The organism is Sphingopyxis sp. C-1 (assembly GCF_001047015.1).
Classification (GTDB): Bacteria; Pseudomonadota; Alphaproteobacteria; order Sphingomonadales; family Sphingomonadaceae; genus Sphingopyxis.
In genome coordinates, this window is record NZ_BBRO01000002.1 from 792,685 (window position 1) to 848,267 (window position 55,583).

Here is a 55,583-nt window from a genome sequence, read left to right on the forward strand (position 1 = left end):
TGCCCCCGGACAGCGTGCGGGCATAGGCGTCGCGCTTGTCCGACAGATGGACCGCCGCGAGCAGTTCGTCCGAAATACGCTTGTCCTTTGGTACGCCGTAAAGCCCCGCCTGATTCTCCAGCGTCTCATATGGCGTGAAAAAGGGGTCGAAGACGATTTCCTGCGGCACGATGCCGATCGAATATTTGGCGTTGCGCGGGTCGGCGTCGATATCGAAGCCCCAGATGCTCGCATGGCCGCTCGTCTTGTTGACCAGCCCAGCGAGGATATTGATCAACGTCGACTTGCCCGCGCCGTTCGGGCCGAGCAGGCCGAAGATCTGGCCACGCGGCACGTCGAAACTGACATTGTCGAGCGCCTGCTTGCCGCCGGCATAAAGTTTGGAGACGGCGTCGATGCGGATGGCGGCTTCACTCATGCCCGCCTCCATAGCCGCGCACCCGGATGTGCGAAAGCCTGCTAATTTTTCCTCTGCGCCGCGTTAACGCTAAATTGGAAACTCGCCGCTAGAGCGACATCTGTGAGGACCAGCCACATCATTTGCCCGCTGCTGATGCAGCGCGGCCTAGCCATCTTTGCGCTCCTGATCGCGCCCACTGCCGCTTCGCCGGCGCTGGCGCAGAACAGCGCGCAAGGAGAAGCCGAAGCCATCGTGCTTCGCCCACTCAGCTTCTTCAAGGTCAACGACCTCGATTTCGGCAGCATCATCGCGTCGGGAACGTCGGGAACCGTGCGACTTGCGCCCGACGGCACACGCACCCGGACCGGCGGCGTGACGCTCGCAGGGAACGGCGGCGAGCCCGCGCGCTTCGCGGGGCTCGGAACCCCGAACCGTCAGGTCAACATCTCGCTCGGATCGAACACTATCTGGATCACCGGCCCGGGAGTGCGGATGCGCGTGCGCGACTTCGAGATCGGCAGCACGCCGACGGCGATCCTTTCGACCACGCCGACGCGCTTCAGCATCGCCAGCGCGCTCGGCAATTACAACTTCCCGGTCGGCGGGACGCTCGAAGTCGGCGCCAACCAGGTACCCGGGGACTACAGCGGCACATTCACGATCACCTTGAACTATCTTTAGCCTTTCCTGTGGGGGGAAGACGGCACCGGGGGACCACTTGCGCCCGGATGGGCGCATGCGCCGGTGCCGTCACGGCCCTCCCCTCATGCGCGGACCCGATTGCCGAGCCCTTGCGGCCTTGCTATGGGCGCGGTCGATGACCCAGCCCGCACCCGAAACCATTCGCACGCCCAAGACCCGCATCGCCTGCGACGGCACCGGCGACGGCCTCGCCAATGCGGCGCTCGGCCACCCCCGCGTATGGCTTGAAATCGACACCGACGAAGGCTTCGCCGATTGCGGCTATTGCGATCGCCGCTTCATTCTCATCGGCGGGATCGCCGATAAAGGTTAGGCGCTGGCGGAATCGCCGATCAGAGCAGAATTTCCGCGGCCGGAAGTAAACGCTCGATTCACCAACCCCATGCATCGATGATGAAGGTCCCACTGGCATAAGATGTGCCAGACAGGAGCAGAATCTGTGGGGATTCGAGGGACCAGAAACTGTCGGGGAGCGACTCGCGCCCTGACGATCGCCGCGACAGCGGCGAGCGCGGCGCTGTGCTTACCCGCGCAAGCAGCCGATATGCCCGGGACCGCCAACGCGGCGGTCGTTCGGCCGAATACGCTGATCAAGACCGACGATCTCGATTTCGGTACGCTGATCAGCGGCGCAACGGGCGGCACGGTGACGATCAACCCAATCACCAATGCGCGCACGACCGGCGGCGGCGTCACCCCCGTCGGCTCGGCCGCGCAACGCGCGGTGTTTCAGGGCACCGGCGGCATCTTGCTCATCACCGTGTCGGGTAGCACCACGGTCACCCTAACGCGTGCCGGCGGCGGCGCGGCACCAATGACCGCAAGCCTTGTCCGCGCCGCGAGCACCAGCGGCGGCGGCATCGCGCTGCTTGGCGGGACATTGCTGCCGAGCGGGGTGCAAACCTATTATATCGGCGGAACACTCACCCTCCCGGCGAACCAGCCCGAGGGCGACTACAGCGGCACCTTTACGCTCACCGTCAATTATCTCTGAGGAATCTTTGCGGTCGGCGGGCGCCGCGCCTATATCGCTTCCATGACAAGCCCGACCGATCCCCGCCGCTTCCTCTATCGCGCCGACGCGCTCGACCCCGATCTGGCGCAAAAGCTGGCGCGCGAAGCGCTGGCAAAGGCCGACGACGGCGAACTTTATCTGCAATATCGCGCGACGGAGAGCTTCGGCTTCGACGACGGCCGGCTCAAGACTGCCGACTATTCGACCGACGCCGGCTTTGGCCTCCGCGCCGTGTCGGGTGAGATGACCGGCTTTGCGCATGCAAGCGATATCAGCGCGGGCGCGATCCGCCGCGCTGCCGAAACGCTCGCGCTGCTCGATCCGTCGAACCAAGCCCATGCCGCGCCCCCGCCACGCACCAACCGTCACCTCTATGACGAGGCGAACCCGCTCGACCTCATCCCCTTCGCAAAGAAGGTCGCGCTTTGTCAGGAAATCGATGCCGCCGCGCGCGCGCGCGATCCGCGCATCGTCCAGGTTTCGGTCGCACTCGCGGGCAGTTGGTCGGTGGTCGAGATCGTCCGCGCCGACGGCTTCCTCGCGACCGATATCCGCCCGCTGGTCCGCCTCAACGTCTCAATCGTGGTCGAGGAGAATGGGCGGCGCGAAAGCGGCTATTTCGGCCTCGGCGGCCGCTACATGTACGATCATCTGTTCGAACCCGCGCAGTGGAACCGTGCGATCGACGAAGCGCTTAATCAGGCGCTCGTCAATTTGCGCGCTGTCGATGCGCCCGCGGGCGAATTCACCGTGCTGCTCGGCCCCGGCTGGCCCGGCGTGCTGTTGCATGAAGCCGTCGGCCATGGGCTCGAAGGCGATTTCAACCGCAAGGGCACGAGCGCCTTTTCGGGCCGGATCGGTGAACGCGTCGCCGCGTCCGGCGTCACGGTGGTCGACGATGGCGCGATGGAAAGCCCGATCGGGGGCGGCCGCCGTGGCTCGCTCAGCATCGACGACGAAGGCACTCCGACAGGCGAGACGATCCTGATCGAGGACGGCATCTTGAAGGGCTATATGCAGGACCGCCTCAACGCGCGCCTGATGGGCGTCGAGCCGACCGGCAACGGCCGCCGAGAAAGTTTTGCGCACGCGCCGATGCCGCGGATGACCAACACGTTCATGCGCGGGGGCAATGACGACCCTGCCGAACTGCTGAGCCGCGTCAAGAATGGCATTTTCGCAAAAAGCTTTGGCGGCGGACAAGTCGATATCGTGTCGGGCAAGTTCGTTTTCAGCTGCACCGAGGCGTATAAGATCGAGAATGGCAAGCTGGGCGACTCGATCAAGGGCGCGACCCTGATCGGCGACGGGCCGAGCGTGCTGACCAAAGTCACGGGGATCGGCAACGACATGGCCATCGACGAAGGTATCGGCATCTGCGGCAAGGGCGGCCAGAGCGTCCCCGCCGGGGTCGGCCAGCCGACCTTGCTGGTGAGCGGGCTGACCGTCGGCGGCACGGCTTAAATCCACAAGTAATTCGTCATTGCGAGCGTAGCGAAACAATCCAGAGCAGTTTACGCGGGCGCTGGATTGCTTCGCTACGATCGCAATGACGAAGGCCTGTGACCCTGCTCACTTGGCGTTCGCCCCTCGCGCGCATATAGCTCTCCCCAACAAAAGAAGAATCGGGTCGCATCATCCGCGGGGGCACTCCCTGCAACAGGGAGGATAATATGCGTTCGAGTCTGCGTTTCGTTTCCGTGGCCGCCGTGGCCGCGATTCTCGCCGCCGTTCCCGGCTCGGCGCAAAAGACCACCGGCCCCAAAGAGCGTTACGAGATGGACGTCGCCACGATGTCGGGCTTTGCTGCGATGGCGGGCGGCAAGGGCGGCCTCGGCGGCGCGATGGGGATGATGTTCGGGGGCGATCCGTCGAGCAAGGTCGCGCACCAGCTTCTCCTCCGCCTCGGCTCGAACGACGCAGCCACCGCGCCGCCGCCGAAGGGCGATCATTTCTTCCAGCCGCAGGCCAAGATGGGCAAATCGGTCCCCCTGTTCTGGGAGGAAGGAAAGGAAGAAACCGGCACGACGCCGTTCGAACGCCCGAAAGGTCGCCTGCTCCTCTATTGGGGCTGCGGCGCGAAAGCGGGCCCCGGCCAGCCGGTCGTGATCGATTTCGCCAAGGTCGCCGCGGGACAGGTCCCGCCGAACCTCTTCTCGAGCGCGGTGCCGGTCATCCGCGAAGTGAGCAAGGCGAACAGCCGTTCCTATATCGACTGGCCGAACAAGAAGGGCGGCCGGCAGCCCGGATCGGACTCGTCGCTGCTCGGCGCGCACCGTGTCGCAAGCAATATTGGGCCCGACATCAACTTTACGCTGGCGCAGGACTATATGCAGGGGCTTAGCGCCTCGACCGCGATCCAGGGCGATCAGTCGGTGATGGTGCGCTGGAATTCGGTGCCCGGTGCCACCGGCTATGTTGCCTGGACGATCGGCGGGATGGGCAATGGCGGCGGCAAGAACGACCTTGGCGATATCGTCTGGTGGACGAGCAGCGCGTCGAAGGAGTTCGGCGGCGGGCTCTGGGACTGGCTTCCTCCGTCGGTCGTCGCGAACCTGATCACCAAGAAGATCGTGATGCCGCCATCGCAGACGAGCTGCCAGATCCCCGCCGAGGTCAAAAAGGCATCGGGCGAGATGCTGCTCGGCAATTTGAACGCCTTTGGTCCCGAGGCGAATTTCTCCTATCCGCCCAAGCCCGCGGGCAATGCGGTGTGGAATATCGACTGGACCGCGAAAGTCCGCTTCCGCTCGCACACGATGCTGCTGGTCGGCGCCGATTTCGGCGGCATGGGAGGCGCGTCGACCGGTGGCAGCACCCCGGCCGAGCCGGCGAAAAAGAAGAAGTGCAAGGGTCCGCTTGGCATCCCCCTCCCCGACGGGGCGTGCTGAATCGGCGGTGAGTCAGCCCCTGTTCACCCGCGTGCGCCTATGGCGGCCGCGGGTAGGGTATGATGAAGACAGGAGTCGAACCATGCGTCACCTCATCCCGACGCTTTTTGTCGCCGCAGCGCTCGCCGCTGTGCCCGCCACCGCGCGCGAAAAGCTCGCGCCCGAGGACCAGCTCGCCAAGCTGCTCGAAGGGCGCGTCGCCGGCAAACCGCAAAATTGCATCCCGCTTTCCACGACGCAAAGCTCGCAGATCATCGACAAGACGGCGATCGTCTATCGGGTCGGCAGCACGCTGTGGGTAAACCGGCCCAAAGGTGGAGCCGAATCGCTCGACGACGACGATATCCTCGTCCTCAAAACGTCGGGAAGCCAGCTGTGCAGCATCGATACGCTCGAACTGCACGACCGCACGAGCCATATGTACAGCGGCTTCGTGTCGCTCGGTGAATTCGTTCCCTATCGGCGCGCCAAGGGCGAATAGCGGGCGCTGACCTTGTGTTGTCATCCCGGCTTTCGCCGGGATGACAATGCGCTATGGTTCGCGAATGACCGATAATCTGCAAGACGTCCGCGACAATATGCCGCCTCCCGCCGACTGGCCCCGCCAACTCCTCGCATTCTGGTTTGACGACCATGGCATGGACGATTGGTATGGCGGCGGTGCCGATTTCGACGATGCCGTGCGAAATCTGGCGGAAGGGTGGCACGACGCGCTCCGTTCGCAGCCTGCCGAGACCTTCCTGACCGACCCCGACACTGCGCTTGCGGCGACGATCCTGTTCGATCAGGTCCCACGCAACATCTATCGGGGCCACGCCGACGCCTTCGCGACCGACGATCTCGCGCGCGCGATCGCGCGCGGCATTGTCGAACGCGGCTGGCACGAAAACCTGCCGGACGAACGGCGCCAATTCGCCTGTCTTCCCTTCCAGCACAGCGAAAATATGGACGACCAGCGCGAATCGCTGCGCCTGTTCGCGCAGTTCGACGACCCGATGTTCCAGGATTATGCGCAAAAGCATTTCGATGTGGTCGACCGGTTTGGCCGCTTCCCGCACCGCAACGAAGCGCTTGGCCGCGCGACCCGGCCCGACGAGGACGCGGCGATAGAAGAGGGCAGAAATTGGTGATAGGCACCGCGCGATACGGAGAAAAGCCATGGCCGAATTCACCGATACGCTGACCGACAAGCATATCGCCTTTATCGAAAGGCAGCCGGTCTATTTCACCGCGACCGCCGCCGCCGATGCGCGGATAAACCTGTCGCCCAAGGGCTATGCGGATAGCTTCCGTGTCCTTTCGAACGCCCAGGTCGCCTACCTCGACCTCGGCGGATCGGGTAACGAAACGCACGCGCATCTCGCCGCCGACGGGCGCATCACGATCATGTTCTGCGCCTTCGACCGCACCGCATTGATCCTGCGCATCTATGGCCGCGGGCGTCCCGTGCTGCCGCAGGATGCCGAATGGGACGCGCTCGCCGCGAACTTCAACCTGATACCCGGCACGCGCCAGATCTTCGTGATCGACGTCGAAAGCGTCCAGACGAGTTGTGGCTGGGGGGTGCCGATGATGGAATTGCAGCACGAGCGCGACACGCTGCAGAAATATCATCGCCAGGCCGACCGCGACCTGTGGGTCGAAAAGTTCAAGGGCCGGACGAAAAGCATCGACGGCCTGCCGACGCGTCCGACCGACCGCTTCATTACGGGCGAAGCCTGATGCCATTGGTCGAGCTGGTGCGTCTTCCCAATGGGGCCGAGGCCGAGTTGCTGCGCGGCCGATTGGAAAGCGCGGGCGTACATGCCGTGTGCTTCGACGCCGGCATGAACATCGCCGAAAGCGTCGGATTTCTGATCCCCGTGCGCGTGATGGTGCTCGACGAGGACCTCGCCGAAGCGCAGGCGCTGATCGCAGAATTCGAGGCCGGTTAGCAACCCAACCCCACCTCCGTTCGTCCTAAGCTTGTCGAAGGACCGTTTTTCCTTGAATGAAAGAAGGACAGTGCTTCGACAAGCTCAGCACGAACGGAAGATAGGCCAGTTCAAATCTCACCCATGATCAAGGTCGCCAGTTACAATATGCGCAAGGGCATCGGGCTCGACCGGCGCCGCGACCCCGGGAGGGTGCTTTCGGTGCTGCGCGAAGTCGACGCCGATATCGTCGCGCTGCAGGAGGCCGACCGCCGCTTTGGCACACGGGCGAGCGCCATCCCGCCGCATATGTTCGAAGAACATAGCGACTATGTCCCCGTCGACCTGCTCAGCGGGCGACCCTATGCGATCGGCTGGCACGGCAATGCGTTACTCGTGCGCAAGGGCGCCGAGGTCGAGGAAAGCCACGCGCTCCACCTGCCGACGCTCGAACCGCGCGGCGCCGTCGCGGCGACGGTGCGCATCGGCAACACACGGCTCCGCGTCGTCGGCATGCACCTCGATATTTCGGGGCTACGCCGCCGCCAGCAGGCGCGCGCGATCCTCCATCATGTCGCCGAGGGCGAGGAACTGCCGACGATCCTGATGGGCGACTGCAACGAATGGCGCGCGACCGGCGGCTGCCTTACCGATTTTGGGGTACAACATCGGCTGGTCGACACCGGCCACAGTTTCCACAGCCGCCGTCCGGTCGCCAAGCTCGACCGCATCTTCGCGACCCCCGACCTCGAAGCGGTCGACGCCGGGGTTCACCGCAGCGCCCTTGCCGCACGCGCATCGGACCATCTGCCGATCTGGGCCCGGTTCAAGGCAGCCGAATAGAAACCGTCGTCCCGCGAAGGCGACCGTCATTGCCCAAATATTAGGCAGTCGACTGCTTCGGCTGCCCAGTGAACGAACGATTGTTCGCGTCGCCGCTTCAAAACCGTCACAAAATGTTAACTTTCGCGCGCCCCGCGCAATCTGGCACGGCTGTTGCACCGCAACATGGTGCCATTAGCAAAAGGGGGCGTCATGAAGCTGATCCTGGCCATCATCAAACCATTCAAGCTCGACGAAGTACGCGAGGCGCTCACCGGTCTCGGCATTGCCGGCATGACCGTAACCGAGGTCAAGGGCTTCGGCCGGCAAAAGGGGCAGACCGAAATCTACCGCGGCGCCGAATATGCCACCAACATGGTGCCGAAAGTGAAGATCGAGCTCGTCTGCGACGATGCGCTCGCACCGCGCGTGGTCGAAACACTGCAGCAAAGCGCCGGCACCGGTTCGATCGGCGACGGCAAGATTTTCGTCCTCGACGTGGGTCAGGCCGTGCGCATCCGCACTGGCGAGACCGGCGAGGCGGCACTGTAATGACGAAGGGGGAAACTATGACGTTCGCAAATAAATTTGCGGCGAGCGCCGGGGCCGTCGGCCTCTCGCTTTTCGCCGCGCTGCCCGCCTGGGCGCAGGAAGCCGCCGCGGCGGCACCCGAGCCGGTAGTCGATAAGGGCGATACCGCCTGGATGATGACCTCAACCGTCCTCGTGCTGCTGATGATCCTGCCGGGCCTCGCGCTCTTCTACGGGGGTCTCACGCGTACCAAGAACATGCTGTCGACGATGACGCAGATCGGCGCCGCCGCCTGCCTCGCGATGATCATCTGGGTCATCTACGGCTACGGCCTCGCCTTCGGACCAGAAGGCAATGCCTTCATCGCCTGGGGCAAATTCTTCCTCGTCGGCGTGACGCCCGACAGCCTCGCCGACACATTCAGCGACGGCTTCAAGCTGCCCGAATATGTCTTCATCAGCTTCCAGATGACCTTTGCCGCGATCACCCTCGCGCTGGTTCTGGGGTCGGTGGTCGAGCGCATGAAGTTCGCCGCGGTGATGGTGTTCGGCGCAATCTGGCTGACGATCGTCTATTTCCCGATCGCGCACATGGTTTGGGCGGCTGGCGGCCTCTTCTTCGAAATGGGCGCGCTTGACTTCGCCGGCGGCACCGTGGTGCACATCAATGCGGGCGTCTCGGCGCTCGTCGCCGCGCTGATCCTCGGCAAGCGCATCGGCTATCAGAAGGAAATCATGGCGCCGCACTCGCTGACCCTCACGATGGTCGGCACTGGCATGCTCTGGGTGGGCTGGTTCGGCTTCAACGCCGGCTCGGCGCTCGAAGCCAATGGTTCGGCCGCGCTTGCGATGATCAACACCTTCGTTGCCACCGCATCGGCCGCCCTGTTCTGGATGCTCGCCGAAAAGCTTGCGGGCCACAAACCTTCGGCACTGGGCTTCTGCTCGGGCATTATCGCCGGCCTCGTCGCAGTGACCCCCGCCGCGGGCAATTCGGGGCCCTTCGGCGCCATCGTCCTTGGTGCGGTCGCCTCGCTGATCTGCTTCTATGCGGTGACGGTGCTCAAGCCCAAGCTCGGCTACGACGACTCGCTCGACGCCTTCGGCATCCACGGCATCGGTGGCATTGTCGGCGCGATTGGCACCGGCATCGTCTATGCTCCCAGCCTCGGCGGCCCTGGCGGCGACGATTTCGCGATCGGGCCGCAGCTCGTGACACAGATCTCTGCGGTCGCCGCAACGATTGTCTGGGCCAGCATCGGCACCGTGATCGCCATCTATGTCGCAAAGCTCCTCACCGGCCTCCGGGTCTCGGAAGAGGTCGAACGTGAAGGCCTCGATCTCGGCGAACATGGGGAGCGCGCCTACAACTATTGATCCAAGAGACAGGATACCCGTCGCCGTTCGCTCTCTCTCCTTTCAAACGGCGGCGACGGGATCCTACTGAGGTTCCTCCTGCGAACCACTGGCCGGGGCTTGTCCCCGGCCTTTTTTGCAATTGTGGCCGAAGGCCACGGGCCCGGGGCTTGCTTGAGGCCCATTTCTACTGTGGCCTGGATGCAACAGCGCGCGACGATTTTTCCGGCCCGCCCGTTTCATGCAACCTTGGCGCCGCCCGCGCACTCCTCTGCCGGACCAGTCAAAGAGCTGGCTTTCAGGAGGAGAATAAGGATGCTTGCACGTTCACAGATGCTGGCGGGCCTTTCGTTGCTTGCACTTGCGACAACGGCCCCCGCCGCGGCGCAGGACGCGCCCAAAGACAGCTACGACGGCAACGAGATTATCGTCACCGCGACAAAGCGCGACGCGAGCCTTCAGGACGTTCCCTTTTCGATCAACGCGCAAACCGAGCGGGCGATCGAGCGCGCGAATGCGAGCACGGTCGAGGATCTGTCGCGCAACGTCGCCGGCCTGACCGTCCAGAATCTCGGGCCGGGCCAGAGCCAGGTATCCGTGCGCGGCGTGTCGGCCGGCCAGATCGCGCGCGACCAACCGGGCGTGAAGGAACAGGTCGGCGTCTATCTCGACGAATCGGTCGTCTCGCTGTCGCTCTTCACCCCCGATCTCGACCTGTTCGACCTCAATCGTGTCGAGACGCTGCGCGGGCCGCAGGGCACGCTGTTCGGTTCGGGGTCGGTCGGCGGGACGCTCCGCTACATCACCAACCAGCCGAATACAGACCGCGTCGAGGGCAAGGTCGAAGGCAATGTGAACCTCGTCGACGGCGATGATTTCGGCGGTCACCTCAAGGGCGCGATCAACCTGCCGATAAGCGAAAACGTCGCGGTTCGTGCGGTCGGTTACTACACACGCTACGGTGGATTCATCAACGCGCTGCGCGAAGGCGGCGGCGTCAGCGAGGACGTCAACAGCGGCGAACGCTATGGCGGACGCATCGCAATCCGGCTCGAACCCACCGAGAATTTCTCGATTACGCCGCGCTTCCTCTATCAGAAGGTCACGACCGACGGCTTCAACCGTCAGGAAGTCTACAACCTCTACGCCAATCAATTCACGACGACGCGGCCGCAGGTCGCCTTCAAGGAACGCGAGCAATATCTGCTGCTCGACGAAGCTTTCAAGGACGAAGTCAAGCTTGCCGACCTGACGATGAACTTCGCGGGCGACGTCGTCGGCGTCACCTCCGTCACGACCTACACCGACCGCGACATCCTCGTCAGCCGCGATGCGAGCGCGCTGACCGGCAGCGTATCGTCCGACCTCGGCTTTCCCGACGCCGGCATCCTGTTGCCGTCGAACCTTGTCGACACGACGGGGGTCAAGCAGTTCACGCAAGAGATACGCTTGAATTCGACCGGCACCGGTCCGTTCCAATGGTTGATCGGCGGCTATTATGCCAACGTCAAACGCGACTATACCCAGCGCTTGCCGACGCCAGGTTACGACGCCTTCACCAACCAGTTTTTCATCAATGCCTGTAACGCCGACCCTGATGATTGCGGGCCCGGAGGCGTACCACTCACCGCCGCCGATATCGCCAACGGTTTCGGTCCCGATTCTCCATATAACGCAGACATTCCCTATGACCTGTCGCAGATCGCGATCTTCGGCGAAGTCAGCTACGACTTCACCGATCGGCTAACCGCAACTGTCGGTGGACGCTATTATGCCTTCGACGAAAGTCGGCGGTTCGTGTCGGGCGGACTTTTCCCCAATGGCGACAATGCGCGCGACAAGACTTCGTCAAGCGGCTTCTCGCCGCGCCTGCTGCTGAGTTACGACGTCGCCGACGGCATTACGCTCAACGCGCAGGCGTCGAAGGGCTTCCGCCTCGGCGGGGTCAACGATCCGCTCAACCTGCCGCTATGCGACGGCGGCAATGCCGGGGGACCCGATGCCGAAACCTTCGGCGGGCGGCCGCGCTACGACGACGAGACGCTGTGGAATTATGAGGGTGGGGTGAAGGCACAGTTCGGTGGCATCACCTTCAACGCGGCGGGATTTTACACCAAGATCAACAATCTGCAGGTCACCGCCGACGCCGGCAGTTGCTCGTCGCGCATCGTGTTCAACGCCGACGCGCACACGATGGGGCTTGAATTCGAACTCACCGCCAGCCCCGTCGCCGGGCTCGATCTGGGATTGTCGGGCAGTTATGTCGAGGCCGAGTTCGATTCGACGCTCACCCGCCCGAACGGGACGGTGATCGAGGGAATCCGCAACGGTAACCGCCTGCCATCGGTACCGAAGTTCCAGATGGCGGCGAACGCGACCTACAGCTTCCCGCTCGACGCATCGTCGGACACCAATGCCTTCGTCACCGCATCCTTCCAACATGTCGGCAGCCGATTCACGCAGCCCGGCGACCAGGAAAATAATCCGCGGACGTTCGAACATGGCTTCACTTTCGGCGGCGCGCCGATCGGCTCGACCACAACACTCGACCTCAAGCTTCCCGACTATCAGCTCGTCAATATCGGCGCCGGAATCGAGTTTCCCAATGAGCTCGAAATCTCGGTCTATGTGAACAATCTGCTCGACGAAAATGCGCTGCTCGCCTTCGATCGCGAGCGCGGCGGGCGCGCGCGCCTTGGCTTTGCGACGAACCAGCCACGCACATTCGGCGTCACGGTTCGCAAGGGCTTCTGAGGGGGAGAAATGGGCCGGGCGCAAACGCGGCCCGGCCCATTTTTAGGCGCTGAAATGTTGCACAAAATTTGCGCAGCATTGCCGCAATTTTAGTCTTTCCAACATGACATTAATATGGCATTCATTGCGTCAACAGTTTCAGGAGGGGAGAGCCTGAAAGGCTGGGCCGGGACGAAAGTCCCGGCCCTCTTTTTTTGTGCGCAGCACGAGTCCAACGTAAAATCGGCAGTTTTCAGCGGCTTGTGCGCGTGTAGCGCAGCATGGCAAAGACGCGCCAGCTTCCGTCATCCTGCAAAATCGAATCGCTGACGACGAGTCTGCCGCCCTCTTCAAGGACATAGGTCGACCGGCCGATCTCGACGTCGGCGCTGCCCCAATGCGTCCACCATTTCGTCGCATTCACTCCGCCGACAAGGGCGCGCGTGCGGCCATAGCTATCGGTCCATTTTCCGCGCACGCGCCCCTTCGCGTCGAGGGCGTAACCCGCCTCAGCCGAATAGGCGACCGGCGGCGCTCCCCCGATAATGAGGCGATAGGCGAGCGTCGTCATCCCACCTTCGCCCGCCGTAATATCGAGCGTCGCGGTCGCGGGCTTGCCGAAAGCCTCGCCCTCGCCGGACCAGCGCCCGTGCCAGCCGGCAAGCGACGGAGCCTGGGTGGCGGGCGGGGCCGGCGCAACCAGCGCCGCGACCGCCCACCAAAAGCCTGTCACGCCGCGCTCTCGGACTGCGAGAACATAAAGGCGTTGCCGTCGGGATCGTAGAAGGTGATGAGCTTCACCAGCCCCGGGATATGCTGGATATCACCGTCCTGCCGTACACCCTCTGCATCGAGATGGGCCTTCGCCTCGTCGATGTCGGCAACTTCGAACACATTGGTTGCGCCGCCACCCTGAACGACGCTCTCCACTTGGCTGAGCCCGATATTCACCCCCGCCATCGGTGTCTTCATTTCGCACCAGCCGATCTCGTCCGCACGATAGAGCAGTTCGCACTGCATCACCCGTTCGTACCAGGCGATCGCCGCGGTCATATCCCTGACACCCATCGAACAGGTGAGTTCGGATCCGATCTGAAGCGCCATGCCGTGTCTCCCTTTTCGCAAGACGACCAGCGCGAGCGAGAATCGCCCGGCCCATATCGCTTGCACCTATAGTCCGGTTTGTATAGTTAGTTGCAAATGCGGTCAACCACACCCGACCCACTGCTTGCGCAACTCGGCAGCCATCGCTGGCTCGTGCCGTTGCTCGCCGATCTTGCGGCGCATAAAGGGGCGCGGTTCGTTGAGCTGATCCATCGTCTGGGGCTGTCGCGCGACAGTCTCACGCGCACGCTGGAGGCCGCACAGGCGACCGGATGGGTCCAGCGCAACCCCGGCCACGGCCACCCGCTGCGGCCCGAATATATCCTGACCGAAGCGGGCGCTGCCGCCGCCACGCGCGCTGCAACGATCGCCGACGCACAGCAGGCAATCGGCCTGCCCCCCGGCGCCGCGACGCGCTGGGGCCTGCCGCTCGTCGCCGGGATCGGCGCGGGCCACGACCGCTTCAACGCGCTCGCGCGCCTGCTGGTCCCCGCGACGCCGCGTGCGTTGTCGCAGGGACTGACCGCGCTCGGCAAACACGGGCTGGTGACGCGCGAAATCGTCGACATGCGCCCGCCGGCAAGCCGCTATGATTTGACGGGGAGCGGGCGGTTGCTGGCCGAAGCATGCCTCTAACCCTCGTCATTGCGAGCGCAGCGAAGCAATCCAGAGCGGTTTGCGCGACCCTGGATTGCTTCGCTTCGCTCGCAATGACGAGTTCTTAGTTCAGCGCCGCCTTCACGAAATCGGCTGCGCGTTCGCCGATCATGATGCTCGGCGCATTGGTGTTCCCCGAAACGAGCCGCGGCATGATGCTCGCATCGGCGACCCACAGCCCGTCGACGCCGTTGAACTTCAACGTCGGATCGACCACCGCAGCCGCGTCATTCCCCATCCGGCACGTACCGACGGGGTGATAGACGGTATCGGCGCGAGCGCGGATCAGCGCGTCGAGCGCGGCATCATCCTCCAGATTCACGGGATGCCGGTCGATCCCGGCATAGTCCGCCAGCGGCGGCGCCGCCGCGATGCGGTGCATCATCCGAACGCCCGCACGCAGGGTCGCCATGTCGCGCTCGTCAGTCAGGAAACCCGGGTCGATTGCGGGCGCAGCCGCGGCATCGCCCGATGCGAGCCGAACCGACCCGCGACTCTCGGGCCGGAGCACGCAGGCATGGCACGAAAAACCGTGCCCCTTCACCTTCGTCCGCCCGTGATCCTCAAGCATCGCGGGGACGAAATGATATTGGATGTCGGGCGCGGGCAGGTCGGGGCGCGATTTCCAGAAACCGCCTGCCTCGGCGAAACAGGTCGTCATGATCCCGCTGCGCTTTGTCCGATGCTCAAAGATTGCCTTCACCATTCGCCAGGTGCCGCCAAGGCTGTCGCCGAACGGCTCGGTCGAGCGCGTCTCCCAGCTCGACACATAATCGATATGGTCCTGCAGGTTTTCGCCGACGCCGGCGCGATCGAGGGTGACGTCGATCCCCTTGTCCTTCAGGTGTGCGCCGGGCCCGATCCCCGACAGCATCAATATCTGCGGGCTGTTGAAGGCGCCTGCCGACAGAATCACCCCGCCGCGCGCGCGCAGCGTTTCGCGTTTCGAACCGCGACGGATCACGACCCCTGTCGCGCGGCCGTTTTCGACGATAATCTTTTCGACCAGCGCGCCGGTCCGCACCGCAAAATTCCCATGTTCGCGCAGCGGCTCGACATAAGCGCGCGCGGCCGACCATCGTTCGCCGCCCTTCTGCGTTACTTGATAGAGACCGAAGCCCTCTTGTTGCGCGCCGTTGAAATCGGCGGTGCGCGGCAGCTGCAGCGCCGCCGCGCTCTCTATGAAGCGCTTGCTTGTCACATTGGGCCAGCGCTGGTCCATGACGTTCAGCGGGCCGCCCGCGCCGTGAAACTCGTCGTCGCCACGCTCATTGCCCTCGCTGCGCTTGAAGAAGGGCAGCACGTCGGCATAGCTCCATCCGGTCGCGCCCAGCGCGGCCCACTGGTCATAGTCGAAAGCATGGCCGCGGATATAAACCATCGCGTTGATCGCGCTCGATCCGCCGAGCCCGCGCCCGCGCGGCTGATAGCCGATGCGGCCACCCAGGCCCGGCTGCGGCACCGTGTCGTATCGATAGTTCGACGATTTCGGGATGAAGGGCATGAATCCCGGTGTCTTGACCCGCACATTATCATTGCGACCGCCCGCCTCGACCAGACAGACAGTGCGTAAGCCATCCTCTGCAAGCCGCCCCGCCGCCGCACTCCCCGCGCTTCCGCCGCCGATAACGATAATGTCGAACTGATCCATGCTTGCGACTCTCCCTCGCGCCGCCCGCTGGCGGTCACCTCGAGTGCTTACATGAATGTCATTAAAGGGCGAAGCAAGCTACCAGATGGGCCAGTTCTACTCCGCCGGCTCTTCCACCGGCCGGCCCGCGGCCCAGCGCTCCTTGATCATCGCGCTCGTCTGCCGGCTGCCGTCGTGGCTCCAGCCGGGCTCGCGCCACATATAATCAAGCTTGTGTTGCCACGGCGCGTGCCACACGTCCTTCGCAATCCCCACCCATTCATGCACGGCGGCCCAGAGGATGTTGAAGCTGCCGAGCTGCTTGACGATGCCGTAACGGACCGGCTCGTCGTCGCGTTCGGCGACGAAGCTGCCGAACATCTTGTCCCAGATGATGAAGACACCCGCATAGTTCGCATCGAGATAGCGGGGGTTCACGCCATGATGGACACGGTGATGCGACGGGGTGTTCATCACCGCCTCGAACCATTTGGGCAGCCGCTTGATCGCCTCGGTATGAATCCAGAACTGGTAGATCAGGTTCAGCCCTGCGCAGAAAAAGACCATCGCGGGCGGAAAGCCGATCAGGAACAACGGCAGGCGGAACAGGAAGGTCAGGCTGAAAAAGCCCGTCCATGTCTGCCGCAGCGCGGTCGAGAGGTTATAGTGCTGCGAGCTATGGTGAATGACGTGGCTCGCCCAGAACCAGCGCACGCGATGCGCGCTCCTGTGAAAGGCGTAATAAGCGAGGTCGTCGAGAAAGAAGCAGAGGATCCACGCCCACCACCAGCTTTTGAACTCGATACCGATATCGAACAGGCGAAACTGATAGACCCACACCGACATGCCGATCACCGCAGCGCCGACGAGGGCACCCGCAACCTGGCTGACGGTCCCCAGCATCAGCGAGGTCAGCGTATCGCGCGCCTCATACCTGCTCTTGTCGGCACGCAGCGAGATCAGCATCTCGGCGATCAGCAGCAGGATGAAGGCGGGCACCGCATAGACGACGGGATCCGGCAATTTATCCACGGCTGAACTCGCGCATCCGGCTGGCCCACATCCCCGCTTCCTTCCCCAATTGCAGCGTCACCGCGCCGAATGTCTTCTCCGGCGTCGTCAGTGTCAGGAAATCCTTGTCCAGCCGCCCGATCACGCTGGCATCGACCGGCCGCGCGGCGAAAAAATTGCCGTGCGCGCGCACCAGCATCATCCGCCCCTCGGCATTGCGCACGATCGCGGCAAAGCCCGCGCGATCGCGCGCAACTTCTGTTCCGCGAAACCCCGCTTCGGCCTCTTCGGCAAGGCGGATCGCATGGTCGGCATCTTCGATCCGCGGATCGGCGCCGAGCCCTATTTTCCTGACCAGCCAGGCAACGAAAAGCACGGCGGCGAGCGATGCGCCAAGCTGGATCAACTCAGCCTGATTCATTTTTCGCCTGCAAGTGCGTCGAGCATCGGCCGCAACGCCGTCAGGTCATAACCCGCCTTCGCCGCGGTCTCGACGATGCCGTCGACATCGTCGCCGGCGCGCGCGCGCGTCAGCGCCCACAAATGCGTCGAACGCGTGCCCGACCGGCAATAGGCGAGGATCGGCCCCGTCGCATCGGTCAGCAATTTGTCGAGCACGTCGATCTGCGCATGGCTGAAGCCCGCATGGCCAATCGGGATCGCCGCATAGGCGAGCCCCTCGGCTGCGGCGGCGTGCGCAATCTCGTCACCCTGCGGCGCCGACGGCTCCTCGCCGTCGGGGCGGTTGTTGATCAGCATTGCGAAGCCTGCGGCCTTGGCCTCGGCCACATCCTCGATGCTGATTTGGGGGGCGACGCTGAAGTCGGCGGACAGGGTTCGAAAATCGCTCATGCCAGCGATCTACTCCCGCCGCCCGCTTGCTGACAAGCATGAAGGTGGAGCATGAAGTTGCGTTGTCGCTTTCCTTGCCTCGCGCATTGCCTATGGTCACGACCATGAACAAACATTTCGAATGGGCCTTCGGCTATTGCGCGGCTCGTGGATACGTAGAGCCGGTTGCCGCCACTCTTCCCTCGGCGCTGTGGTTCGATGCCGGCAAGCCCGACCAGACCGGCCGCTTCATCCTCGGGAATGCGTCGGGCAAAGCCGCAGCCGCAGCCTTCGCCGCGGTGGACGCGCCGCACATCTATGTCGACATCGCGGCCCCGCGTGACGCGATCCTGCCGCACGTTCCGCCGCGCGATCCGATGTGGCTGATGGCGGCCGGAACCGAAATACCCGCAGAGCGGCCCACGCCTGATTTCATGATTGAGGTCGATGAAGGCGCTCACCGTCTCGAGGCGGTGGCGCGGCACACCGACGGCTCGCTCGCCGCGCGCGGCGTCCTCGGCATCCACGGCGCCACCGCCGTCTATGACCAGATCGTCACCGAGCCGCAGTTCGCCCGCCGCGGGCTCGGCTCGGCAATCATGGCGGAACTAGGCCGCCTTGCCGCGCGCCGGGGCATCGCCGAAAGCCTGCTGGTCGCCACCGCAGACGGCAAGGCGCTTTACGAGCGGCTCGGCTGGACGCTACGCAGCGACATCGTTTCAGTGATTTCGCCGCCCGCCTGACCGATGCTCGCCGGTCCGGTCCGGCATCAATATTGCCGGATCACGTTCAGAAACGCGTCGCCCCACGCCTCGAGCTTCTTGCCGCCCACGCCCGGGATGTCGGCGAGCGCGCTCCGCGTCGCAGGACGTTCGCTCGCCATCGCGCGCAGCACAGCGTCGTGGAAGATGACATAGGGCGGGACGCCCGCCTCGGCGGCGAGCTCGCGCCGCGTGGCTCGAAGCGCGTCGAACAGGGGATCCCCGACAGGATTAGGCGTCGCGCTTGCACCGCCGCGCGACGCCCGCTGCGTCCGCTTTACCGGCGGTTCGGCCATCAGCACCGCGGTCTCGCCCTTCATCATCGCGCGCGCCGCGGGGCCAAGCATCAGCCCGCCATGCTCGGTCGTATCGAGCGCCTCGCGCGCCATCAGGCTGCGCACCAGTGGCTTGATCAGCCGCGCCTCCTCGCCCGCGACGATCCCGAACACCGATAATTTGTCGTGTCCCCGGCTCGCGATCCGCTCGTCGCTGCGTCCGGTCAGCACCGCCTCGATATGCCCCGCGCCAAAGCTTTGCCCGGTACGATAGACGGCGCTCAACAATTTCTGCGCGAGCACCGTCGCATCGACCTGGCGCCCGGGCTCGATGCAATTGTCGCAATTGCCGCAGCGTTCGGGCGGGTTCTCGCCGAAATGCCGCAGCAGCAGCGCGCGGCGGCATTCGACCGTCTCGACCAGCGCCGCGAGCGCATTCAATCGCACTCGCTCGCCCGCAACGCGTACCTCAGGCAACTCAGAAAGCCGCATGCGCGCGCGCGCGAAATCGTCGGCGCCCCATAGCATCATCGCCTCGGCAGGGTCGCCGTCGCGCCCCGCGCGGCCGGTTTCCTGATAATAGCTTTCGATCGATTTCGGCAGGCCGGCGTGCGCGACGAAGCGGACGTCAGGCTTGTCGATCCCCATGCCAAAGGCGACCGTCGCGGTGACGATACCATCCTCCGACGCGACGAAATCATGCTGCACCTGCGCGCGCCGTTCGGGGTCGAGCCCCGCGTGATAAGCGGCGACACTGCGGCCCGTCGCCGCCGCGATCTGTTCGGCAAGCCGCTCGGTACCATTGCGCGTCGGGGCGTAAACGATCCCCGGCCCCGGATTGGCAGCGATGAAATCGACGAGCTGTTTCGCCGGGCTGATCCGCGGGCGAACCGCATAACGGATATTCGGCCGATCGAAGCCCGCGAGGATCAGCCCGTCGGCCGGAATCCCGAGCTGGACGAGAATATCCTCGCGCGTGTGCTTGTCTGCCGTCGCGGTGAGCGCAAGCCGCGGCACCGCGGGAAAGGCATCGAGCAGCGGGCGCAGCAAGCGGTAATCGGGGCGGAAATCATGCCCCCATTCGGAAACGCAATGCGCCTCGTCGATCGCGAACAGCGCCGGCGTCTGCGCTTCGAGAAGGGTGCGAAACCCTTCGCCCGTCGCGCGCTCTGGCGCGACGTACAAGAGGTCGAGCTGTCCGTCGCGATATGCCTGCCGCGTATCGGCCCAGTCGGCATCGACGCTGGTAAGGCTCGCCGCGCGGATCCCCGCCGCACGCGCGCCGCGCAATTGATCATGCATCAGCGCGATCAGCGGCGACACGACAACGACGCAACCATTCAGCGCGACTGCGGGAAGCTGATAGGTCAACGACTTTCCCGCCCCGGTCGGCATCACCGCGAGCGTGCGCGCGCCCGCCATCACGCGATCGACAACCTCGCCCTGACGCCCGCGAAAGGCATCGAAACCGAATGTGGATTTGAGAAGCGGGAGGAGAGCGCCGGCGGACATTAAGTTGGCGATAGGAAGTTTGGACGATCGGGGGAAGCCCCGGACTCATCTATTGTGGCGGCAAACGCCCTGCTCGCGATCCCCGCGAAAGCGGGAATGACGAAAATAGGCATCAAGCCAAAGTCAGCATCGCCCGCTCGGCCATTCGCGATGCGGTCTCGCGCTCGGCCATCACGACATGGTCGGCGCCGCGGCGCACCAGATCCTCGACTTCCTCGTCCGAATGCGCGCGCGCAACGATCACCAGCTTCGGATTGATCGCCCGCGCGCGCCGTACGATTGCGCCCGCCTCGACCCCTTCGGGAATCGCGATCAACAGCGTCGCCGCGGTGTCGAGCCCCGCCTGTCGCAATATGCTTTCCTTCGTCGCATCGCCAACGATCACCGTCGCCCCAGCCTCGCGCGCCGAAGCCGCCATGTCCTTCTGGTCCTCGATCACCGTCAGCCCCTCACCGCGCCCGCAGATCAGGCTGCCGATATGGCTGCCGACGCGGCCATAGCCGATCAGCACGACCCCGGCGTTGCACGGCGCGGGCGCATCCTCGCCCTCTGCCTCGACTTCCTCCGGCTCTTCGGAGCGCATGCGCTTTACCGCGAGCGAAAAGAGGATCGGGTTGAACAGGATCGACAAGAGCGACCCCGCAAGGATCAGGTCGCGCCCCGTCTCGGGCAGCACTTTCAGTCCGACGCCGAGCCCCGCGAGGATGAACGAAAATTCGCCGATCTGCGCGAGGCTGACCGACACCGTCAGCGCGGTCCCCGAATTGTGACCGAAGGCACGGACGAGCGCGAAAGCGGCGACCGATTTGCCGACGACAATGATCGCGACCGTCGCGAGCACCGGTCCCGGTTGCTCGATCAGCACCTTGGGATCGAACAACATGCCGACCGAAACGAAGAAGAGCACCGCGAAGGCATCGCGCAGCGGCAGCGTTTCTTCGGCCGCGCGTCGCGACAATTGCGTCTCGCCAAGGATCATGCCCGCAAAGAAGGCGCCGAGCGCGAAGCTCACGTCGAAGATCACCGCCGCCCCAAATGCGACTCCCAGCGCGATCGCCAGCACCGCAAGCCGGAACAGCTCGCGCGACCCCGAATGCGCGACCCAGTGGAGCACCCACGGCAGCACGCGCCGCGCGATCACGAACATGAAGGCGCCGAAGCCGACGACCTTGACGAGCACGATGCCCGCCGACTGGAGCAGCCCAGCTGAGCCCCCCTCATCGCCGCGATCGCCGAACATCGCGGGCAACAGCACGAGCGCGAGCACCATCACCAGATCCTCGACGATCAGCCAGCCGACCGCGATCCGCCCCTTTTCGGTCTCGACCATATCGCGCGCCTGCAGCGCGCGCAGCAGCACGACGGTCGATGCCACCGACAGTGCCAGCCCGAACACCACGCTGCCCTCGACCGACCAGCCGAGCCACAGTCCGAGCATCATGCCAAGCGCGGTCGCGACCGCAATCTGCGCGATCGCCCCCGGCACCGCGATCCTGCGTACCGATAGCAGGTCTTTCAGCGAAAAATGGAGGCCGACCCCGAACATCAGCAGGATCACGCCGATCTCGGCGAGCTGCAGCGCGAGCCCAGTGTCGGCGACGAACCCCGGGGTGAACGGCCCGACCATCACCCCCGCGAGCAAATAGCCCGCGATCGGCGAAATTTTCAGCCGGTGCGCCAACGCCCCCATCAGGAACGCCACGCCCAGACCGGCGACGATGGTTCCGATCAGGCTGGTGTCATGCGGCATAGCCCCTTGCGTAAAGGGCGCGGGCGCAAGGGGTCAACCCAAGGCAAGTAATTTAGTTACGATTTGTGGTCCGAATCAGGCTGCGCACTCCCGGCCGGGCGCGTCACTCTGTTCGGCGCCAGCCGGAACCGAGCGCCCCGGACGGCCGATCAGAAAGCCCTGCGCCTCGTCGCAGCCTTCGCGGCGAAGTACTTCGAGCTGTTCTGCCGTCTCGATCCCCTCGGCCAGGATCGGGATCGACAGGCTTTTGCCGAGCGCAAGCACCGCACGCAGAATCGCTGTCGACTGGATATTGCCCTCCAGCTCGGCGGCAAAGAAGCGGTCGAGCTTGATCTTGTCGAACGGAAAGGCGCGCAGCGTCTCCAGCGACGAATAGCCGGTGCCGAAATCGTCGAGCGCCACTCCGACGCCCAGCGCCTTGATCTGACGCAAAACGTGCAGCGCACGCTCGCGATCGGCGATGATCGCGGTCTCGGTCAACTCGATCTCCAGCCGCCGCGGCGGAAGCCCGGTGTCGAGCAATATCTGGTGGAACAGCCGCGGCAGGTCGACATGCGCAAGCTGCAGCGGCGACACATTGACCGCGACCTTCGAGGCGTGCGGCCACGCCGCCGCATCGGCGCAGGCGCGCCGCATCACCCATTCGCCGAGGGTCAGGATAAAGCCGTTCGCTTCGGCGAGCGGGATGAACACCGTCGGCGGGATCGGCCCGCGCACGGGGTGCGTCCAGCGCAGCAGCGCCTCGTAACCCGTGACCTCGCCCGTCGTGACCGATGTCTGGACCTGATAATGGACGTCGAGCTGATTGCGATCGATCGCGCCGCGCAGATCGGTGGCAAGCTCGCGCTGGTCGCGGATCGCCTCGTCGAGCTGCCAATCATAATGGCACGGCGCGGTCGCGGCGTCGGCCTTGGCGCGATACATCGCAAGGTCGGCGTTGTTCGCGAGCATTTCGGCCGTCGCCGCATCGTCGGGAAAGACTGCCACGCCGATGCTTGCGCCCAGCCGCGCCTCGAATTCGGGAAAGATCATCGGCGTCTTCAGCTCGGCGTCGAGCCGGGCCGCGAACGCCCCCAACTGCGCGCGATCGGTAAAGCGCGTCAGCGCGACGAACTCGTCGCCGCCGAGCCGCGCGAAAAATTCATTATGGCCCAGCGTATCGCGCATCCGCTGCGCAATCCGCGCGAGTACCTCGTCCCCCGCCTTGTGGCCGTGAACGTCATTGATTTCCTTGAAGCGGTCGAGGTCGATCGCGCATAATCCGACGCGCTCTCCCTTCACGATCGCCCCGCCGATCTGCCGCGTCAGTTCGGCGCGAAAAGCGACACGGTTGGGAAGCCCGGTCAACGCGTCGGTCATCGCCATATGGGTCAGCTCGCGCATCGCGTCGGAGCGCGTCTGGCGATCGAGCATCGCGGCGAAGACGCCTGCCGAGATCACAATCCCGCCGACGAGTACCGTCGCGAGCGCCAGCGCGCTGAACTCCGCCGGACGCAAGGGCGTTTCATCGAGCGCCATTGGCGTAATCCGCATCGCTGTCATCGCCAGAAAATGAAGCGAGGCAATCGCGAGCACGATCAGCAACGTGGCCAGCGGCACACGATATCGCACCTCGCGGCTGGTACGGAGCACCGTCAGCGCGGCCGCAGCAAAGATCATGCCGCAAATCACCGCCGCGGCGACATAGGCATCGTCCCAAGCGACGATGCCATCGACGCGATAGGCGGTCATGCCGGTAAAATGCATCGCCGCGATGGCCCCGCCGAACAGCGCCCCGCCGATGGTGCCATAAACCTCGTCCTTGCCCCACGCCGCGACCGCGAACCCGACGAAGGAGCCGACCATCGCGACCATCAGCGAGGTGATGGTCAAGACGGGATCGAGCGTCACCGGCGCCTTCGCTTCAAACGCCAGCATGGCGACGAAATGGGTGCACCAGATCGTCGCGCTGGCGGCGACCGCGACCAGGAAAGCCCAGGCGATCCCCTGCTTTCGCTCGGCGTCGCGCGCGCGTTCGAACATCTGGACGATCGCAAAGGCGCCGACGCAGCAGATCGCGACCGCCAGCGCAACGAGCCACGGATCGTGGTCGATCGCGATACACATCGCCAGCCTGATCAAAATCCCACCTTTCGCCTTGACGTCCGCCCATGGGACGGACTGGTCCCCAAAAGCGCCAATTGGCGGGAATCACTTACAAAATTGTAAAGACGGTAACCGGCAAACTCAGGCGTCGACAGTGCCCTCGTCGCGCTCGGCCTGCTGCCGCGCCCACATGTCGGCATAAAGCCCGTGCATCGCGAGCAACTGGTCGTGCGTCCCCGTCTCGGCGACGCGCCCGCGCTCCAGCACGATGATCCGGTCGGCGTTGACCACGGTCGACAGGCGATGCGCGATCACCAGCGTCGTGCGCCGCGCCGCGATGCGTTCGAGCGTATCCTGGATCGCCGCCTCGGTCCGGCTGTCGAGCGCGCTGGTTGCTTCGTCGAGGATCAGCACCGGCGGGTTCTTGAGCAAAGTACGCGCAATCGCCACCCGCTGCTTCTCTCCGCCCGACAGCTTGAGGCCGCGTTCGCCCACCTCGGTATCATAACCCTGTGGCAGCAGCGCGATAAAGCCGTCAATCGCCGCTCCCTCCGCCGCCGCCGCGATGGCGTCGGCGCTCGCGCCCTCCCGGCCATAGGCGATATTATAGCCGATGCTGTCGTTGAACAGCACCGTGTCCTGCGGGACGATGCCAATCTCCGCGCGCAAGCTTTTCTGTGTGACCTTGGCGATATCCTGCCCGTCGATCAGCACGCGTCCGCCCTGCGGATCATAGAAGCGGAAGAGCAGCCGCGCGATCGTGGACTTGCCCGCGCCGGAGGGGCCGACGATCGCCAGCGTCTCGCCGGCGCCGACGGCAAAGCTGACGCCGTTCAGGATCGTCCGGTCGGGCTCGTAACCAAAGACGACATTCTCGAACGCCACCGCTCCGCCGTTCACGACGAGCGGCCACGCATCGGGCGCGTCGGCGATCTCGGGCGGCGTATCGATCAGGCGGAACATCGCCTCCATGTCGATCAGCCCCTGACGGATCACGCGATAGACCATGCCGAGCATGTCGAGCGGGCGGAAGAGCTGGGCAAGCAAGGTGTTCACCAGCACGACGTCGCCGACCTTATATTCGCCGATCGACCAGCCCCACACGGTATAAGCCATCGCGCCCGCGAGCGCGGCATTGGTAATCAGGCTCTGCCCGATATTCAGCCAGGCAAGGCTGTTTTCGCTCTTCACCGCGGCGCGCGCATATTGATCCGCGACGTCGCGATAGCGCGCTTCCTCGCGCTCCTCGGCGCCGAAATATTTGACCGTCTCGTAATTGAGCAGGCTGTCGACGCTGCGCCCGATCGTCAGCGTGTCGAGATCGTTCATCCGCGTACGCAGCGCATTGCGCCAGTCGGTCACCTTGCGCGTGAAGATGATGTAGACGACGACCATCAGCGCGGTCGCGCTCGCAAGGCCAAAGCTGAACTTGGTCCAGAAGATGATCAGCACCGCGGCGAGTTCGACGATCGTCGGCGCGATATTGAACAACAGGAAATAGAGCATCGTGTCGATGCTCTTCGTGCCCCTTTCGATCACCTTGGTGACCTCGCCCGTCCGCCGCGCGAGGTGGAAGCGCAGGCTCAGCGCGTGAAGATGGCTGAAAGTCGCGATCGCAAGCTCGCGCGTCGCATCCTGCCCGACGCGTTCGAACACGACATTGCGAAGGTTGTCGAACAGCACCCCTGCAAAGCGCGCACCGGCATAGGCGAGCACCAGTCCGATCGCCAGCGCCACGCCCTCTTCCATCCCCGGCGCCATCCGGTCGATCGCGGCGCCATAGAGGAAGCCCATCGATAGCTGCACGCCCTTTGACGCGAGCACGACAAGCCCCGCGATGACGATGCGAACCTTCGCTTCTGCCTGCCCCGCCGGCCACAAATAGGGGAAGAAACGCCGCAGCGTCGCAAGGACGGGCGGTTCGCGCGAGGCTTCGGCGGAAGTGGAGGTGTCAGGCGGCATGCGCGCCCCATGTAGGGGCGCGACGCCGCAACGCCAAGCGGCTCCTGGCGCTTACGGGCTTTTCAACTGATCCGTCGTCACGGCGATGTGAATTCGGTGACGACTACCGCGACTCGCGATACCCCGCGTGACGGATGATACGGTCGATCAGGCGGCGTTCTTCGGATGTCGGCGTCGGCGCGATCGCGGCCGGGGGCTCCTGACGGCGGCCGAACAGCGGACGTCGGGGCGGGACGATGGGGGAAAAGCGCATGGGGACGGCTTTCGACTATGCGGCGTCGCCCCCCGGCTCCGCTGGTGATCTGGTCCCAAATCCTAGGTGCAGGCGCGTGGTTGCAACCGGGTTAAAGCAGTTGGTTACTGCTTTCTTTCCGGTACCGTGAAGGTGCCGGTGACGCGCCCGCCCGTGCCGCCCTGCACCGGATTGCCATCGGGGCCGCGCGCAGCACCGCGCCCGTCGACCGTCGCGCGGCCGCTGCTCAAGTCGATGACCAGCCGTCCGCCGCGCAGATTATTGCCCCGCTGGCGCAGTTCGACATTGCCGACCATCGTGATCAGCCGCCGGTCGAGATCATAGATCGCGACATTGCCCTTCGCCGTCTCGTCGCCCTTGACCACCGTCACGCCGCCGGTCGCGTCGAGCCGGTTGACGTCGGTGCCCCCGCTGCGCGTGTAGGCGACCGTCATCCGCGGCGCGGTGACTGTCAGCCCCGCCTGCGTGACGCGAACATTACCGGCAAGGACGACGCGGTCGGCGCGATCCTGCACCTCGATGCTGCCCGCCGCGAAATCGACTGGCGCATTACTATTGTGATTGGCGAGCGCCTGCGCCTGCGCGGCATCGCCGCCGCCGGCCGACAGGATCGCAAGGCTGGTCAGCGCAAAGCCCGCGCCCGCAAGCGCCGTGCTCTTCATCGTCCAAAGCCGGTTCATTTGAGCACTCCCTGATTGATCCTGAGCCGCGCATTGCCCTGCAGGCGCACGACCCGCTGGTCGAGGTCGGCAGACAGTTGGTTCGCGGAAAACTGGCCGATGTTCAACGCGCCGTTGACACCGTCCTGCCCGACAAGGCTGCGCGTCTTTAGGTCGACCGCGACATTGCTCGCATCGATCCGGTATCCGTTCGCGCTGCGCACCTGCACCAGCCCCGGCACCGCGACCTTTTCGGTGTCCATATTATAGGCGCTTTCTTTCGCGACGATCGTCGCCGGCCCGTCGTTGAGCCGGATCGCTCCAGACAGATCGGTCATGCGCACGATCGGCTCGGCAGAACTTTTCTGAACCGCGCTTCCCGCAAGCAGGGCGAAGGGCTGCCCCTTTGCGTCCTGGCCGCGATATTCGGCGCGCGTCACCTTCATTCGCTCGCTGGCCATATCGACCTTGTCCTTGGCTAGCAGGAAGCTGATCTCGGTGCGCTGGGTGAAGGGCGAGAAGACGAGCACCGCGGCGACCACACCGATCACGAGCGGCAATCCATAGCGCAGGATACGCACGACGCGGTCGTGGTTCGACCCGCTCGCCGCCCACATGCGGCGCATAGTGCGGTCAAGATCGGCGCGTTCGGACATGGTCTTCGCGAATCACTCTCACGTATGGGCAAAAATATCGACTTCGGGCCAACCCGCGAGGTCGAGCGCGGCACGTGTCGGCAGGAAGTCGAAACAGGACTGCGCCAGTTCGGTGCGCCCCTCGCGTGCCAGACGCACGTCGAGGATATTCTTCATCGCGTGCAGGAAGCGCACGTCGCTCGCGGCATAGTCGCGCTGCGCGTCGCTGAGTTCGGCAGCGCCCCAGTCGCTCGACTGCTGCTGCTTCGACACTTCCTGCCCCAGAAGTTCGCGGACCAGTTCCTTGAGCCCGTGGCGGTCGGTGTAGGTGCGGACCAGCTTCGACGCGATCTTGGTGCAATAGACCGGCGCCGTGACGACACCGAGCGCCTGTTGCATCGCCGCGATATCAAAGCGAGCAAAATGAAATAATTTCAACCGGTTGGGATCAGTCAATATCGCCTTCAGCACCGGCGCGTCATAGCTGCTGCCGGGCTTGAAGCGGACAAGATGTTCGTCGCCCGATCCGTCGCTGATCTGGACGAGGCACAGACGGTCGCGCAGCGGGTTCAGACCCATGGTCTCCGTATCGATCGCGACCGCACCGGGACCCAGTGCGCCCTCGGGCAAATCTTCTTCGTGGAAATAGACTGTCATGCAGCCCGCCTTAGGCCAAGCGGCCTTGCCGCTCAATGACTGGTTTTCGCGACCGTGCCGGGGCCCCTCCAGCCTGCGGCAAACCGTGCAAAATTCCGCATCACCTTTGTGAAATTTTCTGTTCGCAGCCTGTGGATTATTAGGCTATATCTTACGCCCTTGGTGGCATGGGGCGAGTCCGTGCCTGTGGTGAACTGCGTCCCCGTCCGGCGCAATGAGCCGGTTGAATGGGGTGTGGACGACCGAAAGCGACTAATAGACTATGAGTTTCAACAAGGATCGGCGCGGCCAGCGTGGACGCGGCAAGCGCGATGATTTTGGCAATTTCGACAGCTTCGAACCTGCACCCTATGGCGGCGACAGCTACGGCGGCGGACGTGGCGGTTTCGGCGATCGCGACCGCGGCGGCTTTGGCGGCGGTGATCGCGGCGGCGGCTTCGGCGGTGGCGACCGCGGCGGCTTTGGCGGCGGCGATCGTGGCGGCGGCGGCGGTTTCGGCGGCGGACGTGGCGGCGGCATGCCGGCGCAGGTCGTCGGCGAAGGCCAGGGCACGGTGAAATTCTTCAACGCGGCGAAGGGCTTCGGTTTCGTTGCTCGCGACGACGGCGGCGAAGACGTGTTCGTGCACATCAGCGCGGTCGAACAGGCAGGTCTCCAGGGCCTCGCCTCGGGCCAGCCGCTGGGCTTCACGCTCGTCGAACGCAACGGCAAGGTGTCGGCCATCGATCTGAAGATCGAAGGCGAACCGATGCCGATCGAGGAATTCGCTCCGCGCCAGCGTGACGATCGCGGCCCCGGCGGTGCGCCCGGCGGCGCCCGCGGCCGTCGTCAGCTGACCGGTGAACGCACCTCGGGCACCGTCAAATTCTTCAACACGACGAAGGGCTTCGGCTTTATCGCGCGCGACGACGGACAGGCCGACGCCTTCGTCCACATCAGCGCGGTGCAGCGCGCCGGCATGGCGGGCCTCGACGAAGGCGACCGCGTCGCGTTCGACATCGAAGTCGACGACCGCGGCAAGTTCGCGGCGGTGAACATCCAGCCGCATCAGGACTGATCGGCCGGACAACCGGACAAATGAAAAGGGCGGCTCTAGGGCCGCCCTTTTTTGTTTGGAGTCGCGGGCCGAAACGACCGGCGGAAATCGACCGGAAGCTGACCTTAAGCTCCTCCCTGCGGCGCAGCCGTGGGGAGGGGGACCGCCGCGAAGCGGTGGTGGAGGGGCCCGGGACGGTGCGCCAGAAGCCCCTCCGTCAGCGCTGCGCGCTGCCACCTCCCCATCGCTTCGCGACAGGGAGGATATTACACTTCGTCACCCCGGACTTGATCCGGGGTCCCGCTTGATTTCGAAGGCCGGTCGATGCGCGTAAAAGCGGGATCCCGGGTCAAGCCCGGGATGACGGAAGTGGGGGCCGGGATGACCGCTCACCACCCCAAAGCCCCCCCCTCCCTCGCAAGCGAGAGAGGTGACGGCCGGGATCAATATCCCAGCGTCGCCTCCAGAAACCATATCCGCTGCTGCGTCTCGTCGGCCCAGCCGTCGACAAGTCCGCTGGTTGCGATATCGCCATCGGCTTCGGCGGCCGCCTTCACCTCTTTCAATTGCGCGAGCAGGATTTTGTTGTCGCCTGCAAGCGCGCGGATCATCGCCTCGGCGCCCACGCCCGCGGCATCATCGTCGCGGATCGACGCGCGGCGGCTGACGTCGCCGATCGAGCGCAGCGTCGGCGCGCCATTCTTGCGCACGCGCTCGGCGATAAGGTCGGTCGTCGCGAAAATCTGGGCCGCCTGCTCGTCGAACAACAGGTGCAGTTCGCGAAACTGCGGTCCCTGGACGTGCCAGTGATAATTTTTCGTCTTCAGATAGAGCGCGAAACTGTCAGCGAGCAGCGCGTTCAGCGCATCGGCGACGGCGGGAGCGTTGTTATTCTTGTCGGACATGGGAGCATCCTTTCTGTTGTCCCGCCGATATAGCGAAGCGGCGCGCCGCTTTCCCATTGAACCTTTGGGTAAGCTTCATCGACAAAAACGATGAAACGCATTCGTACGGACAATCTATCCGATCAGTCCGAACGCTCCCAGCGCGGTTCGTATTCCCCAGAGGGTCAGGATCGCCGCCGCAAACCAGCGCAGATTTCGCGCCATGCTGCGTTCGGCGAGCGCTGGGCCGAACGCGAGGAAAGGCAACATTGCGAGCACCCAACCGACGAACCCGCCCGCCGCCGCCCATTGTCCTGCACCGCTCGTCGCGGCGAGCGCGCCGATCAGGAAATGACTGCGGTCGCCAAACTGGTTCACCAGCATCCGGCCCGCGAGCATCGCGGGTGACGCATCGACGGCGCCCGTATCGACCGCCGGTTTCATCCGCCACAACAAGGCGACTGCCGCCGACAGCATCGCCAGCGCGACGAGCAAGGCGGCCACGCCCTGGCCGATCATCGCATTGGCGACCGCACCCGCGATCGCCGCGACGACGGCATTGATGATAAACGCCCCGAAAGCGATCACGACCGTCACGCGCCGGTCGCCCCGCGCGCCGAGCAGCCGCGATAGCGCGATCCCGCTACGCCCGTCGGCATTGGCGAGCAGCACCGCCACCAGCGCAAGCATGATTGCATCCATGACGGCAGGTCTGAAGCGTCAGGCGGAAGCGGTCAATGACCGAGGCGCACCGCAACCGATGCCAGCCAGGCCTCGTGCGCCGCAGTGGAAAGCGTTCCCCGCGGCACCGCCGCAGCATCGCTCATCGCGTCGAGGTAGGTCAGGATCGCGGCGCGATAGCCGCCACCCGCAACCGCCGATTCGAGCCGGCTGGCGAGCGTTTCCACTGCGGCAAAGCCGTTATCGCGCGCGAGGCAGCGGATGTCGTCGATCCCCTGCACGATCTGCGCGAGTGCGCAATGCGGCAACGCTTCGGCGAGCGCCCCGATTTGTCCGGTAATCCGGTTCTGAATATCGAGATATGGGTCGGTCTGGTTCCGCATCGTCCACCCCCTGTTCGTATCGGGAACGATGCGCTTTTTTGGTTAACGCGCGGTTAGCGGCGGTCAGCGATGGCCGGGAAGGCCGCCCAGTCCCTGCTTGCTGCGATACATGTCGCGGTCGGCGGCGGCCAATATGTCCGATTCGGTCATCCCCGTCTGCAGCACCGCGATCCCGAAGCACGCCGACAGCGCAATTTCATGCCCGTCATATTCGGCCGGGGCCGCGGTCAGCACGGCACACAGCCGGTCGACCTGCGCGCGCGCGCCATCCTCACTCGACTGGTCGAGGATCAATCCGAATTCGTCGCCGCCGATGCGCGCCGCGACGTCGGTCGCGCGGATCGAGCTGGCGAGCCGCTTGGCGATCTCCATCAGCGCGAAGTCGCCCGCGGCATGGCCGAAACTGTCGTTGATATATTTGAGCTGGTTGACGTCGATGAAGACGACCGCCGCGCGTTCGGCGTGGCGTTCGAAACGCGCCATGCGATGATGGATCGCGGTCAGGAAATAGCGGCGATTGAACAAAGGCGTCAGCGTATCGCGCTCGGACACGCGTTCGAGCTCGGCGACGGCGATCTTCAATACGCGGTTCTCGCGGCGCAATGCGTCACGTTCCCGGCGTATTTCACGCAGTTGGTCCTCGATGGAGTCAACAGCGACGGTCCCGAAATGGTCGACCGCCAGCCGCGCCCCCCCTACGCTATCCATGCCTTGTCCCCGGCGCGCCCTACCCTCCGCCAGCCGGATGCCGACGGATATCGTGCAACAACCCTAGCCGCGACTTGATACCAATCGGTAAACGCGAAAGCATCAATTGCGCGGCGTTGCCCGCAGGCCAAGCAGTCGCTAGGGGGAATGCGGCGGCGATTCATCGCGGCCCACAGGAGGGATCGGGTGATGGGCGATAGCGCGCCGCAAGTCGGTGTGATCATGGGCAGCCAGTCGGACTGGCCGACGATGGCGCACGCGGTCCAGATCCTCGAAGAGCTGGGCATCACGCATGAAGTGCAGATCGTCTCGGCGCATCGCACCCCCGATCGCCTGGTCGCCTATGCGAAGAGCGCAGCGGAGCGCGGGCTGAAAGCGATCATCGCGGGCGCAGGCGGTGCAGCACACCTGCCCGGCATGGTCGCTTCGATGACGCGCGTTCCCGTGTTGGGCGTTCCCGTCCAGTCGGCGGCACTCAGCGGCGTCGACAGCCTCTATTCCATCGTCCAGATGCCCGGCGGCATTCCCGTTGCGACCTTCGCGATCGGCAAGGCGGGCGCGACCAACGCCGGCCTGTTCGCCGCAGCGCTGCTCGCAAACGAAAACGCGGCCCTCGCCGACAGGCTTGACGGCTGGCGCGAGGCGCAAACGAACAGCGTCGCCCCCACTCCGGTTCGCGAGGGCTGACCCTTTGCTGCCACCCGGTTCGACGATCGGTATCTTGGGCGGCGGCCAGCTCGGGCGCATGCTTGCGGTCGCGGCGGCACAGCTCGGCTACAAGGTCCATATCTATGCGCCCGACGCCGAAAGCGTCGCTGCCGAGGTTACCGCCCACCACAGCCAGGCCGCATGGGACGACGAGCCGCGCCTCGCCGCCTTTGCCGCAGCGTGCGACGTCGTCACCTATGAGTTCGAAAATGTACCCGTCGACACGGTGCGCTTCCTCTCGGGCCACGTGGCCGTGCGCCCCGGCGCCGCCGGGCTCGAAATCGCGCAGGACCGGCTGACCGAAAAGAATTTCGTCGCCGGGCTCGGCGGACGCCCCGCGCCTTTCGCGGCGGTGCCGGGCCGCGCATCGCTCGATACGGCGCTTGCCGAAATCGGTGCACCCGCGATCCTCAAGACAGTGCGCATGGGTTATGACGGCAAGGGGCAGGCGCGTATCATGACCCCCGCCGACGCCGACGCCGCGTGGGACGGCATCGACCGCCATGCCGCGGTGCTCGAAGGCTTCGTGACCTTCGCGCATGAATTCTCGGTCATCCTCGTGCGCGGGATCGATGGCGAGGTCCGTTTCTGGGATAGCTCCGTCAACATCCACGAAGGCGGCATCCTCGCAACCTCCAGCCTGCCGCCACCGCAAATCGTCGTCGACCAGCAGGACGAAGCGCGCGCGCTAATGGCGCGGATCGCCGAAGAGCTCGACTATGTCGGCGTTCTCACCGGCGAATTTTTCGCCACCGCCGATGGTCCTGTCTTCAACGAAATGGCGCCGCGCGTCCACAACAGCGGCCACTGGACGATCGAGGGTGCCGTCGCCAGCCAGTTCGCGAACCATATCCGCGCGGTCGCCGGGCTGCCGCTCGGCAGCACCGCAACGCGCGCGCTGCCCGTGACAATGCGCAACCTGATCGGCGGCGATATCGCGGACATCCCCGCACTGCTCGCCGACGAAAACTGCCACGTCCATCATTACAGCAAGACCGAGGTGCGCGAGGGGCGCAAGCTTGGTCACGCCACTTGGGTTGGAGCCGCTCCCGCATGAACCGTCCCGAAATCACGCTGATCCTCGCGCGCGCCGCCAACGGCGTGATCGGCGCTGACGGCAAGATGGCGTGGCACCTCCCCGCCGATCTTCGCCGCTTCAAGCAGCTCACCATGGGCCGGCCGATGATCATGGGGCGCAAGACTTTCGACAGCCTGCCCGCCATCCTCGAAGGCCGCCGCCACATCGTCCTCACGCGCGATCCCGACTGGCAGGACGAAGGCGCCGAGCCCGTGGCGACGATCGAGGAGGCGCTGAAGCTCGCGAATGCGCCGCATGTGATGGTGATCGGCGGCGCCGAAATCTATCGCCTCTTCCTGCCGCTCGCCGACCGCATCGAACTGACCGAGGTCGCGCTCGAGCCCAACGGCAACGCGGCGATCGACTATCCCGCCGCCGCCGACTGGCGCGAGATTGCGCGCGAAGATCATCCCGCCGACGACGCCGGCCGCCCCGCGTACAGTTTCGTCACGCTGACAAGGAAATAGGCCCATGCGTCGCTGGTTGATCGGCATATTGCTCGTTGTCGCGGTTGCCGCGCTCGCTTTCTTCACCCTTGCGCCCGGCATTCTCGAGCGCGGGATGAACAAGGTCGACGGCAAGCCGCTGCCGGCGGTCAGCGAACGAGCCAGGGCGCTTCACCAAACGCTGACGATCGTCGACCTGCACAGCGACACCCTTCTCTGGAAGCGGAACATTCTGGACCGCGCCGAGCGCGGGCATATGGACCTGCCGCGGCTCGAAGACGGCAACGTCGCGCTGCAAATCCTCGCCAGCACGACCAAATCGCCCAAGGGCCAGAATTACGACGCGAACGGCGCCGATACCGACAATATCACCGCGCTGGTGATCGCCCAGCTCCAGCCGATCCGTACCTGGAGCTCGCTGCTCGAACGCTCGCTGTGGCACGCTGAAAAGCTGCACCGCGCGGTCGCCGCATCGGCGGGCAAGCTGCGCGCGGTCGATACGCCAGAGGATATCGACACATTGCTCGCCGACCGCCGCAGCAAAGTGCCGCCCGTCGGCGCGATGCTCAGCATCGAGGGACTGCACGGCCTTGAAGGCAAGCTCGCGAACCTCGACAAGCTCTATGCCGCCGGCTTCCGCATGGCGGGGCTCACCCATTTCTTCGACAATGATCTCGCGGGATCGATGCACGGCCTCAAAAAGGGCGGGCTCACCCCGACCGGGCGGCAGGTTGTCGCGGCGATGGAAGCGAAGGGCATGATCGTCGACATCGCGCATTGCTCGAACGCCTGCGTCGCCGACATCCTTAAGATCGCGCGCCGCCCGGTCGTCTCCAGCCACGGCGGGGTGCAGGCGACGTGCAAGGTCAACCGCAACCTTTCAGACGAACAGATCAAGGGGGTCGCCGCGACCGGTGGGCTCATCGGCATCGGCTATTGGGACGCCGCGGTCTGCGACACCTCGCCCGCGAGCGTCGCAAAGGCGATGAAGCATGTCCGCGACCTCGTCGGCATCAATCACGTCGCGCTCGGCAGCGACTATGACGGCGCGACGACCGTGCGTTTCGACACGTCGAAGCTGGTGCAGGTAACGCAGGCACTGATCGACGCCGGTTTCAGCGACGACGAAGTCCGCGCCGCGATGGGCGGCAACGCGATCCGCGTGCTCAAGGCGGGGCTCGTGCCGCTCACCCCGCCAGCAGGCTGAGGGATGGCCTTGCTTCCCAAAACCGTTCGCCCTGAGCTTGGCGAAGCCTGTCCTGAGCGCCTGCAAGGCAGTCGAAGGGGGCCGTTCTTCCTTCTAGCGCCGTCGAAGAATAGAACAGTGCTTCGAAAAGCTCAGCACGAACGGGGAAAGAGCAATCGATGATCCGCCTCGACGGCCACGACCGTATCGAGGGCGATCTGCGCGGCGGCGTGATCGCACTCGGCAATTTCGACGGCTTCCACGCGGGACATCAAGCGGTCGTCGGCCGCGCGGTGCGCCACGCGCGCGACGAGGGCCGCCCAGCGATCGTCGCGACTTTCGACCCGCATCCGGTACGCTTTTTCAAACCCGACGTCCCGCCCTTCCGCCTCACGACACTCGCCCAGCGGCTCGAACTGTTCGCTGCGGCGGGTGCCGACGCGATGCTCGTTCTGCCCTTCGATGCGACGCTTGCCGCAACGACGGCCGAGGATTTCATCACCGGGCTGTTGCTCGATCGTTACGGTGCTGCGGGCGTCGTCACGGGCGCCGACTTCGTCTTTGGCAAGGGCCGCGGCGGCAATGTTGTCACCCTGGCCGATCATGCCCGCCGCCTTGGCTTCTTCACCGAAATGGTCGCGCCCTTGGGCGATAGCGCAGAGGTAATCTCGTCAAGCCGCATCCGTGAAGCATTGCAGGTGGGCGACTGCGCCGCCGCGACGCGCCTGCTCACCCGGCCGTTCACCGTGCGCAATGTCGTGCAGCATGGGGACAAGAACGGCCGCCTGCTCGGCTTCCCGACCGCAAACCTCGAAATGGGCCAATATCTGCGCCCGCGTTACGGCATCTATGCCGTCACTGGCCGGCTGCCCGACGGCTGCGTTCTGAAGGGCGCCGCGAACCTCGGCATTCGCCCAAGCTTCGATCCGCCCAAGGAATTGCTCGAACCGCATTTCTTCGACTTCGCCGAAGATCTTTACGGCCAGGAAATCGACGTCGCCTTCCACGCCTTCATCCGGCCCGAGGCGAAGTTCGACAATATGGACGCCTTAATGGTTCAAATCGCTGTGGATTGTGACGCGGCAAAGGCGCTACTGGCGGACATCTGACCCTCGCCGCGAGAGGGGCGACAAGGGGGAATGATGACCGACAGCGACGATTGGGCATCAGCCCTCGAAGGCCCGCCGAAAAAGCCGATGAAGCGCCGCACGAAGATTCTGCTATGGGTCTTTGCCGCGATCGTCGCCTGGTTCACTCTCTCGAACGCCAGTTTCCTCGCCCCCGACCCCGCGGGCAAACCAAAGCTCATCGCGCACCGCGGCGTCTATCATCTCTATGACAAGCGCGCCGCGGCGGGCCGCGACACCTGCACCGCCGCGCACGCGCTCCCGCCAAGCCACGACGTGTTCGAAAACACCCCCGAATCGATGCGCTGGGCAGTCGGGCTCGGCGCGGCGATGGTCGAGGTCGACGTCGCGCCGACGAAGGACGGGCGCATGGTCCTTTTCCACGACTGGACCGTCGACTGCCGAACCGACGGCAAGGGCGAGACGCGCGACCTGACGCTGGCCGAGTTGAAAGCGCTCGACATCGGCTATGGTTATACCGCCGACGGCGGCCAGACCTTCCCGCTGCGCGGCAAGGGTGTCGGCAAGATGCCGACGGTCGAGGAAGGCCTCGCCGCGCTGCCCGTCCACCCGATCCTCTTCAACTTCAAGTCGAACTACGCCGCCGAGGCCGAGCAGCTTTTTACGATCCTGAAGGCCGCGGGCCGCGACAGCCGGAATATCGGCGATGCCTTCTATGGCGGCGAACGCCCCGTGAAGCGGATGCGGCAGTTGCTGCCCGCCAATTGGTCATTCGACCTGAAAGACGGCGCGAAAGCCTGCACCAAAGATTATGTCACCTATGGCTGGACAGGTATCGTCCCCGAAAGCTGCCGGAACGGCGTGATCGCGATCCCGATCAACTATCAATGGGCCTTTTGGGGCTGGCCCGACCGGCTGATCGCACGGATGGACAGCGTCGGCGCGCGCGTCATCGTGCTCGGCCCGCATGAAAGCGGCAAGTCGAACGAGGGTCTCACGACACCGCAACAACTCGCGAAAGTGCCCGCCAGCTTCAACGGCTATATCTGGGTCGAAGATATCCGCGAGGTAGGGCCGGCACTGCGTCCGCGGCAGAAATAGCCCCGCTCCTCTGAGGTTTGGGTCAGATTGGACCCAATTGTTCCCCGGCGAAAGCCGGGGCCCAGTATGACGGGTCATGTTGAAACAAGGCTACGTCTATATCCTCACCAACAAGCGCAACGGCACGCTCTACATCGGCGTGACCAGCAACCTGCCGCAACGCATCTGGCAACACCTCACAGGAACGGTCGAAGGCTTTGCCAAAACATACGGCCTCCGCACGCTCGTCTGGTTCGAACATTTCGACGACCTTCAGGACGCGCGCCGCCGCGAACTTCAGATGAAAGGATGGAAGCGCGCATGGAAGATCGAGCTGATCGAAACGCTAAATCCTGACTGGCGTGATCTGTCTGCAAATCTTGTTTGACGCCGCATGGGCCCCGGCTTTCGCCGGGGAACAGAAAATGCGCTTACCCCTTCATGTTCCCCGGCGAAGGCCGGGGCCCACGCGCCACAAACCGACTTCGAAAGGGAGCAACCACTTAAAAGGTGAAAATCTCCTTTTGTTACGCTAAGCGCCGCGACCATGACTGACACGCCCTCCATCGCAGAACAGCGCGACTATCGCGACACCGTCTTCCTGCCCAAGACCGACTTTCCGATGAAAGCCGGCCTGCCGCAGAAGGAACCGCTGATTCTGGCCAAATGGATCGAGGGCAATCTGGAAGGGCAGATCCGCGAAAGCCGCAAGGGCCGCGACCAGTTCATCCTCCACGACGGCCCGCCCTATGCCAATGGCGACATGCATATCGGCCATGCGCTCAACCATATCTTGAAGGACATGGTCGTCCGCACGCAAACGCTGAAGGGCAAGGACGCGCCCTACGTCCCCGGCTGGGACTGCCACGGTCTGCCGATCGAGTGGAAGGTCGAGGAGCAATATCGCAAGAAAAAGCTCAACAAGGACGAGGTTCCGGTCGAGGAGTTCCGCGCCGAATGCCGCGCCTATGCGCAGCATTGGGTCGACACCCAGCGCGAACAGCTCAAGCGCCTCGGCATCGGCGGCGACTGGGATCATCCGTATCTGACGATGGATTATGAGGCCGAGGCCACGATCGTGCGCGAACTGCTGAAGTTCGCCGCGAACGACATGCTCTATCGCGGAGCCAAGCCGGTGATGTGGTCGCCGGTCGAAAAGACCGCGCTCGCCGAAGCCGAAGTCGAATATGAGGATATCGTCTCGACGCAGATCGACGTCGCGTTCGAGATCGTCGAAAGCCCGATCAAGGAACTGGTCGGCGCCTATGCCGTCATCTGGACGACCACGCCGTGGACGATCCCAGTCAATCAGGCTTTGGCCTATGGGCCGGAAGTAGAATATGTTCTGGTCGGCGAACATGGTGGCGCCAAATATCTTGTGGCGAAACCGCTCCTACTCTCGGGCGCACTTTACAGCCGATTCTTGAACCAAGATTCGACCGAGATTTTTTGGCAGGGCAAAGGCACCGACCTCGCCGGCACCATCGCCCGCCACCCGATGCACGCGCTCGGCGACTTCTTCGCGCGCCCGCGTCCCTTCCTCGCGGGCGATTTCGTCACCACCGACAGCGGCACCGGGCTCGTCCATATGTCGCCCGACCATGGCGAAGATGACTTCGACCTGTGCAAGGCGAACGGCATCGACCCCGTTTTCGCGGTCGAGGGCGACGGCAAATATCGCGCCGACTGGGGCTGGCTCGGCGGTCAGGGGTCGGTAATCAACCCCAAGTTCAACGCCCCCGACGGCCCGATCTGCACCGACCTGCGCGAGGCCGGCGCGCTGCTCGCCGCCAGCGCCGATTACAAGCACAGCTATCCGCATAGCTGGCGCTCGAAAGCCAAGGTCATCTATCGCTGCACGCCGCAATGGTTCGTGCCGATGGACAAGGTCATGACACATATCGAGCCCAAGACCCCGCGCGAAAAGCGCTGGGAGAATGAGGGCGGCGCGCTCAACCCGCACGAGGAAGATCTCTGCGACGCGCCGACGCTGCGTCAGGCGGCGATGCAGGCGATCGACGACACGCGTTTCGTCCCCGCAAAGGGCCGCAACCGCATCGGATCGATGGTCGAGGGCCGCCCCGACTGGGTGCTCAGCCGCCAGCGCGCGTGGGGCGTGCCGATCACGCTCTTCGTCGATCGCAAGACCGGGCAATATCTGAACGACCCCGCCGTCAACGACCGCATCGTCGCGGCGGTGAAGGCGGGCGGCGTCGACGCGTGGAACGACGCGCGCGCGCAGGAATATCTCGGCGATCAATATGACGCCGCGAACTACGAACGCATCGTCGACATTCTCGACGTCTGGTTCGACTCGGGCTGCACCCACGCCTTCGTTCTGGAAAGCGGCCGCTGGCCCGCGCTCGTCCGCCACGACGGCGGCACGCACAGCGCCGACCTCTATCTGGAGGGCAGCGACCAGCATCGCGGCTGGTTCCAGTCGTCGCTGCTCGAAAGCTGCGGCACGCGCGGCCAGGCGCCGTACAAGGCGGTGCTGACGCACGGCTTCACGATGGACAGCAAGGGTTTCAAACAGTCGAAGTCGCTCGGCAACACGACCGATCCCGTCAAGGTGATGGAAACCAACGGCGCCGACATCATCCGGCTGTGGGCACTCAGCGTCGACTTCACCGAGGACCATCGCATCGGCGACGAGATACTGAAAGGCGTTGCCGACCAGTATCGCAAGCTGCGCAACACCTTCCGCTACCTGCTCGGCGCGCTCGACGGGTTCAGCGAAGAGGAACGCATCACCGACGTCGCGGCGATGCCCGAGCTTGAGCGCTATATGCTCTCGCTGCTGGCCGACCTCGACGCCAAGATGCATCGGGCGGTCGATGATTTCGACTTCAACGGCTACACGCGCCTGCTCGCCGATTTCTGCAACGAGGATCTGTCGGCCTTCTATTTCGACATCCGCAAGGACGTCCTCTATTGCGACCTCGGCCCTGCAGCACCGCTCGGCACCGACACGCGCCGCGCCTATCGCAGCGTGCTCGACATCCTGTTCCACGCGCTCGTCCGCTACGCGACCCCGGTGCTGGTGTTCACGGCCGAGGAAGTGTGGGGTACGCGCTATCCCGAAGCCGGTTCGGTCCATTTGCTCGAATGGCCGAGCGTCGACGCCGCATGGAACGACGCCGCGCTCGCGACCAAATGGGCGGGCGTCCGCACCCAGCGCGAGGCCGTGACCGAGGCGATCGAGCCCTATCGCCGCGAAAAGACGATCCGTTCGAGCCTTGAGGCCGAAGTCACGATCCCCGATCCGACGCTCGATCCCGCGGCGCTCGAGGAAATCTTCATCGTGTCGGTCGCACGCGCCGGGGACGAACTCGCGGTCACCCGCACCGAAAACCACAAATGCGGCCGCTGCTGGCGCCACCTGCCCGAGGTGACCGAGGACGGCGCCTTGTGCAATCGCTGCGACACGGTATTGACCGCGGCATGAGCAGAACCCGTTCCCCCTATCTGCGCTTCGGCCTGATTTTCGCCGCCGTCGCCTTCATCCTCGACCAGATCACCAAATGGGTCGTGACGGTGCCGCTGTCGCTGGAACCCAAGGGGCAGATTGAAATCACCAGCTTCTTCAACCTGACCTGGGCGGAAAATTGCGGGATTTCGCTGTCGATGTTCGCCAGTTGCACCGACACGACGCGCTGGACGCTCGTCGCGGTGACGGGGATCGTCGCCGCCGCAGTCGCCTTCTGGATGACGCGCGAGCAGGCGAAGGGCGATGTGATCGCGCTCGCGATGATCCTCGGCGGCGCGCTCGGCAATATCGTCGACCGCGTGCGTTTCGGCTATGTCGTCGACTTCGCCGACCTGCACATCGGCGATTTCCGTCCCTTCATGATCTTCAACGTCGCCGATGCGTGCATCACGCTCGGCGTGCTTTTGCTGGTTGCGCGCGCGCTGCTCTTGGGCGAAAAGGCCGCGAACACGGACGGTCAGCCGTCCGCCGATTAACGGGGCGCATTGGGAGTATAGTAAAGTGAACCGGACCACCGCCATCTTGGCCGCCTCGATCCTCGCCACGACGCTGTCGGCCTGTGGGTCGAACAGCCTGTTCAGCCGCGACCGCCCCGACGAAATGATGGTGTCGCGTCAGGCGCCGCTCGTCGTGCCGCCCGATTTCGCGCTGACCCCGCCGGCGCCTGGCACCGCGCGCCCCGGCGGCGAATCGACCGCCGAACAGACGCTCCGCGCCCTCTTCGGCGGCCCGTCGCAGCGTAGCGCAAGCGAAACGCAGATCATCGGCAGCGCCGACGGCGCACGTTCCGACCCGGGCATCCGCAGCCAGATCGGCAGCCCCGACACGCAGGTTGTCGACAAGGGCCTCGTCGTCCGTGACATCCTCGCCGCGCCCGAAGGCGACGGCCGCGACGCATCGGCGGCAATCCCGACCAGCTAGGCGGCGCTTCGGCTCAAAAGAGCCACGCCAGAAACGCCACCGCAATCAGGCTTTCGATCATCGCCCGCGAGGCATGACCGAAGGCCTTGAGCGCGCCCGCGCGCAAATGCTGGCGGAACCATAATATCTGCAAGGTTCCGAACCACAGCAGCGCGAACAGATAAAGCCCCGCGCCTGTCAGCACCGACCATGTATGCGCAAGGCGGATCAGCACCTCGGACAATCCGCTCATCAAAGCGAGCGGCGCCGCGACATAGCATTGCGCGTAAAAGGGCCCGCGCAGCGTCTCGCGGTCGAGCGGTTTGCGTTTCGCGCGCAGCAGCCGCGCCGCGAGCACCAGCGGAAACAGGCTAAAGGTCGCGGTGCGCAGCAGAATCAGGCTCGAATCGTCGCTGATAAGTGCGCTGAGGCCCACCTTGCTTCCGATTTCCTCCGCCTGCCCAACGAGCGACAGCTCGATTCCGTGCCCGATGATCAGGGTCAACAGCAGGAACAGCGGCGGCGCGAGCGTGTCGGTATATTGCTTGTCCTCGGCATCATGCTGCTCGAGATCCGAATAATCCATCATCTTCAGCGGCCGCACCAGCGTGCGCCACAAAGTGACCGGGTAAAAGATCAGCCACGACATCACCTCGTACAGCAACTCGTCGAGCGACTTTAAGAGGTTGAAGAAGTTCATGCCGACGCCTCTGCGCGGCGGCGTCCCTCGGCGAGCCACAGGGCAAAGCTGCGCACTGTCGTCGGGCGCCCTTCTTCCCACGCCGGCCATGCCCGCCAGTCGTAGCCCCGCTGCTGGCAAAAGCGTTCAAGCCAGTCCTGCGGCTCCTCGGGATCGATCGGAAGACTGTTCAGAAAATCGTCGTCGGGGTGCGGCGTCGCCGGCGACCAATAGTCGGCGAACTCCTCCCACAAATATCGCGCAATATCAGGATCGGAGACCTCCGTGACGGCCGACAGGAATTCAGCCTCGCTGAGATTGGGCCGCGACGCCGCGAGCTTCGCAGCCTGGCTTCGCCAACGGCGCGCCAATATCGCCCATAACAGCAGGAACAGTCCGACGCAGCCAGCGGCGAACCACCAGCCGCTCAAGCCCGCACGCCTGCTTCCTCGACGCCCGCGCTATTGTGTCGCAGCGCTTTCAGCACGGTATCGACGATCTGTGGCGCGTTGAGCCCTGCCTCGTCATATTGCAGCTCGGGTTTGTCCTGATCCTGAAAAACGTCGGGCAAGCGCATCGTCCGCAGCTTCAGCCCCGCGTCGATCAACCCCTCGTCGCTCGCCAGCGTCAGCACATGCGCGCCGAGCCCGCCGACGCTATTCTCCTCGATCGTCACGCAGACTTCATGGCCGCTAAGCGTCTTGCGGATCAGTTCCTCGTCGAGCGGCTTGGCGAACCGCAGGTCGATCACGCTCGTCGACAGCCCGCGCGCTTCCAGCGTATCGGCCGCTTTCAGCGCCTCCGCCAAACGCGTGCCGAGCGACAGGATCGCGACGGTCTTGCCCGAACGCACGACGCGCCCCTTGCCGATCTCGAGCTTCTGCGGAACCGTCGGCAATGCCACCCCGGTGCCGTTGCCGCGCGGATAACGAAAGGCGATCGGCCCATCGTCATATTCGGCGGCGGTATAGGTCATATGGACCAGTTCGGCCTCGTCAGCCGCCGCCATCACGACGAAATTGGGGAGCGTCGCCAGATAGGTGACGTCGAACGACCCCGCGTGCGTCGATCCATCAGCGCCGACGAGCCCCGCGCGGTCGATCGCAAAGCGCACCGGCAAATTCTGGATCGCGACATCATGCACGACCTGATCATAGGCGCGCTGGAGGAAGGTCGAATAAATCGCCGCGAACGGACGCATCCCCTGCGCGGCAAGCCCCGCCGCAAACGTCACCGCATGCTGCTCGGCAATCCCGACGTCGAACGTCCGGTCGGGATGCGCCTTGGCGAATTTGTCGACGCCCGTCCCCGACGGCATGGCCGCCGTGATCGCGACGATGCGCTTGTCGGTCTCGGCGAGTTTCGCCAGCGTCTCGCCAAAGACATTCTGATACGCTGGCGGTCCCGGCGGCGCCTTCGCCTGTTCGCCGGTGATCACATCGAATTTCTGCACGCCATGATATTTGTCGGCGGCGGCTTCGGCGGGGGCATAGCCCTTGCCCTTCACCGTCACCGCATGGATCAGCACCGGGCCATGGTCGCTGTCGCGCACATTCTCCAGCACCGGGATCAGATGCTCCAGATTATGCCCGTCGATCGGCCCGACATAATAAAAGCCCAGCTCTTCAAAGAGCGTCCCGCCCATCGCCATGCCGCGCGCATATTCGTCGGTCTTCTTCGCCGCCTTGTGCAGCGGTTCGGGCAGCTTGCGCGCAAAGCGCCGCGCAATCTCGCGCAGCTCGATGAACGGCCGCGACGACACGAGTTTCGCCAGATAGGCCGAGAGCCCGCCGACGGGCGGCGCGATCGACATGTCATTGTCATTGAGGATCACGATCAGCCGGTTGCCCGCCGCGGCGGCATTGTTCATCGCCTCATAGGCCATGCCCGCCGACATCGACCCGTCGCCGATCACCGCGATCGCGCGCCCGGGCTCGTCCTTCAGCTTGTTCGCGATCGCAAAGCCCAGCGCCGCGCTGATCGAGGTCGACGAATGCGCCGCACCGAACGGGTCATACTCGCTCTCGCTGCGCTTGGTGAAACCGCTGAGGCCGCCGCCGGTGCGAAGGGTGCGAATCCGGTCGCGGCGCCCCGTAATGATCTTGTGCGGATAGCATTGATGCCCGACGTCCCACACGATCTTGTCGCGCGGCGTGTCGAACACATAATGGAGCGCGGTCGTCAGCTCGACGACGCCAAGTCCCGAGCCGAGATGACCCCCGGTGGTGCCCACGGCCGAGATCATCTCGGCGCGCAGCTCGTCAGCGAACTGGCGGAGGTCTTCGGGCTTCAGCTTGCGGAGGTCAGCGGGGACATCCACCGTGTCGAGCAGCGGCGTATGCGGACGATCAGTCATCGCGCCGTCATACTGCCAAGCGGATGGGGTGTCGAACGAAAAGGGATCAGTCGCCAGCGCCCCCTTCGCTCACTTCCTCGCTCTCTTTCTCGCGGCCCTTTGCCGCATCGACCTGCGCATAAAGCCCGCGCACCATCAGGTCGGTGAACACCAGCATCACCCCGACCATGCCGAGGAACAATGCGACCGCGACGGCGGGGAGCGGTCCGACGCTGTCGACGCCCTCCTTCTTCATCGCGGCCGCAAGCACCGCCGCGGCGGCCATGAAGGCATAGCCGATCAAGCGGGGAATGCGGCTCATGACGCTGCGCCCGCTCGGGAACCAATGGCGATGTGGGGGAATATGAAAGCGATGAAGGCGCGCTGGTGCATGAAAGTCACATGCGGCCAAATGCATCCTTCGGCAAGACGAAGCCGTTGCAACGGCAGAATGTTTACTTACACCCCCGTAAAGAGGGGCAAGACCATAGGATGTTTAAGCGGATGACCATGCCCGATTTGACCCAGCTCTTCCGCATCACCCGCCCAGCGCACCTCCTCCCGCTCCTCGCCGCCTTCGCTTTCGCCGCGCCCGCCGCTGCTGAAGACGCACCATTGCCCTACGAAATCACCGTCACCACCCCCGACACCGGCCTCGCGACCGGGATCGACGACGAACCCGCGCGCTTCCTCCAGAACACCGATATCGACGAGAATATCCTGCTTCCCGGCGCGCGCACCGACGATGACGAGGGCGAGCGCAAATGGTCGCGCGATTATTTCGCGGTTGCCGCGGGCGTGCTCAACACGCCCGACTATAATGGCTCGGACGACCGCCGCTTCCTGCCCGCCTTTTACCTGCGCGGGCGGATCAGCGGCTTTTCCTTTTCGACGCGCGGCACCAATCTCCAGGTCGACCTGATCCGCCACCGCCGGGGGCAAAAGGTTGACTGGAAATTCGGCCCGATCGTCAGCCTGCGCGGCGATCGCACCGGCAGCGTCAAGGATCCGCAGGTCGACCTGCTCCCCGACCGCAAGATGGCGATCGAGGCCGGCTTCTTCACGGGCGTCACCAAGACCGGCGTGGTCACCAGCGCCTACGACCAGATCGGCTTTCGCCTGGTTGCCACCAAGGATGTTTCGGGCCGCCACGGCAGTTGGGCCGCGTCGCCGACGATCGACTACGGCACTCCGCTTTCGAAACGCGCCTATATCGGTGTGTCGGCGTCGGTGAATTTCTACGGCAAGGGGTTCGGCCGCTATTATTACGACATCGACCCCGTCGGCAGCGCCGCGAGCGGTCTTCCGGTCTATTCGCGCGCGGGGACCAAGGCGACCGCGGGCAAATATACGCTCGGTATGGCGGGCGCCTATGCGCTCTCGGGCGACCTTCGCAAAGGCTTCGTCTTGATCGGCGGCGCCCAATATGGCCGCCTCATCTCACGCTTCGCCGACTCGCCGATCGTGAAGGACGCGGGCAGCGTCGACCAATGGCTTTTCGGCGGCGGGCTGGCGTACCAGTTCTGACGGTTTTCGACCGGTTGCGGACCTCCCCACCCTCGTCACCCCGGACTTGATCCGGGGTCCCGCTTGAGGCCGAAGTCAGTGAGCGCGTCAAAAAGCGGGATCCCGGATCAAGCCCGGGATGACGAAGTGGGGTGACGCAACGTCCGCTCCCCACCCCCAACCCGCCACTCCGCAACCCGGCTTCGGATGCGCCTCGGCACCCGATCACATATGCGCGGTGACCGCAGGCGGGTTCCACCAATTATTGCCCGCTCCATCCATATGTGTCACCGGCAACGCTGCCATCTCGGCAGGGGTCAGATCGTCGAGGCATGCGATCGACACCGAATAATAAGCGCCGCCGATCTCCTCGACATAGCCATGGCCGAACGACGACACGCCGCACGTCTTGCAGAAGACATGATGCGCGCTCCCCGATCCGAACACATATTCCTCCAGCGCCGCGGGATCGGTCAGCAGGCGAAAGGCGTCGGGCTTGATCTGCGCGCTCCAGTTCCGCTTCTTGGTGCAGATCGAGCAATTGCATTTGCCCGTTCCTGCCTCGAGGTCGATATCGGCCTCGAACTTGACGGCGCCGCAGTGGCACGAACCATGGTGGGTCTTCAGCATCCTAAAATCCTCCGGTCTGACGGGCGCCGCAGGCCGGCGCCTCTCACCCGAGGAGGATTAGCCCACCCCCCTGACAGATCATGTCAGGAGGCGGCGTCATATCCGTTCCGTCGCCACCAATCGGCCATCAGCACCGCCCGCCGTCGCCCGAAACCCTCGTCGCCGATCCGCGCCGCGCCGATCCGGTCGATGCGGAAACTGCGAAAGTCCTGTCGCAGCAGGCACCAGGCGGCGATGACCTGCTTATCCTCGAAATAGGCGAGCGCCGCGGGCCAGATCGCACGCTCGCTCGCCATGCCCTTCTCGTCGGCATAATCGATGTGCAGCGTCTTTTCCGCCCGCATCGCCGCGCGCACGGTTGCGAGCAGCGGCGCATTGCTCTCGCGCCAGCGGCTGTTCACCGGCCACAGCCCCGACTCGTCGATCCGCTGCTTGAGTTCGTCGGGACTCGCTGCCGCGATCTTCGCAAGCGCCAGCCCTGCCGCGCGCGACAGCGATCCGTCCTGCCGCCCCTCGACCCAGCGCGCGCCGAGCACCAGCGCCTCCAGTTCATCGGCAGTGAACATCAGCGGCGGCAGGAAAAAGCCGGGGCGCAGCATATAGCCGACCCCCGCCTCGCCCTCGATCGGCGCGCCCAGCGCGATCAGCGCCTGGATATCGCGATACAGCGTGCGCACCGACACGCCCTGCTCCTCCGCCAGCGCCTCGGCGGTCACCGGCCGCCGCCGCCGGCGCAAGCCGTCGATGATCGCAAAGAGCCGCCCCGTCTTGTCCGCCATGATGCTCCGCTTCGCTCAGTGCCGTCGATAGGTCCAGCGACGCGCCTTCGCCCCGTCGATCGCCGAAATCGTCGCGGTCAGCGTGTCGCCGGTGCGGGCATAGGCGATGCGCTGCGGATAATCATGCGCGGCATTCTCAAAGGTCGCGCTCGCCCCCTCCAGCCGGACCAGCCGGAACGCCACCGGTGCCCCGCCCTGCGGCATCGCGATATAGGCGAGCGCGCCATCCGCGCCGCGCGCGATGCGGATGAACTCAAACTCGCGCAGCATGTCGCCGCGCCCCGACCGGCTGTACCCGATCATCATCCCGCCGCGCGGCGGTGCCCAGCTTTCCTCGGTCCAGCGCCCGTCCGCATCGCTCACCCAGTCGCCCGCGAGCCAGCCGAGATCCTCGACGCGCGCCGCGGGGCTCGCCGCGACGAGCAACAGCGCCAAAGCCGCCGCGATCATCCGCATGAATTTCTCCCTCTCCGCCCTTTACCATCGTCCCATCGCCATCATCAATGGACAGCGCCGCCACCGCCCCCTATAACCCGCACCATCCCCGGGGAGCCGCGTCTGTGATGGCCGGTTGAGAGCGGAATATACCGCGACCCGTTGAACCTGATCCGGTTAATACCGGCGGAGGGAGGGTCGGTATTCCATACGCGGAATCCCCGTCTTCGCTCCGATAACAACGGAGCGACTGCACATGGCCGACATCGATTCCCGCCTCGACAAGGGCGCCGCAACCCCCATCGGCGTCACCACCGGGCCCATTCGCGGCAGCCGCAAGATCCACGTCGCGACGCAGACCGGCAGCGGCATCCGCGTCGCGATGCGCGAGATCGACCTCGACCCGCATTCGGGCGAGCCCCCCGTCCGCGTCTATGACACCAGCGGCCCCTACACCGACGCCAACGCCACCATCGACATCAACGCCGGCCTCCCCGAAATTCGCGCGGAGTGGATCCGCGGCCGCGGCGACGTCGAGGAAGTCACCCAGCGCGAGGTCAAGCCCGAGGACAACGGCCAGCTCGGCCCCGACCGCAGCGGCGGCGTCCCCGCTTTCCCGAACGTCCGCCGCAAAGTGCTCCGCGCGAAAGCGGGCCAGAACGTCAGCCAGATGCACTACGCCCGCCGCGGCATCATCACCCCCGAGATGGAATATGTCGCCGAGCGCGAGAATCTCGGCCGCGCGCGCCTCGCCGAATATAAGCGCGACGGCGAAAGCTGGGGCGCGAGCATCCCCGACTATGTCACGCCCGAATTCGTCCGCGATGAAGTCGCCCGCGGCCGCGCGATCATCCCCAGCAACATCAACCACCCCGAGAGCGAGCCGATGGCGATCGGCCGCAATTTCCTCGTCAAGATCAACGCCAATATCGGCAACAGCGCGGTCGCATCCGACGTCGCGGCCGAGGTCGACAAGATGGTCTGGTCGATCCGCTGGGGCGCCGACACCGTCATGGACCTGTCGACCGGCCGCAACATCCACGACACGCGCGAATGGATCATCCGCAACTCGCCCGTCCCGATCGGCACCGTCCCCATCTATCAGGCGCTCGAGAAAGTCGGCGGCGTCGCCGAGGATCTGACCTGGGAGATTTTCGCCGACACGCTGATCGAACAGGCCGAGCAGGGCGTAGACTATTTCACCATCCACGCCGGCGTCCGCCTGCCGTATGTCCCGCTCGCCGCAAAGCGCATGACCGGTATCGTGTCGCGCGGCGGCAGCATCATGGCGAAATGGTGCCTCGCGCATCACAAGGAAAGCTTCCTCTACGAACGCTTCGACGAGATTACCGAGATCATGAAGGCGTATGACGTCGCCTACAGCCTCGGCGACGGCCTCCGCCCCGGCAGCATCTATGACGCGAACGACGAGGCGCAGTTTGCCGAGCTCTACACGCTGGGCGAACTCACCAAGCGCGCCTGGGCACAGGATGTGCAGGTGATGATCGAGGGGCCGGGCCATGTCCCGATGCACAAGATCAAGGAGAATATGGAAAAGCAGCTCGAAGCCTGCGGCGAGGCGCCCTTCTATACCTTGGGGCCGCTCACCACCGACATCGCGCCGGGCTATGACCATATCACCAGCGGCATCGGCGCCGCGCAGATCGGCTGGTACGGCACCGCGATGCTTTGCTACGTCACGCCCAAGGAGCATCTCGGCCTGCCCGACCGCGACGATGTGAAGGTCGGCGTCGTCACCTACAAGCTCGCCGCGCACGCCGCCGACCTCGCCAAGGGCCACCCCGCCGCGCAGGTCCGCGACGACGCGCTATCGAAAGCGCGCTTCGAATTCCGCTGGCGCGACCAGTTCAACCTGAGCCTCGACCCCGACACGGCGGAGCAGTACCACGACCAGACCCTCCCGGCCGAGGGCGCCAAGTCGGCGCATTTCTGCAGCATGTGCGGCCCCAAATTCTGCTCGATGAAGATCAGCCAGGAAGTCCGCGACTTCGCGAAGCTGCAAAATCAGGACAGCGCAGGCTTTATCGCCGCCGAAGAGGCCGAAAAGGGCATGGCGAAAATGAGCGAGGTTTATGAAGAAACCGGGCGCGAGCTGTATATGGGCGCGGGTGGGCGGGAGCATGACTAGACGACATGCAAGTCTTGTCTAGTATACCAAGGAAATTTCCCTAAGCTGAGAAAATGGAAGAAGCACATTTCAAGCGGGCGATCCTGCATCTAGCCGATCTCGGTGATACCGACATTCTGCCGCCTTTGTTTGAATTTCAATTTTTCAAGGAAGCCGCTGATCCGATAGTAAAAAAGCTATCGTCATTTTCAGCGGCTTCTTACAACCCCGTAGGCGCGTTTGAGGTCCTCAGTCCAAAAACGCAGACATCCTTCCGGATCGCGCATCAACTGCATTCTACGGACGCTCTTCTTTTTACCGCCGCCGCGATTGAGGTTGCTGAAGCGATCGATGAAGCTCGTCTTGGGCCGGAACAGGGGGCATTCTCTTATCGATTTGACAACGACCCTACTTCATCAAGCCTCTTCACTGACACGTGCTCGTATCACGACTGGCTAATTTCTATTGCCGAACTATGCGAGCCTGACGAAGCGTTTTCAAATGAACCGCTTGTACTAGAAACTGATATTTCCGACTTTTACGGAAGAATATATTTTCATCGCATTGAGCATGTGCTCGACGATATTGAGGCCGCCAGCCCTCCTCGTAAAATTATTGAAAATGTTATCAAAAATTCACGGGCGCGTCAGTCTTATGGCCTTCCCGTTGGCGGAGCGGCATCTCGGATTATCGCTGAAGGCGTCTTGATTGACGTCGACAATATGCTGCGGCGAGAAGGCTTTAAGTTCACGCGGTTTGTCGACGACTTCCGCATCATCGTTGAGAGCCCGGCGCAGGCTCACACCGCCCTTTGCCGATTAGCCGAGCACCTGATGCTAACCGAAGGCCTGTCTCTTAACGCCGCGAAGACCCGTATCTTGCCTGCGTCATCTGTAAAGGACGAAATTGACAATAGCTTTTCTGAGGTTTTCACTAACGAAGAGAGAAACGGGCTAGATCGATACCTAAAAACGATTTACGATTCAGAAGACGTCGCCGAAACAATCGCTGACGAAATTGACGTACCCATCCTAATCGAAAAGATAAGCAAAGTTCTAAAGCTAGATAAGATTGAATACACTTCAATTAAACTTATATTGAAAGCATTAAGAGCAAACACCGTAGAAGATATTGAGTCTTTTATATCAAGGTTTTCCGAACTTCTCTATTTTGCCCCAAGAGATTTTTGCATGGTGCTTGGATCTCAGGCCCAGCAAAATCCCAATAATGCCGAACTGATTGCTGAAAAGCTGCTTTCCATTGTCGGCCATTCTCCGTTCAAAGATATGGCCTTGGTAAGAATTTGGGTCAATCACCTGTTCGTGTCGGGCGCCCTACCGATCACGGATGCCCGAATGACTCAACTGGAGTTCGGGAACACTCAGATCGAGCGCAGGCAGAATATTTTGCTGCGCGGGCGCTTGAAAGATCGAGCTTTTTTTCGTGAGGCGAAAACTCGATTTGGAGATTTGAGCGAGTGGGAGAAGCCGGCGATGATGCTTGGCGCATCTTGCCTAGCAGCGAGCGAGTACGAGACGTGGCTTGGTTTCTGCAAAGGAAAATCGACCAACATTATATTCGATGAATACATTTCATGGCTAAAGGCAAATAGATCAAATTTGCTAGAGAAGTTGGATCAAAGCTTTGTGGTAAAATCCCGCAGGCAGCGCATAGCAGAGCTCTTTGCCGACATTGACATTACAAGCCTCCTTGGAAGCCTTTCGGGAAAAAAATCGGCAGAATGATCGCCAAAAGAGAAGAAACATTGTATCGGTTCACCCTGTCGGCCAGTCATTTTGTCCACCGCAACTGGCGCTTCACTGATCTTCTTACCGCCGACCACATGATAGCCAATATATAGGGGGACATTCCGCCTCGCCCCCACACCATGCTACACTCCCACCCATGCGCGCCCGGAACCCCCTCTATGTCATGGCCAAGCCGCCGCCGGAGGTGCAGGCGGCGATCGCCGCGTTGCCGCGTAACGACCGCGGACGCGGCCCCGAGCTGCTCCATGTCACGCTCATCTCGCTCTACGACCTCCACTATGCGCCGCCCGAGTGGCTGCCCGCGACCATCGCCGCGCTGGACAGCTTCGCCGCGGCGCCCTTCGCGCTCCGCTTCGACCGGATCGAGAACCGCAAGGCGGTGACTTTGCGCACGCGCGATCCGCTGGCCGGGGCGCGGGCGTTCCAGAAGGTGCTGGTGAACCATCTGCTGCGCGAAAAGGCGCCGATCATGGACGGCACCACCCCCGAACCGCATATCACGATCAACTATCGCGGCGACCGGCTGGGCAGTGAGACGCTGGGCAAAAAGACGCCGCCGATCGGCTGGACGGTGGACGAGATCATCCTGATGGAAAGCATCGTCGGCAAGACGACCCATGTCGAACATGGCCGCTGGCCGCTGTGTGGGGATGCGGGCTAAATGATTGGGATCAGGAGCGCGGCGCGGATGCCACTATCCTGAATTCGTCATCCCGGACTCGATCCGGGATCCATCGCAGCGCTGAAGTCATGGCCCCCGGATCAAGTCCGGGGTGACGATAAATCGCGTCAGGTACGCCGGACCGCCCGATCCTATTTCGCGCCGCGCGGGCCAGAAACCCCTTTCCTATAATGTGCACATCTGCTCCACTCTGTCCGACGCTGCGGCAACGCCATTTTTTGGCGTCCGCTCCGTTTCCGCCGCCGCCCCTGTCCCGCCTGTCATCACGTCCGATACCGCATCGCCAATGGGCTGAACTTTCCTGAACTTTGGCTGGCAACCGACCCTCGAAGGCACCGCAATGTCCCACGCCTCGAACATCGTCCATTGCACCGGTCCCGGCGATCCGCACGCGCTCGACGGCATTTCGCGCCGCCACCGCAGCGGCGACCTCGACACGCTGTGCCCGGTCTGCGCCGGTTACGGCCAGTGGAACACCCAGATCGACCTGGTCAGCCACCGCTCGATCCGTCACGCCTGCCCCAAATGCGACGGGCGCGGGTGGATCGAGACCGGCGACGACATGGTCCCTTCGCACGACATCGAGCGGAGCGAAGCCGGGCATCCGGTCTGGACGATACGGCTCGACCCCTCCGACGACCGCGAATAGGCAAGCGCGAACCGCACGCGGCTCGACTTGGCGGCGCGGCGCCGATAGGCTGGCGGTCTCTGGCGATATTGGGAGAGCGGCGATGCGTGGACAGGCTTGGCTGACGATGGTTGCGGTGCTGGCGCTCGCCGGATGCGGCAAGGCGGAGGCGCCCGCACAGGCACCGGAGGGCGCACCCGAAAAATCGGTGCTCGCCGAAGGACCCAAGGCCAAGGTCGACACGATCGCCGCGGCCGACATACCCCCCGGCGTCCGCGATGCCGTGCTCGCCCGGGTACCCGGCATGAAAATCGCCGAGACCGAGCGCAAGGAGCGTGACGGCAAGATCTTCTACGATGTCGAGGGGACGCGCCCCGACGGCAGCCCGGTCGAGCTCGACCTGATCGAAGAGGCGGGGAAATATCGCGTCGTGGAGATGCAGCGCGACATCGCCTGGGCCGACGCGCCCGCCCCGGTGCGCGCCGCCGCGGGCGCCGCCGCCGATGCCTTCGCCCCCGCGCGCGTGATCGAAAGCACGCAGGAGGACGGGACGGTCGTCTATGAACTCTTCGCGCCGGGCAAGGCCGACGAACCCGCCGCCGAGGTGAACTGGAAGGGCGGCAAGGCGGTGCTGCGTAGCGAACGCAACGAATATTGATGACCGGCCCCGCCCCCACCGGACCCGACGCCGGCGCCACCTTCTACCACGGCACGCGCGCCGACCTTGCGGTCGGCGACCTGCTTGGCGTCGGCTGGGGCAGCAATTATCAGGCCGCGCCGATGTCGTGGATCTATTTCTCGGCCGCACTCGAGTCGGCGATCTGGGGCTGCGAGCTGGCGGCCGGAGAAGGGCGCGAGCGCATCTATGTCGTCGAACCCACCGGCGACTGGTTCGACGATCCCAACCTCACCGACAAGAAATTCCCCGGCAACCCGACGCGCAGCTATCGCAGCCGGTCGCCGCTTCGCATCGTCGGCGAAGTCGAAAGCTGGACCCCGCATGCGCCCGACGTGCTCGCGGCGATGAAGGCCAATCTGGCGCGGTTGCAGGCGGAGGGCGCGCCGATCATCGACTAGCGGCTTGCCAAAAGGGCGCTACAAATGTAGCGCATTGGTTCGTTCATCCTGCACATCCGGGAGCTCCGATGCTGACGACCCTGCTCACCCTCGCCGCCGCAGCCGCAACCCCCGCGCCCACCGACCTCGCGGCAATCGAGGCGACCTGCTTCGACTATGTCGACGGCCAGCTTGAGGGCGATCCCGAACGCGTCAAACGCGCGCTCCACCCCGACCTCGCCAAGCGCCGCGTGACGGGCGACACCCCCGACGAGCGGCTCGGCCTGCAACGCATGAGCCGCGAGGAACTTGTCGACCTCACCAAACGCGGCGCGCTCAAGACCCCGCGCGGCGAGTGGAACCGCTCGTGCCGGATCCTCGACGTCGCCGGCGACGCCGCCGCGGTGCGCGTCGAAACGCCGTGGTTCGTCGACTATTTCCACATGGGTAAGTTCGGCGAGCGCTGGATGATCGTCAACGCGATGTGGCACATGAAGCCGCGCACGGCCGCGCAGTGAAGGCCCTCTTCGCCCTCGCCGCGGGGCTGCTGCTGACCGCGCAGGCCCCGGCCGCTCCCGATCCGCGCAGGCCCGCCCCGACCTTCGACAGCGTCGCGCCCGACCTGCCCGCACTCTCCCGCCCCGCCGTGCTGATCATCAGCAAGACCAACGGCTATCGCCACGACAGCATTGCAGAGGCGGTGCCCGCGATCGAAGCGCTGGTAAAGGCGCGCGGCTGGAGCAGCTTTGCGACCGAGAATGCTGCGGTGTTCAACCCCGACCAGCTCGCCAAGTTCGACGTTATCGTCTTCGCCAACGCCAGCGGCGACATCTACACCCCCGACCAGCGCGCGGCGTTTCAGGCGTGGATCGCAAAGGGCGGCGGCTTCGTCGGCCTCCACAGCGCGGGCGACGGCAGCCATCCCGACTGGTTCGTGAAGATGCGCGGTAATGGCCGGTTCACTGGCCATCCGGGCGGCGTCGACCAATTCCAGACGGCGAAGCTGGTCGTCACCGACCGCAGCCATCCGGCTACGCGCCACCTGCCCGCGGTCTGGCCGTGGACCGACGAATATTATAGCTGGGACGCCGCGCCCGCCGCCGACGCGCATATCCTCGCCCGCCTCGACGAGACCAAAATGCGC

The 55,583-nt window shown here is 64.3% G+C and carries 61 protein-coding genes and 1 riboswitch (2 of these 62 only partly in view); of the genes, 35 read left to right on the forward strand and 26 right to left on the reverse strand.

The features are described 5' to 3' along the window. Window positions 1-418, reverse strand: partial view of an ABC transporter ATP-binding protein gene (locus SC1_RS18365; RefSeq protein ID WP_062186974.1) — the beginning only. 503 nt of this gene lie to the left of the window's left edge; the window shows 418 of its 921 coding nt (coding positions 1-418); its start codon is at window positions 416-418; the stop codon falls past the left edge of the window. A 102-nt stretch (window positions 419-520) separates the two neighbouring features. On the opposite strand from SC1_RS18365, the gene SC1_RS18370 reads away from it, so the two are divergent. From SC1_RS18370 to SC1_RS18430, 13 genes are all read left to right on the forward strand, one after another. Further along, on the forward strand, window positions 521-1,081 hold the full coding sequence (locus tag SC1_RS18370; RefSeq protein WP_238586777.1) for a DUF4402 domain-containing protein: 561 nt from the start codon (window positions 521-523) through the stop codon (window positions 1,079-1,081). A 136-nt stretch (window positions 1,082-1,217) separates the two neighbouring features. Then, window positions 1,218-1,415 (forward strand): zinc-finger domain-containing protein, encoded by a 198-nt coding sequence (locus SC1_RS18375; protein WP_062185790.1) that lies wholly within the window; start codon window positions 1,218-1,220, stop codon window positions 1,413-1,415. A 231-nt stretch (window positions 1,416-1,646) separates the two neighbouring features. Beyond that, complete coding sequence (locus tag SC1_RS18380) at window positions 1,647-2,096, forward strand: DUF4402 domain-containing protein (protein WP_062185792.1); 450 nt, start codon at window positions 1,647-1,649, stop codon at window positions 2,094-2,096. A gap of 42 nt (window positions 2,097-2,138) precedes the next feature. Beyond that, window positions 2,139-3,581, forward strand: coding sequence for a metalloprotease TldD (tldD, locus tag SC1_RS18385; protein ID WP_062185794.1), 1,443 nt, complete (start codon window positions 2,139-2,141; stop codon window positions 3,579-3,581). A gap of 209 nt (window positions 3,582-3,790) precedes the next feature. Then, window positions 3,791-5,008, forward strand: a complete 1,218-nt coding sequence (locus SC1_RS18390; RefSeq protein ID WP_062185796.1) for a hypothetical protein — start codon at window positions 3,791-3,793, stop codon at window positions 5,006-5,008. An 82-nt stretch (window positions 5,009-5,090) separates the two neighbouring features. After that, window positions 5,091-5,489, forward strand: coding sequence for a hypothetical protein (locus tag SC1_RS18395; protein WP_062185799.1), 399 nt, complete (start codon window positions 5,091-5,093; stop codon window positions 5,487-5,489). Window positions 5,490-5,553: 64 nt separating this feature from the next. After that, window positions 5,554-6,138 (forward strand): DUF924 family protein, encoded by a 585-nt coding sequence (locus tag SC1_RS18400; RefSeq protein WP_062185800.1) that lies wholly within the window; start codon window positions 5,554-5,556, stop codon window positions 6,136-6,138. Between the two features lie 28 nt (window positions 6,139-6,166). Next, entirely contained in the window at window positions 6,167-6,730 is a 564-nt protein-coding gene (locus SC1_RS18405; protein ID WP_062185802.1) for a pyridoxamine 5'-phosphate oxidase family protein, read from the forward strand. Further along, window positions 6,730-6,942: a DUF2007 domain-containing protein gene (locus SC1_RS18410; RefSeq protein WP_062185804.1), complete on the forward strand. Its 213-nt coding sequence runs from the start codon at window positions 6,730-6,732 to the stop codon at window positions 6,940-6,942. The genes SC1_RS18405 and SC1_RS18410 overlap by 1 nt, the downstream gene beginning before the upstream one ends. 123 nt (window positions 6,943-7,065) lie before the next feature. Further along, window positions 7,066-7,764: an endonuclease/exonuclease/phosphatase family protein gene (locus SC1_RS18415; protein ID WP_062185806.1), complete on the forward strand. Its 699-nt coding sequence runs from the start codon at window positions 7,066-7,068 to the stop codon at window positions 7,762-7,764. A 192-nt stretch (window positions 7,765-7,956) separates the two neighbouring features. After that, the gene (locus SC1_RS18420; protein ID WP_003043080.1) at window positions 7,957-8,295 is read left to right on the forward strand and encodes a P-II family nitrogen regulator; all 339 of its coding nucleotides are present in this window, start codon (window positions 7,957-7,959) and stop codon (window positions 8,293-8,295) included. Window positions 8,296-8,312: 17 nt separating this feature from the next. Further along, window positions 8,313-9,650, forward strand: coding sequence for an ammonium transporter (locus SC1_RS18425; RefSeq protein WP_062186977.1), 1,338 nt, complete (start codon window positions 8,313-8,315; stop codon window positions 9,648-9,650). Between the two features lie 294 nt (window positions 9,651-9,944). Next, window positions 9,945-12,383, forward strand: a complete 2,439-nt coding sequence (locus SC1_RS18430; protein WP_062185808.1) for a TonB-dependent receptor — start codon at window positions 9,945-9,947, stop codon at window positions 12,381-12,383. A 232-nt stretch (window positions 12,384-12,615) separates the two neighbouring features. Here SC1_RS18430 and SC1_RS18435 read toward each other — a convergent pair whose 3' ends face one another. Further along, window positions 12,616-13,095 carry a hypothetical protein gene (locus SC1_RS18435; RefSeq protein ID WP_062185810.1) on the reverse strand — a complete coding sequence of 160 codons (480 nt, stop codon included), beginning with the start codon at window positions 13,093-13,095 and terminating at the stop codon, window positions 12,616-12,618. Beyond that, window positions 13,092-13,466, reverse strand: coding sequence for a VOC family protein (locus SC1_RS18440; RefSeq protein WP_062185812.1), 375 nt, complete (start codon window positions 13,464-13,466; stop codon window positions 13,092-13,094). Before SC1_RS18440 ends, SC1_RS18435 begins: the two co-directional genes overlap by 4 nt. Before the next feature lie 96 nt (window positions 13,467-13,562). Here SC1_RS18440 and SC1_RS18445 point away from each other — a divergent pair, with 96 nt between their 5' ends. Continuing rightward, window positions 13,563-14,102 (forward strand): winged helix-turn-helix transcriptional regulator, encoded by a 540-nt coding sequence (locus SC1_RS18445; protein ID WP_062185814.1) that lies wholly within the window; start codon window positions 13,563-13,565, stop codon window positions 14,100-14,102. 85 nt (window positions 14,103-14,187) lie between these two features. Here the strand turns inward: SC1_RS18445 and SC1_RS18450 are convergent, their stop codons facing one another. The 4 genes from SC1_RS18450 to SC1_RS18465 all read right to left on the reverse strand — a co-directional run bounded on the left by SC1_RS18450 (window position 14,188) and on the right by SC1_RS18465 (window position 17,616). Continuing rightward, entirely contained in the window at window positions 14,188-15,774 is a 1,587-nt protein-coding gene (locus SC1_RS18450; RefSeq protein ID WP_062185816.1) for a GMC family oxidoreductase, read from the reverse strand. Between the two features lie 96 nt (window positions 15,775-15,870). Continuing rightward, a complete protein-coding gene (locus tag SC1_RS18455) occupies window positions 15,871-16,785 on the reverse strand; it encodes a sterol desaturase family protein (protein WP_083435992.1) in 915 nt (304 codons plus the stop codon). Then, window positions 16,778-17,185, reverse strand: coding sequence for a hypothetical protein (locus SC1_RS18460; RefSeq protein WP_062185820.1), 408 nt, complete (start codon window positions 17,183-17,185; stop codon window positions 16,778-16,780). Before SC1_RS18460 ends, SC1_RS18455 begins: the two co-directional genes overlap by 8 nt. Then, window positions 17,182-17,616 carry a TIGR01244 family sulfur transferase gene (locus SC1_RS18465; RefSeq protein ID WP_062185822.1) on the reverse strand — a complete coding sequence of 145 codons (435 nt, stop codon included), beginning with the start codon at window positions 17,614-17,616 and terminating at the stop codon, window positions 17,182-17,184. The genes SC1_RS18460 and SC1_RS18465 overlap by 4 nt, the downstream gene beginning before the upstream one ends. A 104-nt stretch (window positions 17,617-17,720) precedes the next feature. On the opposite strand from SC1_RS18465, the gene SC1_RS18470 reads away from it, so the two are divergent. Next, window positions 17,721-18,338, forward strand: coding sequence for a GNAT family N-acetyltransferase (locus SC1_RS18470; protein ID WP_193749219.1), 618 nt, complete (start codon window positions 17,721-17,723; stop codon window positions 18,336-18,338). 26 nt (window positions 18,339-18,364) lie between these two features. Here SC1_RS18470 and recQ read toward each other — a convergent pair whose 3' ends face one another. The 8 genes from recQ to SC1_RS18505 form a co-directional block, all read right to left on the reverse strand. Continuing rightward, window positions 18,365-20,143, reverse strand: coding sequence for a DNA helicase RecQ (recQ, locus tag SC1_RS18475; protein ID WP_062185827.1), 1,779 nt, complete (start codon window positions 20,141-20,143; stop codon window positions 18,365-18,367). A 112-nt stretch (window positions 20,144-20,255) separates the two neighbouring features. Next, complete coding sequence (ybaL, locus tag SC1_RS18480; RefSeq protein WP_062185830.1) at window positions 20,256-21,893, reverse strand: YbaL family putative K(+) efflux transporter; 1,638 nt, start codon at window positions 21,891-21,893, stop codon at window positions 20,256-20,258. Window positions 21,894-21,968: 75 nt separating this feature from the next. Then, window positions 21,969-24,014, reverse strand: coding sequence for a bifunctional diguanylate cyclase/phosphodiesterase (locus SC1_RS18485; protein ID WP_238586778.1), 2,046 nt, complete (start codon window positions 24,012-24,014; stop codon window positions 21,969-21,971). Between the two features lie 105 nt (window positions 24,015-24,119). After that, window positions 24,120-25,940: an ABC transporter ATP-binding protein/permease gene (locus SC1_RS18490; RefSeq protein ID WP_062185832.1), complete on the reverse strand. Its 1,821-nt coding sequence runs from the start codon at window positions 25,938-25,940 to the stop codon at window positions 24,120-24,122. A 103-nt stretch (window positions 25,941-26,043) separates the two neighbouring features. Then, window positions 26,044-26,193 carry a hypothetical protein gene (locus SC1_RS22310; RefSeq protein ID WP_193749220.1) on the reverse strand — a complete coding sequence of 50 codons (150 nt, stop codon included), beginning with the start codon at window positions 26,191-26,193 and terminating at the stop codon, window positions 26,044-26,046. A 104-nt stretch (window positions 26,194-26,297) separates the two neighbouring features. Next, window positions 26,298-26,855, reverse strand: a complete 558-nt coding sequence (locus SC1_RS18495; protein WP_062186980.1) for an LptA/OstA family protein — start codon at window positions 26,853-26,855, stop codon at window positions 26,298-26,300. Window positions 26,856-26,869: 14 nt separating this feature from the next. Next, entirely contained in the window at window positions 26,870-27,508 is a 639-nt protein-coding gene (lptC, locus tag SC1_RS18500) for an LPS export ABC transporter periplasmic protein LptC (RefSeq protein WP_062185834.1), read from the reverse strand. A gap of 18 nt (window positions 27,509-27,526) precedes the next feature. Next, window positions 27,527-28,144 carry a ribonuclease D gene (locus SC1_RS18505; RefSeq protein WP_062186983.1) on the reverse strand — a complete coding sequence of 206 codons (618 nt, stop codon included), beginning with the start codon at window positions 28,142-28,144 and terminating at the stop codon, window positions 27,527-27,529. A 262-nt stretch (window positions 28,145-28,406) separates the two neighbouring features. Here SC1_RS18505 and SC1_RS22595 point away from each other — a divergent pair, with 262 nt between their 5' ends. Further along, window positions 28,407-29,201, forward strand: coding sequence for a cold-shock protein (locus tag SC1_RS22595; RefSeq protein WP_062185836.1), 795 nt, complete (start codon window positions 28,407-28,409; stop codon window positions 29,199-29,201). A gap of 422 nt (window positions 29,202-29,623) precedes the next feature. On the opposite strand, the gene SC1_RS18515 is transcribed toward SC1_RS22595, so the two are convergent. The 4 genes from SC1_RS18515 to SC1_RS18530 all read right to left on the reverse strand — a co-directional run bounded on the left by SC1_RS18515 (window position 29,624) and on the right by SC1_RS18530 (window position 31,836). Next, a complete protein-coding gene (locus tag SC1_RS18515; protein ID WP_062185837.1) occupies window positions 29,624-30,085 on the reverse strand; it encodes a Dps family protein in 462 nt (153 codons plus the stop codon). 114 nt (window positions 30,086-30,199) lie between these two features. Beyond that, window positions 30,200-30,766 carry a TMEM165/GDT1 family protein gene (locus SC1_RS18520; RefSeq protein WP_062185839.1) on the reverse strand — a complete coding sequence of 189 codons (567 nt, stop codon included), beginning with the start codon at window positions 30,764-30,766 and terminating at the stop codon, window positions 30,200-30,202. A 32-nt stretch (window positions 30,767-30,798) separates the two neighbouring features. Continuing rightward, a complete protein-coding gene (locus SC1_RS18525) occupies window positions 30,799-31,128 on the reverse strand; it encodes a hypothetical protein (RefSeq protein WP_062185841.1) in 330 nt (109 codons plus the stop codon). 63 nt (window positions 31,129-31,191) lie between these two features. Next, window positions 31,192-31,836, reverse strand: a complete 645-nt coding sequence (locus SC1_RS18530; RefSeq protein ID WP_062185843.1) for a GGDEF domain-containing protein — start codon at window positions 31,834-31,836, stop codon at window positions 31,192-31,194. A gap of 189 nt (window positions 31,837-32,025) precedes the next feature. Here SC1_RS18530 and purE point away from each other — a divergent pair, with 189 nt between their 5' ends. The 10 genes from purE to SC1_RS18580 all read left to right on the forward strand — a co-directional run bounded on the left by purE (window position 32,026) and on the right by SC1_RS18580 (window position 41,833). Further along, window positions 32,026-32,523: a 5-(carboxyamino)imidazole ribonucleotide mutase gene (gene purE / locus SC1_RS18535; protein WP_062185845.1), complete on the forward strand. Its 498-nt coding sequence runs from the start codon at window positions 32,026-32,028 to the stop codon at window positions 32,521-32,523. 4 nt (window positions 32,524-32,527) lie between these two features. Further along, entirely contained in the window at window positions 32,528-33,601 is a 1,074-nt protein-coding gene (locus tag SC1_RS18540) for a 5-(carboxyamino)imidazole ribonucleotide synthase (protein ID WP_083435994.1), read from the forward strand. After that, a complete protein-coding gene (locus SC1_RS18545) occupies window positions 33,598-34,089 on the forward strand; it encodes a dihydrofolate reductase (protein WP_062185847.1) in 492 nt (163 codons plus the stop codon). Before SC1_RS18540 ends, SC1_RS18545 begins: the two co-directional genes overlap by 4 nt. Before the next feature lie 4 nt (window positions 34,090-34,093). Next, on the forward strand, window positions 34,094-35,275 hold the full coding sequence (locus SC1_RS18550) for a dipeptidase (RefSeq protein WP_062185848.1): 1,182 nt from the start codon (window positions 34,094-34,096) through the stop codon (window positions 35,273-35,275). Between the two features lie 158 nt (window positions 35,276-35,433). Beyond that, window positions 35,434-36,363 (forward strand): bifunctional riboflavin kinase/FAD synthetase, encoded by a 930-nt coding sequence (locus SC1_RS18555; RefSeq protein ID WP_062185850.1) that lies wholly within the window; start codon window positions 35,434-35,436, stop codon window positions 36,361-36,363. A gap of 33 nt (window positions 36,364-36,396) precedes the next feature. Continuing rightward, window positions 36,397-37,443 carry a glycerophosphodiester phosphodiesterase family protein gene (locus SC1_RS18560; RefSeq protein ID WP_193749222.1) on the forward strand — a complete coding sequence of 349 codons (1,047 nt, stop codon included), beginning with the start codon at window positions 36,397-36,399 and terminating at the stop codon, window positions 37,441-37,443. Between the two features lie 76 nt (window positions 37,444-37,519). After that, window positions 37,520-37,810 (forward strand): GIY-YIG nuclease family protein, encoded by a 291-nt coding sequence (locus tag SC1_RS18565; RefSeq protein ID WP_062185854.1) that lies wholly within the window; start codon window positions 37,520-37,522, stop codon window positions 37,808-37,810. 159 nt (window positions 37,811-37,969) lie between these two features. Beyond that, entirely contained in the window at window positions 37,970-40,870 is a 2,901-nt protein-coding gene (ileS, locus tag SC1_RS18570; RefSeq protein WP_238586779.1) for an isoleucine--tRNA ligase, read from the forward strand. Continuing rightward, window positions 40,867-41,388: a signal peptidase II gene (gene lspA, locus SC1_RS18575; RefSeq protein WP_062185856.1), complete on the forward strand. Its 522-nt coding sequence runs from the start codon at window positions 40,867-40,869 to the stop codon at window positions 41,386-41,388. The genes ileS and lspA overlap by 4 nt, the downstream gene beginning before the upstream one ends. Window positions 41,389-41,413: 25 nt before the next feature. Next, window positions 41,414-41,833 (forward strand): DUF3035 domain-containing protein, encoded by a 420-nt coding sequence (locus SC1_RS18580; RefSeq protein ID WP_062185858.1) that lies wholly within the window; start codon window positions 41,414-41,416, stop codon window positions 41,831-41,833. Between the two features lie 13 nt (window positions 41,834-41,846). On the opposite strand, the gene SC1_RS18585 is transcribed toward SC1_RS18580, so the two are convergent. From SC1_RS18585 to SC1_RS18600, 4 genes are read right to left on the reverse strand one after another with little or no spacing between them, the layout of a single operon-like run. Next, window positions 41,847-42,512: a hypothetical protein gene (locus tag SC1_RS18585; RefSeq protein ID WP_062185861.1), complete on the reverse strand. Its 666-nt coding sequence runs from the start codon at window positions 42,510-42,512 to the stop codon at window positions 41,847-41,849. Next, window positions 42,509-42,922, reverse strand: coding sequence for a hypothetical protein (locus SC1_RS18590; RefSeq protein WP_062185863.1), 414 nt, complete (start codon window positions 42,920-42,922; stop codon window positions 42,509-42,511). The genes SC1_RS18585 and SC1_RS18590 overlap by 4 nt, the downstream gene beginning before the upstream one ends. After that, the gene (gene dxs / locus SC1_RS18595) at window positions 42,919-44,847 is read right to left on the reverse strand and encodes a 1-deoxy-D-xylulose-5-phosphate synthase (RefSeq protein ID WP_062185865.1); all 1,929 of its coding nucleotides are present in this window, start codon (window positions 44,845-44,847) and stop codon (window positions 42,919-42,921) included. Before dxs ends, SC1_RS18590 begins: the two co-directional genes overlap by 4 nt. Window positions 44,848-44,893: 46 nt before the next feature. Beyond that, window positions 44,894-45,148, reverse strand: coding sequence for a hypothetical protein (locus SC1_RS18600; RefSeq protein ID WP_062185867.1), 255 nt, complete (start codon window positions 45,146-45,148; stop codon window positions 44,894-44,896). A 188-nt stretch (window positions 45,149-45,336) separates the two neighbouring features. Here SC1_RS18600 and SC1_RS18605 point away from each other — a divergent pair, with 188 nt between their 5' ends. Beyond that, complete coding sequence (locus SC1_RS18605; protein WP_193749224.1) at window positions 45,337-46,353, forward strand: MipA/OmpV family protein; 1,017 nt, start codon at window positions 45,337-45,339, stop codon at window positions 46,351-46,353. Between the two features lie 204 nt (window positions 46,354-46,557). Here SC1_RS18605 and SC1_RS18610 read toward each other — a convergent pair whose 3' ends face one another. The 3 genes from SC1_RS18610 to SC1_RS18620 all read right to left on the reverse strand — a co-directional run bounded on the left by SC1_RS18610 (window position 46,558) and on the right by SC1_RS18620 (window position 48,197). After that, a complete protein-coding gene (locus SC1_RS18610) occupies window positions 46,558-46,962 on the reverse strand; it encodes a GFA family protein (RefSeq protein ID WP_062185871.1) in 405 nt (134 codons plus the stop codon). A gap of 83 nt (window positions 46,963-47,045) precedes the next feature. Next, window positions 47,046-47,741 carry a YafY family protein gene (locus tag SC1_RS18615; protein ID WP_062185873.1) on the reverse strand — a complete coding sequence of 232 codons (696 nt, stop codon included), beginning with the start codon at window positions 47,739-47,741 and terminating at the stop codon, window positions 47,046-47,048. 15 nt (window positions 47,742-47,756) lie between these two features. Then, window positions 47,757-48,197 (reverse strand): DUF6265 family protein, encoded by a 441-nt coding sequence (locus SC1_RS18620; RefSeq protein ID WP_062185876.1) that lies wholly within the window; start codon window positions 48,195-48,197, stop codon window positions 47,757-47,759. Window positions 48,198-48,276: 79 nt separating this feature from the next. After that, a riboswitch (TPP riboswitch) is annotated at window positions 48,277-48,388 on the forward strand. Between the two features lie 44 nt (window positions 48,389-48,432). Between SC1_RS18620 and thiC the strand changes: the two genes are divergently transcribed. The 8 genes from thiC to SC1_RS18660 form a co-directional block, all read left to right on the forward strand. Beyond that, window positions 48,433-50,325 carry a phosphomethylpyrimidine synthase ThiC gene (gene thiC, locus SC1_RS18625; protein ID WP_062185878.1) on the forward strand — a complete coding sequence of 631 codons (1,893 nt, stop codon included), beginning with the start codon at window positions 48,433-48,435 and terminating at the stop codon, window positions 50,323-50,325. Between the two features lie 53 nt (window positions 50,326-50,378). Further along, window positions 50,379-52,049, forward strand: a complete 1,671-nt coding sequence (locus SC1_RS18630; protein WP_062185880.1) for an RNA-directed DNA polymerase — start codon at window positions 50,379-50,381, stop codon at window positions 52,047-52,049. A 160-nt stretch (window positions 52,050-52,209) separates the two neighbouring features. Further along, a complete protein-coding gene (locus tag SC1_RS18635) occupies window positions 52,210-52,734 on the forward strand; it encodes a 2'-5' RNA ligase family protein (protein WP_062185882.1) in 525 nt (174 codons plus the stop codon). A 361-nt stretch (window positions 52,735-53,095) separates the two neighbouring features. Continuing rightward, on the forward strand, window positions 53,096-53,404 hold the full coding sequence (locus SC1_RS18640; RefSeq protein ID WP_062185884.1) for a hypothetical protein: 309 nt from the start codon (window positions 53,096-53,098) through the stop codon (window positions 53,402-53,404). 82 nt (window positions 53,405-53,486) lie between these two features. Beyond that, window positions 53,487-54,041, forward strand: coding sequence for a hypothetical protein (locus SC1_RS18645; protein ID WP_202966831.1), 555 nt, complete (start codon window positions 53,487-53,489; stop codon window positions 54,039-54,041). Further along, a complete protein-coding gene (gene arr, locus SC1_RS18650) occupies window positions 54,041-54,460 on the forward strand; it encodes an NAD(+)--rifampin ADP-ribosyltransferase (protein ID WP_062185886.1) in 420 nt (139 codons plus the stop codon). Before SC1_RS18645 ends, arr begins: the two co-directional genes overlap by 1 nt. A gap of 68 nt (window positions 54,461-54,528) precedes the next feature. Next, window positions 54,529-54,957, forward strand: coding sequence for a nuclear transport factor 2 family protein (locus SC1_RS18655; RefSeq protein WP_062185888.1), 429 nt, complete (start codon window positions 54,529-54,531; stop codon window positions 54,955-54,957). Beyond that, window positions 54,924-55,583 carry the 5' portion of a ThuA domain-containing protein gene (locus SC1_RS18660; protein WP_193749225.1) on the forward strand. The gene runs 183 nt beyond the window's last position, so 660 of the gene's 843 nt are visible here — the first part of the coding sequence; its start codon is at window positions 54,924-54,926; its stop codon lies off the right edge, out of view. Before SC1_RS18655 ends, SC1_RS18660 begins: the two co-directional genes overlap by 34 nt.

Bases quoted from the DNA above. Each gene is read 5' to 3' on its own strand.
- SC1_RS18375 (WP_062185790.1), top strand. From the start codon at position 1,218: ATGACCCAGCCCGCACCCGAAACCATTCGCACGCCCAAGACCCGCATC.
- SC1_RS18380 (WP_062185792.1), top strand. From the start codon at position 1,647: ATGCCCGGGACCGCCAACGCGGCGGTCGTTCGGCCGAATACGCTGATC.
- tldD (WP_062185794.1), top strand. From the start codon at position 2,139: ATGACAAGCCCGACCGATCCCCGCCGCTTCCTCTATCGCGCCGACGCG.
- SC1_RS18390 (WP_062185796.1), top strand. From the start codon at position 3,791: ATGCGTTCGAGTCTGCGTTTCGTTTCCGTGGCCGCCGTGGCCGCGATT.
- SC1_RS18395 (WP_062185799.1), top strand. From the start codon at position 5,091: ATGCGTCACCTCATCCCGACGCTTTTTGTCGCCGCAGCGCTCGCCGCT.
- SC1_RS18400 (WP_062185800.1), top strand. From the start codon at position 5,554: ATGACCGATAATCTGCAAGACGTCCGCGACAATATGCCGCCTCCCGCC.
- SC1_RS18405 (WP_062185802.1), top strand. From the start codon at position 6,167: ATGGCCGAATTCACCGATACGCTGACCGACAAGCATATCGCCTTTATC.
- SC1_RS18410 (WP_062185804.1), top strand. From the start codon at position 6,730: ATGCCATTGGTCGAGCTGGTGCGTCTTCCCAATGGGGCCGAGGCCGAG.
- SC1_RS18415 (WP_062185806.1), top strand. From the start codon at position 7,066: ATGATCAAGGTCGCCAGTTACAATATGCGCAAGGGCATCGGGCTCGAC.
- SC1_RS18420 (WP_003043080.1), top strand. From the start codon at position 7,957: ATGAAGCTGATCCTGGCCATCATCAAACCATTCAAGCTCGACGAAGTA.
- SC1_RS18425 (WP_062186977.1), top strand. From the start codon at position 8,313: ATGACGTTCGCAAATAAATTTGCGGCGAGCGCCGGGGCCGTCGGCCTC.
- SC1_RS18430 (WP_062185808.1), top strand. From the start codon at position 9,945: ATGCTTGCACGTTCACAGATGCTGGCGGGCCTTTCGTTGCTTGCACTT.
- SC1_RS18440 (WP_062185812.1), bottom strand. From the start codon at position 13,466: ATGGCGCTTCAGATCGGATCCGAACTCACCTGTTCGATGGGTGTCAGG.
- SC1_RS18445 (WP_062185814.1), top strand. From the start codon at position 13,563: ATGCGGTCAACCACACCCGACCCACTGCTTGCGCAACTCGGCAGCCAT.
- SC1_RS18450 (WP_062185816.1), bottom strand. From the start codon at position 15,774: ATGGATCAGTTCGACATTATCGTTATCGGCGGCGGAAGCGCGGGGAGT.
- SC1_RS18460 (WP_062185820.1), bottom strand. From the start codon at position 17,185: ATGAATCAGGCTGAGTTGATCCAGCTTGGCGCATCGCTCGCCGCCGTG.
- SC1_RS18465 (WP_062185822.1), bottom strand. From the start codon at position 17,616: ATGAGCGATTTTCGAACCCTGTCCGCCGACTTCAGCGTCGCCCCCCAA.
- SC1_RS18470 (WP_193749219.1), top strand. From the start codon at position 17,721: ATGAACAAACATTTCGAATGGGCCTTCGGCTATTGCGCGGCTCGTGGA.
- recQ (WP_062185827.1), bottom strand. From the start codon at position 20,143: ATGTCCGCCGGCGCTCTCCTCCCGCTTCTCAAATCCACATTCGGTTTC.
- ybaL (WP_062185830.1), bottom strand. From the start codon at position 21,893: ATGCCGCATGACACCAGCCTGATCGGAACCATCGTCGCCGGTCTGGGC.
- SC1_RS18490 (WP_062185832.1), bottom strand. From the start codon at position 25,940: ATGCCGCCTGACACCTCCACTTCCGCCGAAGCCTCGCGCGAACCGCCC.
- SC1_RS22310 (WP_193749220.1), bottom strand. From the start codon at position 26,193: ATGCGCTTTTCCCCCATCGTCCCGCCCCGACGTCCGCTGTTCGGCCGC.
- SC1_RS18495 (WP_062186980.1), bottom strand. From the start codon at position 26,855: ATGAAGAGCACGGCGCTTGCGGGCGCGGGCTTTGCGCTGACCAGCCTT.
- lptC (WP_062185834.1), bottom strand. From the start codon at position 27,508: ATGTCCGAACGCGCCGATCTTGACCGCACTATGCGCCGCATGTGGGCG.
- SC1_RS18505 (WP_062186983.1), bottom strand. From the start codon at position 28,144: ATGACAGTCTATTTCCACGAAGAAGATTTGCCCGAGGGCGCACTGGGT.
- SC1_RS22595 (WP_062185836.1), top strand. From the start codon at position 28,407: ATGAGTTTCAACAAGGATCGGCGCGGCCAGCGTGGACGCGGCAAGCGC.
- SC1_RS18515 (WP_062185837.1), bottom strand. From the start codon at position 30,085: ATGTCCGACAAGAATAACAACGCTCCCGCCGTCGCCGATGCGCTGAAC.
- SC1_RS18520 (WP_062185839.1), bottom strand. From the start codon at position 30,766: ATGGATGCAATCATGCTTGCGCTGGTGGCGGTGCTGCTCGCCAATGCC.
- SC1_RS18525 (WP_062185841.1), bottom strand. From the start codon at position 31,128: ATGCGGAACCAGACCGACCCATATCTCGATATTCAGAACCGGATTACC.
- SC1_RS18530 (WP_062185843.1), bottom strand. From the start codon at position 31,836: ATGGATAGCGTAGGGGGGGCGCGGCTGGCGGTCGACCATTTCGGGACC.
- purE (WP_062185845.1), top strand. From the start codon at position 32,026: ATGGGCGATAGCGCGCCGCAAGTCGGTGTGATCATGGGCAGCCAGTCG.
- SC1_RS18545 (WP_062185847.1), top strand. From the start codon at position 33,598: ATGAACCGTCCCGAAATCACGCTGATCCTCGCGCGCGCCGCCAACGGC.
- SC1_RS18550 (WP_062185848.1), top strand. From the start codon at position 34,094: ATGCGTCGCTGGTTGATCGGCATATTGCTCGTTGTCGCGGTTGCCGCG.
- SC1_RS18555 (WP_062185850.1), top strand. From the start codon at position 35,434: ATGATCCGCCTCGACGGCCACGACCGTATCGAGGGCGATCTGCGCGGC.
- SC1_RS18560 (WP_193749222.1), top strand. From the start codon at position 36,397: ATGACCGACAGCGACGATTGGGCATCAGCCCTCGAAGGCCCGCCGAAA.
- SC1_RS18565 (WP_062185854.1), top strand. From the start codon at position 37,520: ATGTTGAAACAAGGCTACGTCTATATCCTCACCAACAAGCGCAACGGC.
- ileS (WP_238586779.1), top strand. From the start codon at position 37,970: ATGACTGACACGCCCTCCATCGCAGAACAGCGCGACTATCGCGACACC.
- lspA (WP_062185856.1), top strand. From the start codon at position 40,867: ATGAGCAGAACCCGTTCCCCCTATCTGCGCTTCGGCCTGATTTTCGCC.
- SC1_RS18585 (WP_062185861.1), bottom strand. From the start codon at position 42,512: ATGAACTTCTTCAACCTCTTAAAGTCGCTCGACGAGTTGCTGTACGAG.
- dxs (WP_062185865.1), bottom strand. From the start codon at position 44,847: ATGACTGATCGTCCGCATACGCCGCTGCTCGACACGGTGGATGTCCCC.
- SC1_RS18600 (WP_062185867.1), bottom strand. From the start codon at position 45,148: ATGAGCCGCATTCCCCGCTTGATCGGCTATGCCTTCATGGCCGCCGCG.
- SC1_RS18605 (WP_193749224.1), top strand. From the start codon at position 45,337: ATGCCCGATTTGACCCAGCTCTTCCGCATCACCCGCCCAGCGCACCTC.
- SC1_RS18610 (WP_062185871.1), bottom strand. From the start codon at position 46,962: ATGCTGAAGACCCACCATGGTTCGTGCCACTGCGGCGCCGTCAAGTTC.
- SC1_RS18615 (WP_062185873.1), bottom strand. From the start codon at position 47,741: ATGGCGGACAAGACGGGGCGGCTCTTTGCGATCATCGACGGCTTGCGC.
- SC1_RS18620 (WP_062185876.1), bottom strand. From the start codon at position 48,197: ATGCGGATGATCGCGGCGGCTTTGGCGCTGTTGCTCGTCGCGGCGAGC.
- thiC (WP_062185878.1), top strand. From the start codon at position 48,433: ATGGCCGACATCGATTCCCGCCTCGACAAGGGCGCCGCAACCCCCATC.
- SC1_RS18630 (WP_062185880.1), top strand. From the start codon at position 50,379: ATGGAAGAAGCACATTTCAAGCGGGCGATCCTGCATCTAGCCGATCTC.
- SC1_RS18635 (WP_062185882.1), top strand. From the start codon at position 52,210: ATGCGCGCCCGGAACCCCCTCTATGTCATGGCCAAGCCGCCGCCGGAG.
- SC1_RS18640 (WP_062185884.1), top strand. From the start codon at position 53,096: ATGTCCCACGCCTCGAACATCGTCCATTGCACCGGTCCCGGCGATCCG.
- SC1_RS18645 (WP_202966831.1), top strand. From the start codon at position 53,487: ATGCGTGGACAGGCTTGGCTGACGATGGTTGCGGTGCTGGCGCTCGCC.
- arr (WP_062185886.1), top strand. From the start codon at position 54,041: ATGACCGGCCCCGCCCCCACCGGACCCGACGCCGGCGCCACCTTCTAC.
- SC1_RS18655 (WP_062185888.1), top strand. From the start codon at position 54,529: ATGCTGACGACCCTGCTCACCCTCGCCGCCGCAGCCGCAACCCCCGCG.